The following is a 57128-nucleotide window of genomic DNA, read 5'->3' as shown; positions in this document are numbered from 1 at the left end:
CCGGCACCGGGTTGGTAATCTGGATCGGCGTGTTTTCGCCAGTCTTGATCGCCGCCTCGAAATGCTGGCGGTCCCAGCCGGGCGTGTCGCGCAGAATCCAGGTGACGAGGTCGCGCACATTTTGCACGCGCACGCAGCCCGAGGAATCGAAACGCATCATCTTGCCGAACAGGCTCTGCTGCGGGGTGTCGTGCATGTAGACGCCGTCCGGGCTCGGGAAATTGATCTTCACCGAGGCCATCGCGTTGCCCGCGCCCGGATCCTGGCGGAAGCGGTACTTCGCCGCGTCGTCAGTCGACCAGTCGACATTGAGCGGATCGACCTCGCTGCCGTCTGGAGCGAACAGGCGGATATGGCTGTCCTTCAGATAGTTGGGATTCTTCCGCATCAGCGGAATGATGTCCTTGCGCACGATCGAGACCGGCGCGTTCCAGTAAGGATTGACGATGATCTCGTTGATCTTGGAATTGACGATCGGCGTCTGCCGATCGATCTTGCCGACGATCGCGGTGTGGCGAAGCACGACGCGGTCGTTCTCGACCGCTTCGACCTGCGCCGCTGGAATGTCGACCAGCACATAACGGCTGCCCAACGTGCCGGCCTTCTCCTTCAGCCGTTGCAGATTGGTCTGCAACTGGCCAAGCCGGATCTGCGCCGAGACATTCATCGCGGCATAGGTGTACTTGCCCATTGAGCCGTCGGCCGGCAGGCCATGGCGCAACTGGAAGCGCTTGACCGCCGAATCGACATAGGAATCGAAGGCCGTTGAAATTCCGGCGCTCTGCGCCAGATCGCCGGAAACCATCAGACGCTTGCGCAACGGCACGACATCCGGATCATCGACGCCGAGTTCCAGTTTCTTGGTCGCGGGGACCTCTACCCAGCCGCCCTGCGCGACGATATTCTGATACTGGGCGACCGCCTGCTCCGTGAAGGCGACGGTCTGCAGGCTGAAGATCGGCAGTGTCGAGGCCACCTTGCCGCCCTCGCTGGCGCGGGCGTCGAACTGATCGTCCCAATTGCCGCGGGCCGACGATTTCAGGATATCCCCGATCACATCCTGCGCATTGGCGCCGCCGGCGACCATCGCGGCTGCGAGCGCGGAGGCTCCGGAGAGGAAAAAACGGCGGCTGGTTCTCATGGACGTTCCAGACATTCTTGTAGCGTTCGATCTATGCATTCGGTTATCGGGCGATCTTGCCCGCACTCTAGAGTTGGCAACCTTAACAATTGACCAACCATGTCCGCATCAGTTCGGCCACAAACGCGCGAGGCACGACACGGGTTCCGGGTGAAGGCACGGCTTTCACCACAGCATCACGGCATCCTCGGTTCCATTGGAATATGGCGGCAACGTGGCTTCCGGCCGAATTTGGCCCGGCTGTCGCGGCGAAATGAAAGACCCGTGCTCTTTGGGTATCGATCGGCGATCGCCTGCATGACATCACCGGGCGAACCACCATCCATTGATGAACAACGACAAGCCACGCAAAAAAGAAAAGGCCGGAGCTTTCGGCCCCGGCCCTGACTGAAGGTCGCTGTTTCGGCCGCGCTTCTTTGGCGCGGGCCAGATCCGATGCGCCGGATGCGCCTTACATCCGGTAGGCGATGGTGTCGTTCCAGAAGCGGTCGAGCCGCTGCAGGGCGCGGTTCATCTGCTTGAACTCGTCGGTGTTGATGCCGCCGACCTGCTCGATCGAGCCGACATGGCGCTCATAAAGGCCGGCGACGACGTCAGCCACCTCGTTGCCCTTCGGCGTCAGCGAGACACGAACCGAGCGGCGGTCGATGCGCGAGCGCTGGTGGTTGATGAAGCCGAGATCGACCAGCTTCTTCAGATTGTAGGAGACGTTCGAGCCGAGATAGTAGCCACGCGAGCGCAGTTCGCCTGCGGTCAGCTCGGAGTTGCCGATGTTGAACAGCAGCAGCGCCTGGATGGCATTGATGTCGGAACGGCCGTTGCGGTCGAACTCGTCCTTGACCACATCAAGCAGGCGGCGGTGCAGCCGCTCAACAAGCTGCAGCGATTCCATGTACAGCGAACGGATAGCCTCGCGGCGATCGTCGGATACGTTGGCGGTCTTCGCCGCCGGACGCGAATTGATCATTGTCTTTGCCTCTCGTTTGTCGCCCTGGTGATTTTTTGTTTTTCACCTTGATTGCGACACTATCGAATACTCATAAAATTCGACTTAAACGCTAGGGCTAACAAGAGCTTACCGGTAAGAGGTTTCGAAAGAGGCTTAACGAACGGTCACCCGAGCAAGGATAATTAACCTAAAGATTTAGCCAAGGATTTCGGGGGCCCAGTTCGCGGCCTGTGAGACCGCGCGGGCGTCTACCGGGCCTTACGCTCGCACCGGCCGCTTCTGCATATGGATGACGACGCGGAAGACGATGTAGAGCACCGCCACCGCCGTATGCGAGACCACGATCAACGGGCGGGAGCCGAAAAGCTCTGGAAAGCCGGCATACATGACGATCTCGGTCACCGCGCAGATGAACCAGATCACCGGTCCCCAGGACGCCAGCATCCACAGGCCGGCAGCGGCGAAGGGGAAGAACACGGCAAGCACCACCGCCGCCACCTGCCAGTGCACCGGCATCAGATCGAAACGCCAGAGCGAGCCCGGATAGAAGCCGATCAGCTTGATCCAGTACAAGATGCCGAACAGCAGGCAGTAGCCGGCGATGACGCGCTGGAACCAGGCGAATATCACCTCGACCGTCGAGGGCTGGAGCACCACGCGTCTCGAGGTCACCTCGCTCACAGTTCGAGCTCCCGTTCGCCGAGCGAGGCAAAATAGGCGTCGACATCCGCCTCGCTCACCGCAGCAAGGCTGGCGGGCCGCCATTGCGGCTTCGAACCCTTGTCGATGATGGCGGCGCGGATGCCCTCGTAGAAATCATGGCCGGCCAGCATCCGGTTGAGGATGCGGAACTCCATCTTCATGCAATCGTCCATCGACAGTGTCAGTCCGGCGCTGATCTGGCGCCAGGCGACGCGAAGGCTGGTTGGCGAGCGCGTGCTGATCGTCGCCAGCGTCCTTGCCGCGAAATCGTCGGTGCTTGCCGCCTGTTCCAGGCTGTCGATGACGGCCGTGAGCGATGGTTGCGCAAAATGGCTGGATATTGCCTGCAGCGTCGGGCCGTCGGTCTCGCGCTTCGCCTGAGCGAAGAAACCGCGCAACACCGTTTCCGGATCGCCGGTCAGCGTCAGCCGGTCAAGGAAGCCGGCCTGGTTCTCGGCCTTGATGGTATGGGTGGCCAGCCCCGACCACAGCGCGTCGCCATAGCGGATGCGGTTGCCGGTCAACGCCAGATACATGCCGAACGAGCCGCCGAGATCAGGCAGCAGATGGCTGGCGCCGACATCCGGGAAAAAGCCGATACCGACCTCCGGCATGGCGAACTGGGCATTCTCGGTCATCACCCGGTGCGACCCGTGAAAGGAGATGCCAACGCCTCCGCCCATGACGATGCCGTCGATGAGCGCCACATAGGGTTTCTTGAAGCGCGCGATCTGGGCGTTGAGCCGGTACTCGTCGGCGAAGAACTCGACCGGCGGCTTTCCAGCCCGGCCGGCTTCATAGATGTGCAGGATATCGCCACCGGCCGAGAACGCCCTGCCCTCGGCCTTGACGATCACGACATCCACACCGTCGTCGCGCTCCCAAAAATACAGTGCCTCGCCCAGCGCCTTGACCATGCGGTGCGTCACGGCATTGAGCGCCTGCGGCCGCGTCAGCGTGACGACGGCGGCTCTGCCTAGCCGTTCGAAGCGAATTTCGTCGCCTCCACCAAAATCCATCGCCAGAGAATCCTCCCCCGCGCCTGCGGGACTGAAGTGCTAAAGGCGGCGCATGGGTGCGTCAATGGCAGCAGTCCATCGGCCGCCGTCTTGGCGACCGGCGGCGGCCGGTGCTACGAAGATCACCGCCGTTGCCAGCCACGCGCCGATACCGTGGGCCGCCGACGGCTTCGGGGGGACGGTTGGCCATGTCCGGATTTTTGCGTCTCACGCTGTTGACTCTCGCGCTCATGATCGCCGGCCTTGCACCGCGCACGGCTTTCGCCGCCACGCCCGACGAGCTCTATCAGTCGCAGACCATCGTCACCGGCCAGGGCGAAGTGAACCGGCAGATCGGCTTCAAAGACTGCCTGGACCGGGTGCTGGTCAGGGTTTCCGGCGACCAGCGGCTGCCGAAGAAACCCGAAATGGCTGCTCTGCGCGACAAGGCCGGCAGCTTCGTCGATTCGTTCCGCTATCATGACAGGCTGGAAGGCATCCCGGTGCATGACGAGCAAGGCACGCACGACCGGCCGCATGATCTCACCTGCCTCTACAAGCCGGCGGTCATCGACAAAGTGCTTGGCGAACTCGGCAGCAAGCCGTGGCTTGGCGAGCGGCCGCGGCTCGCGGTGTTCCTCACGGCCGAGCAAGGTATAAGGCATTTCGCGCTGACGGCTGATGATCCGCCAGGCCAGGCCATGCGCGAATCCTTCGTCAACGCGACCGGCCCGCTGCTGATGCACATCGAATTTCCGCCGGCCTCGCTGCTTTCCGGCATGGACCAGAAAGCCGAGCGTGCCGCCGACATGGCAAGCCTGGACCGGCTCGCCCAAAAGGCAGGCGCCGACCAGGCGCTTGCCGGCAGCATCGTCTGGAGCGACAAGGAGCTAGGCTGGATCGCCGATTGGCGGGTTGCCATGGCCGGCAAGACCTATCGCTGGCAGGTGCGTGGCGTGAGCTTCGACGAGGCGTTCCGCGTCGCCATAAGGGGCGCGGCGCAGATCCTGTCGGGCAATGGACAACCGAAATAGGACGCGACGGGTCGCTGGCACAAACGTGTCGCATTGGTCAGCGGCAAGGGCTCGTGGTAAAAGCCGCCGATCTGGAGTTTTGGCGATGAACAAATTTACCCCGACAAAGCCAGCCGGCGCGCGCAGCGTCGACGACATCACCGGCAGCCGTCGTTTGCGCCGCATGCGCAAGGCTGACTGGTCGCGCCGTCTCGTGCAGGAGAACCGGCTCACGGTCGACGACCTGATCTGGCCGATCTTCGTCGTCGACGGCAGACAAGTGCGCGAGCCGATCGCCGCCATGCCCGGCGTCTTCCGCCTGTCGATCGACCTTGCCGTCAAGGAGGCCGAACGCGCGGCCAAGCTTGGCATTCCCGCGCTCGCCACCTTCCCCAATGTCGATATCTCGCTGCGCGACCAGACCGGTTCGCACATCCTCGACCCCGACAACGTCATCAACCGCGCCACGCGCGCGATAAAGGACGCTGTACCCGGGATCGGCATCATCACCGATGCCGCGCTCGACCCGTTCACCAGCCACGGCCATGACGGCATTTTGCGCGACGGCATCGTCGTCAACGACGAAACGGTTGAACAGGTCGCCGCAGCGGCGGTCATCCAGGCGGCTGCCGGTGCCGACATCATCGCGCCGTCCGACATGATGGATGGCCGCATCGGCGCCATCCGCGACGCGCTCGACGCCAATGGCTTCCAGGACGTGGCGATCATGTCCTACGCGACCAAATTCGCCTCGGCCTTCTACGGCCCGTACCGCGAGGCGGTGGGCACCGCCGGGCTGCTCAAGGGCGATAAGAAGACCTACTACATCGACCACGCCAATTCCGACGAGGCGGTGCGCGAGGCCGAGCAGGACATCGCCGAAGGCGCAGACATGCTGATGGTCAAGCCCGGCATGCCCTATCTCGACATCATCCGGCGGCTGAAGGACGAATTTCAGATGCCGACCTTCGCCTACCAGGTGTCGGGCGAATATTCGATGATCAAGGCGGCCGGCGCCAATGGCTGGATCGACGGCGAGAAAGCGATGCTGGAATCGCTGCTCGCCTTCAAGCGTGCCGGCTGCGACGGCATTTTGACCTACTTCGCACCTGAAGTGGCGGAACTGCTGAAGGGATAATTTTCTTTTCTGGCAGACGACCGGTCGCGGCGGGCAAATGCCGGCGGCCCGCGGCCGGGAACCAGAGCGAAGGTCGTTGGGCCAAGCGTCTCTGGCTTCTTCGCGTGCCAAAATACCGCTTGCAATTCACAATCAGTTTGCTAGAGAAAACTGATTGCGAAATACAATCGGCTATCGAGGAGGCCTTCATGTCCAAGCTGCGTGTCAACGCATTCACCCTGTCGCTTGACGGCTATGGCGCCGGGCCCGATCAGGATCTGAACAACCCGCTCGGCGTCGGCGGGGAAGCCTTGCACAAGTGGCTATTCGGCACCCGCACCTTCCGCAGGATGGTGCTCGGAAAAGATGGCGGCACCACCGATACCAACGAGGCGTTCGCGGCGCGCAGTTTCGAAAATGTCGGCGCCTGGATCCTCGGCCGCAACATGTTCGGACCGATCCGCGGCGAATGGTCTGACGAGACCTGGAAAGGCTGGTGGGGCGACAACCCGCCCTATCATGTCCCGGTTTTCGTGCTGACGCACCACAAGCGGGCGCCCATCACCATGGAAGGCGGCACGATTTTCCACTTCGTCACCGACGGCATCCATTCGGCGCTCGAGCAGGCGAGGTCGGCGGCCGAAGGCAAGGATGTGCGGGTGGGTGGCGGTGTCGCCACCATCCGCCAGTATCTGCACGAGAAGCTGATCGACGAAATGCATCTGGCGATCGCGCCGGTACTGCTTGGCAGGGGCGAGAACCTTTTTGCCGGCCTGGATATGGTGAAGCTGGGCTATGAGTGCAGCGAGCAAGTGGCGACGGAGCTTGCCACCCACGTGGTCATCAAACGCTCTTAGCTTGCCACACCCGAGAGGGTCGCCGCCTGACGAAGGCGGCGCCTTCCGCACTCACCCGGTTCAATACTTCTCCGGCACGTAAAGCTCGAGCGGCAGCGTCTGGCGCTCGTATTCGGGATTGAAGACACGCTCGGGCAGCGTGATCTCCTCGTGCGGGACATCTTCATACGGCATCTGCTTCAACAGATGATCGATGCAGTTCAGCCGTGCCCGCTTCTTGTCGTTGCCCTCGACGATGAACCAGGGGGCTTCGGGAATGTTGGTGCGGGCGAAGGTCTCTTCCTTGGCCTTGGTGTACTGCTCCCAGCGCACGCGCGACTGCAGGTCCATCGGCGACAACTTCCACTGCTTCATCGGGTCGTGGATGCGCATCAGGAAGCGCATCTGCTGTTCCTCGTCGGTGATCGAGAACCAGTACTTGACCACGGTGATGCCGGAGCGGACGAGCATGCGCTCGAACTCCGGCACGTCGCGAAAGAACTCCTCGACCTGATCCGGTTCGGCAAACCCCATCACCCGCTCGACGCCAGAGCGGTTGTACCAGGAGCGGTCGAACAGCACGATCTCGCCGCCGGCCGGCAGATGCGGGACATAGCGCTGGAAATACCATTGCGATTTCTCGCGCTCGGTGGGCGCCGGCAGCGCCACGACACGGCAGATGCGCGGATTGAGCCGCTGCGTGATGCGCTTGATGACGCCGCCCTTGCCGGCGGAATCGCGGCCCTCGAAGATCACCACCAGCTTCTTCTTGTGATAGGCGACCCAGGACTGCAGCTTGATCAGCTCGGACTGCAGACTGATCAGGTCGCGAAAATATTGCATACGATCGATCGATGGCGGATGGGCGTTCTTGTAGATCCTGGCGATCTCCATCGACAGTGCCGGCTCCGACATTTCGAGCTCATAGTCCTCGTCGAGCGTGTCGGCGAGCTCGGCCTCAAGCCAGTCCTTGGCCCCGGATTTCAGTGTGGGTTCGTTCATCTGCGCTGCTCCGCATGCAAGCTGCCGTCCGTGATCCCGGCAGGCCCCCTCGCCTCGGCCGGAGAAGGACCCTGAGCCGACTTGATATAGGCCGGCAATGACGGTTTTATTGCAGTCGGCCAAGGTCCAGGCCGCCGCTGCAGATCCCGCGAGGCATGATCGATCGGCCGTCGTGGCATGGCGACAAGTCATCCAAATTGTCCTACAAATGACAACCACATTCGGGGTGCCTTTCCCGAAACCCCTTTCCCAAATGCAATCGCGAGGACTGACATGGAATACCGTACTCTCGGCCGTTCCGGCTTGAAGGTTTCGACACTGACCATGGGCACCATGACCTTCGGCGGCGCCGGTGCGTTCTCCGCGGTCGGCAAGACCGACCTCAACGAGGCGCGCCGGATGATCGATCTGTGCATCGACGCCGGCATCAACGTCATAGACACCGCCAATGTCTATTCGAACGGCATCTCGGAAGAGATTGTCGGCGAGGCCCTCGGCGGCAAGCGCATGGGCGACGTGCTGATCGCCTCCAAGGCACGGATGCGGATCGGCAAAGGTCCGAACGATGAAGGCCTGTCGCGCTATCACCTGATCCGCGAATGCGAGAAAAGCCTGAAGCGGTTGAAGACCGACGTCATCGACATCTACTTCCTGCACGAGTGGGACGGAGTGACGCCGCTGGAAGAAACCATCGCGGCGCTCGACACGCTGGTTGCCCAAGGCAAGGTCCGTTATGTCGGCTGCTCCAACTATTCCGGCTGGCAAGTGATGAAGGGGCTCGGCATCAGCGATAGCCATCACCAGCCGCGCTTCGTCACCCAGCAGATCCATTACACGCTGGAGGCGCGCGAGGCGGAGTACGAGCTGCTGCCGATTTCGGTCGACCAAGGGCTGGGCGTGCTGGTCTGGAGCCCGCTCGCCGGCGGATTGCTGTCCGGCAAATACCGCCGCGACAGCCCGACCGCGCGACAGCTCGCCGGCTGGTCCGAGCCGCCGATCCGCGACGAGGACCGGTTGTGGCGCATCGTCGACGTCCTTGTCGATATCGGCACGCAGCGCGGCGTGTCGGCGGCCCAGGTGGCACTAGCCTGGCTGCTTGGCCGGCCGGCGGTCTCCTCGCTGGTGATCGGCGCCCGCAACGACGCCCAGCTCAAGGACAACCTCGCCGCCGCGAGCCTGGTGCTCACCGACGACGAACGCAACCGCCTGGACGCGGTCAGCCGGCCACCGCTGCTCTACCCCTACTGGCACCAGCAATTGACGGCAAAGGACCGGTTCGGCGCCGCCGATCTCGTGATCGACCGAAGCGGCGTGTGACCGCGGGGTTCGACGCGGAGCCCGGCCGCCGCCGTCCGCCGGGTAACTCATCTTTTTGATGCAATTCCCAAGGGAAAGCGCTACGCGCTTTTCCCGGGAAAACCGTTTCGCATTTTTCCCGGAATTGCTTCAGCCCGTGATGTAGCGCCAGACCTCGGCGTCCGGTCTGATCTGGCCGCTGAGGACGAAGTATTTGTAGAGCACCAGCAGCGAGATCGCCTGCTCGGCCTGCTCGTTGGCGAACGTCCTGCAATAGGCGTTCGCGGCGGCGATGATGCGCTCGGCTTGCTCGGGATGGCGTTCGAAATACGCCACGCGTTCGGCAAGGTTCGAGAAATCCGCTTCGAGCGGCACATAATGAACATTCGCTTCGAGCTGTCTTTCCGCAAACCATGTCTCGTAGGTCGGCGGCGGCATCAGGCAAAGCGACTTCGAGTTCATGATCCATTTCAGGTTGGTCGCCACGTCATTGCCTTCGAGCGAGACGATATAGCGATAGCGCTGGTGCTGGCTGATGCTGAGGAAGGGCTTGCTGTATTCGGCCGGCGCGTTCGGCTTGTGCGAGCCGGCATCACAGAACGGCAAGTCGCGCACGGCGTTCAGAAACCTTGTGCGTATCGGATTGTTGAGATCGCCGCGCCAGACCACGGCCGGAAGCTTGTCGGCGAACGCAGTTGCGTCGGCAGGCATCTGGAAATGGCGAAACTTGTCGAGCTTCATGATGACCGCATTGCTGTCGTCGGCGACGATCGGCCGGTCCTTGACGATCGAAGGCACCTTCGGCACCTTCCTGACGTCTCCGTATTCCACGTCGATCAGCAGCCCGCGATCGAAGTAGCGGGCAAATTCCTTCAGGTCGTAATAATACATGGTCGGCGTAAACGGCAGTTCGCCGATGCGCACGGCACCAGCGCTGGGCGTAAACACGTTCTGCAGCTTGTTGTAGTAATTCAGCCGCCGGCGAACCGAAGCGTCCGGGAGCCTTGCCTTTTCGAGGCGGGCGGCCAACCTGTGGCGAAACAACGCCTGCGGGGCGATATCGCGCGCAAAGTTCCGCGCATAGTAGAAAACCCTCGCCGTCGTTCGCGCAATTGTGGCCATGGTTCACTGATCAAAACAAGCGGGCGGCTCTCAATACCTTGGCGCCCCGGTTCCTCCTACACCATTGTGCCGCGCATCTTGCAAGCCCCGCACCATCATCGACGCCACAGCCGGCACTTCACTTCAGCTGTTGTGTTTGGTGGCCAATGCTCCTAGGCAGGGTCAGAGCCGCAAGGCAGTGAAAAGGAGCCGATATGGCGCGAGCACCAAACTACGATCAGGAACGCAAGGAACGCGACCGCCAGAAGGCGGCCAAGAAGGCTGAGAAGCTGGCGGCCAAGGTTGCCGCGCGGGAACGTTCGCAGCCCGAGAGCGAGACTGAAACCGAAACAGCGAAATGACGGCAAAAGGCCCGCGAATGCGGGCCGTGCCTCAATCCGGATTGTCGCCTTGCGTCAGGCCGTCGCCTTGTCGCTGACGAAGACGTCCACTTCGCGCGCCGCGGCAATGAAGGCGCGCCTGGCGTTCATCGCCGGCTTGTCGCCAGCCAGCGCATCATGACAGGCTTGCAGCGCCGCGCGATGCTTGGGGCTGCGTTTGCCCGGCCAGCTGTTGAGCAGGTAGTCGGAAGCCTCTCGGGCCGAGCGCAAGAGCTGAGTGCTTCCCGCCGCGACTGACTTGACCGTCACGGGTGTTTCAAATCGGTTGTTTTCCATCGCCGCTCTTACGCCATCGGCGCTCGCGAAGCGAGGCCGAAAGTGCATCTCACATCAGGGACGTCGACCTCCCTGCCCTGCAAACGCCGCACTCAGGCGGCGACGACGGCAAAACCCCTGGCGCGAAGACCGCGCCGATCGTTGGCGAGCGACGTCACCAGCCTGTAGCGGCTGCCGACGATGTGGGCCGAAAGCTGGCGCGCGGCTTCATCGGCATCGCCCAGGCGTGTCGCCGCCAGAATGGCGCGATGTTCGGCCCAGGCACGAGCAAGGGCCGCCTCGTCGCGAACCTCCAGCCAACGGGCCCGAGACAGGCGCGTCATGGCATCACGGACCGCGCGGAAAAGGAATTCGTTGCCCGACAGGCGCGCCAGCTCGATGTGAAAATCCATGCCGACTCGATGCCATTCCTCGCGCGCGGTGTTGCCGTCGCAGGATTCGAGCATCGCCTCGATGACATCGACCCCGCTCCTGTCGGCCAAGGCACAGGTCAGGCGAAGTGCCGCAACCTCGACCGCCTCCCTGTAGACCGCAATCTGCTCGAGTTCAGCCAGATTGATGGGCGACACCGTCCAGCCACGACCGTCCCTGCCGACCAGGCCTTCGGTCTCGAGCCGCAGCAGCGCGGCCCTGACCGGGGTTCGCGACGCGCCGAAGCGACTTTCGATCCAGCGCTCGGTCAGTTTCTCGCCAGGACCGATCTCGAGGCCCAGGATCATCTCTCGGAGCTGTTTTTCAACGCTCTGCATCTGCGACATTGTCGTTCCCGTTTTCTGGCCGTTTGCTGGCGACCGAGTTGCGGCCCGCGTCCTCCGATCACGTTTGAGAGGGTCGCATTGACAGCGGCCAAGCTAACGTCCATGACGGATACCATCTTGGTATCCCAAAATGGTATCCGCAGCAACAGGCCGCTCTGAGTTGCTCGGGCAGGACATTCGACATGCCGCAGAACACGCCCCCGGCGACCGACAGCACCTACAACGTCCACTGGCGGCGCAATCTGTTCGTATGCTTCGCCGGTTCGTTCTCGACGCTTGTCGCCATGACGCTGCTCCTGCCGTTCCTGCCGCTCTATATCGAGCAGCTCGGCGCCGAAGGTCATGCAGCGATCGTGCAGTGGTCCGGGATTGCCTATGGCGCGACGTTCTTCGCGGCGGCACTGGTGGCGCCGCTCTGGGGACGCCTTGGCGACCGCTACGGCCGCAAGTCGATGCTGGTTCGCGCCAGTTTCGGCATGGCCATCTGCATGTCGCTGACCGGCATGGTGCAGACAGTCTGGCAACTGGTGCTGCTGCGGCTGCTGATCGGTTTTGCCGGCGGCTATTCCTCGGGATCGACCATCCTCGTCGCCATGCAGACGCCCAAGGAGCGTTCCGGCTGGGCGCTTGGCCTGCTGTCGGCCGGGATCACGGCTGGCGCGCTGGTCGGCCCGCTGGTTGGCGGCGCCTTGCCGCCGCTGATCGGCATCCGCGCCACCTTCCTTTTGTCCGGCGGCGTCATCTTCCTGGCCTTCCTGGCGACCACCTTCCTGATCAAGGAAAATCCTCGGCCGAAGACAACAGATGCCGCATCGAAGGGGAAGCCAAAAGGCGGTTGGGCACAAATTCCAGACAAACGGCCTGTAATCGCCATGCTGGCGACCGGCATGCTGTTGAGTTTCGCCACCATGTCGATCGAGCCGATCATCACCGTCTATGTGCAGCAGCTCATCGAGGACCAGAGCCGCGTCACGCTGATCTCGGGCGTCGTCATGTCGGCGGCGGCGCTTGGCGCCATCCTGTCGGCGTCGCGCCTCGGCAAGCTCGCCGATCGCATCGGTCACTGGAACGTCATCATCGGCGCGCTTGCCGTCTCGGCCCTGCTGCTGATCCCGCAGGCCCTCGTTACGCAAAGCTGGCAACTCATCGGCCTGCGCTTCCTGATGGGCCTGGCGCTGGGCGGGCTGCTGCCCTGCATCACCAGCGTGATCCGCCACAATGTTCCCGATGGCGTCGGCGGCAATGTACTGGGACTCTCGATCTCCGCCCAATATGTCGGACAGGTCGCCGGCCCCTTGCTTAGCGGCTTTGCCGGTGGCCATTTCGGCATGCGCTCGGTGTTTCTCGGCACCTCCGTCTTGATGGCGGGCGGAGCGGTGTATAATTGGCTGGCGCAATCTCGCCGCGAGCAGGACATGCTCACCAACCCGGGCAAGTCCTGACCGGGTGGACCGCATCCCTTGAACGTCACGGAGCCACGGATATGAGCACGGTCGAGCAGTCTTTCGGCAACAGCGGCCGCATCCTCATCCTGGCCGCTGGCCTCTGTGGTGCCGCCGGCGTGGCGCTGTCGGCCGCGGCTGCGCATCTGGGCGGCGCCTTCGTCAGCACCGCCGCATCCTTCCTGCTCATGCATGCGCCGGTCTTCCTCGCCACAGGATTGCTTGGCGCGAACCGGATCCTGCGCGTGGGAAGCCTGGTCCTGCTGGTCGGGCTTCTCCTGTTCTGTGGCGACCTGCTCGCCCGAGACTTCCTCGGCTCGCGGTTGTTCCCGCTGTCGGCGCCGATCGGCGGCACCTTGCTCATCGCCGGCTGGCTGGTGATCGCGGCCTCTGCATTGGGGCGGGCGCGTTCCTGATCGGCTGAGTTCCCGCACCGGCGGTTCCGAAAAGGCGGATGATGCCTCAGGGTGCCCTGCCCTCGGACTGGATCCGGTCGCGAAGACCTAATGCCAGGCCGCTGCCTGTCAAACGTCGTTTTCCGAACGATCAGTCCTAGCGGCGTTCGGGCTGAACAAGCAATTCGCGATTGCGCCGTGACCTGGTCGGACGGCGCGCCTCCGGCCCGCGGAAAGCCGGCGAGATGCCCCAATAGTTGCGGTAGATGTCTTCGAACAGATAGCTCACGGGATGCATAAGCGTGTTCTCCTTTAAAGACTTGAATCGATCCAATCGATGAGCAAAAAAAGCGACCGCCATTCAGCTCCGATTGCGCTCCACGAGGAACCGCAACTCACGAACCCATGGGCTGGCGATGCCACGGCGCCTCTGCGTCGCGGGGCGCGAGGCGATGCTCCAGTCGTTGCGATAGATGTCCTCGAACAAAAAATTGACGGGGTGCACGGCGCATCTTCCTTGACCATGAGTTGAATCGATCTAATTGCAAGGCACTAATTCTTGGATCGATTCAAACATACATCTCACCAGACCTTCGATCAAGTCAAAATTTGAACCGATCCAACGAAAGTGTTAGGTAGGACGCAGTCAGGAGACGAAGATGGCGCCATTGACCTCTGGAAAGACAAGACCGGTCCGGCTGGCAGACATCGCCAAAGCGGCCGGCGTGTCGCACGGCACCGCCTCCAACGTGTTCGCCCGCCCGGAGATCGTGCGCGAGGAAGTCCGCGAGCGGGTCAAGGCCGCGGCCGAGGCAATGGGATATGGCGGACCGGACCCCAAAGGACGGCTGCTGCGCGCCGGCAAGGTCAACGCCATCGGTGTCGCCACCGGCGAACCCTTGTCCTATTTTTTCGACGACCCTTTTGCCCGGGTGATGATGGCCAGCATTTCGCAGGCGTGCGACGCGACCGGCGCCGGGATCTCGCTGGTCTCGGCCGCCAACAGCGAACAGCTGGCCTGGAACATCCAGAGCGCCCTGGTCGACGGGTTTATCGTCTTCTGCATGGAGGGCGATTCGCGACTGGTGCAACTGGCACGCGAACGCAAGCTGCCCTTTGTCGCGCTCGATCTCGATTCGGACGACCAGACGGTCGCGGCGATCGGTATCGACAACATCGCCGGGGCTGGCCTGGCGGCTCGCCATCTGGCCGAGCTTGGGCATCGTCACTTTGCCGTGCTTGCCCTGCCCTGTGCGGACGCCGGCTTCGGCCCTACCACCCAGGCACAAGTGGAGATGGCCCTCTACTCCGGTACCCGAGACCGCCTGCGCGGTTATTTCGCGGAACTCTCCAGTTTCGACATCGACGTCTCGCTTGTGCCGATCTACGAAACCGTCAATGACGAGAAAAGTGTCTGGGCCGGCCTCGATCATATTTTCGCCGCCGCCGAGGCGCCAACGGCAATCCTGGCAATGTCTGACAGGATCGCCTTGCATGCACTGGACTGGCTGCGACAGCATGACATCGCCGTGCCGGGCGACGTTTCGATCGTCGGCTTCGACGGTGTCCCGGAAAGCGCGATCTCCGAGCCGCCGCTGACCACCGTCGCCCAGCCGATCGCCGAGATGGGCCGCCGTGCCGTCAAGGCGATCCTGGAAAATGACGGCTCGCTCAGCAGGCAATTGCTGCCGGTCGAGCTCGTGGTGCGGGCCTCATCCGGCCCCCCGCCGGCCTGAACCGCCGGTCGCCTCAAAGCGTCATCGGCTCACTCTTGCCGTCATGGGCGGCATGCTGAAGGATGGATGCACAGGCGGCGCGGCATTGTGGACCGGCTTGCCCTTTGCGGACCAGCCAAGGCCTGAAAGCCACTCGAGATAGTAGGCGAGCGCGAACTGCATGGCGATGCCGGCGGCAATCAACAGGCTGTCATAGGCGAACCCACCCGGATTGATCTGTTTCAGCACTTGCGCCGTCAGGGCGAGCACCGTGCCGGCAATGAAAACCGGCAGCGATCGCTTGCCCAATATGGCAAGCGGGTGATCGCGCCCGGTACGAAACAGGTTGGAAATCGCCGGGAATGCCACGATCAGGTAGCTCACTGCCAGGATATGCAGCAGCCTCGGCAGAGACAGGAACGTCTTGTCAAAGCCGGTCAGCACGGAAGGCAGGCCAAGCCAGGAGATCTGCCCCCAGAGCGGGCTGTGCACCCAGACCAGCGCCATGACGGTGTAAGCCAGAGCCGCGCCAACCAGCCAACGGTTGACCGGGATGCTGCCACCGCGCCGTACATGGAGTGTGCCCGCCAGGCCGATGGCGAAGAGGAACTGCCACGACAGCGGGTTGAGGAACCAGAAGCCGGGTTCGGGATAATTCGGCGGCGCGATCTGGTAGATCCCCGCCACCAGCCATAGCGCGCCGGATGCGGCCAGCGCTGGCAGCGGCCGGTGGCTGACGAACAGCAGGAAGACCGGGGCCAGCAGCAGCAGAACCGCATAGACCGGCAGGATGTTGTTGTAGCCGAGCTGATGGCCGAGCGTGACGATGCCGACCAGAACTTCTGGCGTGTTCTTCATGAGCGGCTCGATGTTGATCAGCTTCAGCAACTCCGGCCGCCTGGCGAACACCGCCGCCGCGCAGAAGATCGCCATCACCACCATGGTGGTGACGATGTGCGCGGCATAGAGCACACCGGCGCGGCGCCACATTTTCAGGGTCGCCAACAGCCGGTTGCCGGGCTGAAATTTCCTGCCGTAGGCAAGAGCGACCGAGACGCCGGAGATCAGCACGAAGACCTCGGCGGCGTCCGAAAAGCCGAAATTCTTGTAGGTCAGATATTCGAAGGCGGTGCCCGGCACATGGTCGACATAGATGGTCAGCAGAGCGAGCGCGCGGAAGACATCAATGCGCGTATCGCGGTCTGGGACACGCTTATCGCGGTCCGGGACACACGCAGAAGCGCGATCCGGGTAAACTGGGGTGGTCATCGACAAAAGGCCTCAAAGCTGGTTGTTCATGCCGGCAATGCGACCCCCGGCGCACCGCTTCGATTCCTCCCACGGGAATGATATCGGCGAAGAAACGGACTGTAGTGCGCCCGGCTCAATCAACTTTCGCGGAGCTTGAAAATATTGCGTTTTGAAGCCGGCAAAATGAACGAAAGTAGCACGAAATCAAAAGGATGTGATCGTGACTGAAGAAGCCTTCGAAGACGTTGCCCTGCGGCGCGATCTGGGCTTTTTCTACCGCCTCTACCGGCCCACCGATGCAACCGGCGAAGTGCTTTTTCTGCTGCACGGATCCGGCGTCGACGAGACCACTCTGGTTCCGCTCGCGAGGCAGATCGCGCCGCGCGCGGTGCTGGTTGCAGTGCGTGGCCGCATCGCCCAGGAAGACGGTTTCCGCTGGTTCACGCGGATCACGCCGACACGCTTCGAGCAGGACAGCATTCGCGACGAAGCGGACGCGTTTGCGGGCTTCATCGGCGAAGTAGCGCGGCGTCACAATCTCGATCTCTCCCGTTCGACGTTCCTCGGCTATTCGAACGGCGCCAATCTGGTTTCCAGCGTCATGCTGTTGCATCCCGGCCTTGTCGAACGGGCAGCCTTGCTGCGGCCGATGCCGGTGCTGGACAATGTGCCGCCGACGGATCTGTCAAAGGTGCGGGTGCTGATCATCGCCGGCGCCGCAGACCTGACCTATGCGCCCTTCGCGCCGGCACTGGTGACCTTGCTCAGCCAGCACGGCGCCGAACCCGACGCCCGGATTGTTCCATCGGGTCATGAATTCGGTGGCTCGGACGCGGCAATCGTCCGGCAATGGCTGACGGCACCCGCGCCGCACGAGGCTGGTTGACGCCGGCGAGAGCCATCATCTCATCGCATTGCGCCGAGCGCTGGCACCTGCCGGCGAATTAACTTGTCCACCGGGCCGATTCCAAGCAGATATCGCCAGTTTTCGGGCTGAAACCAGCGTGTTTGTGCGCCGAGTCCGGCAAGGCTCTCTCTTTATGCACAGCACTGACATATCCCTGTCACAGACAGCCTATGGAGATACTGTTCATTGAGGGGAGGTCTGCATGGCCGACAAGAACAGCATCACTCTGCTCGACGACACCTCGGCATTACCGACAATCGTTGCCAACCCATCCGACATAGCCAGGATCGAAAGCACGATTGACGTCAGGGATCGTGCCGGCATTTCGGTCTATGGTGACCGCGCCCAGCAGGCGGTCAGCGATTATGCCGACAAGATTCTGGGCCAGTTGCGCAATCGCGATCTCGGTGACACCGGCGATCTCCTGACCGACATCATCATGAAGGCCAAGAACCTTGATCCGGCCTCGCTGAAAGACCAAGGATTTCTCGGCAATCTGTTCACGTCGTTCAAGGCACGGCTGGAACGCTTCAAGGAAAAATACGAGGACGTCGCCGGGCAGATCGACCGCATCGGCCTCGAGCTCGACCGCCACAAGGACACGCTGCGGCGCGACATTGCCGTGCTCGATGACCTGCATGAGCAGACCAAGGATTCGATCCTCAAGCTCGATGCCTATGTGCAGGCAGGCAAGAAATTCGTCGAGGACTATCGCACCAACGAATTACCCAAGCTGAAGACCGCGGCGGATTCGGCCGGCGGCGATGTCGGCGGCACACTTGAAGCCCAGACCTACCAGGACGCGGTCCAGGCACTGGATCGTCTGGAGAAGCGCGTCTTCTATCTGGTGCAGGCACGCCAGCTCGGCATCCAGCAATTGCCGCAAATCCGCATCGTCCAGTCTGGCGACGAGACGCTGATCGAGAACCTGCAGGCGACCTCGGCCCTCACCGTGCCGGCCTGGAAGCAGAAGATGGTCATCCTGCTTGGGTTGACCAACCAGAAATCGGCGCTCGAACTGCAAAAGACGGTGACGGACGCCACCAACGAGATGATCCGCCAGACCTCCAAGATGATGAAGGATCAGGCGATCTCGATCGAGGAGCAGGCGCAGCGCGGCATCGTCGATGTCGAGACGTTGGCACAGGCAAACCGCGACCTGATCGACACGGTGCAAGGCGTGCTCAAGGTCCAGCAAGAGGGCCGCCAGAAGCGGGCCGACGCCGAAAAGCAGATGGACCAGATGACGATCGATCTAAAGAAAGCGCTGACCCAAGCCTGATCGGAACAGCCATGCCGAAGACGCTGACGTCCGTTCTGCTCATGGCCTTCGCGATGCTGCTGGCGGCCTGCAATTCGAGCAACGTCAAATTCTCCATCGTGTCGGGCTCGGAAAACACGGTGCTGCAGCCGATCGTTCAGGAATTCTGCGACAAGCAGGGCGCGACCTGCACCTTCGCCTACGAGGGCTCGCTCGATATCGGCCTTGGCCTGCAACGGCCTGCCGGCCTTGAGCAAGACGCGGTCTGGCCGGCCTCGAGTGTGTGGGTCGACCTGTTCGATTCCGGCCGCAAGGTGCGCAACCTGACCTCGATCGCGCAGATGCCGGTCATTCTGGGCGTGCGCAAATCCAAGGCCGTCGAGCTTGGCTGGGTCGGCAGGCCAGTCTTCATGAAGGACATTCTGGCCGCGGTGAAGGACGGCAAGCTCAAATTCCTGATGACCTCGGCGACGCAGTCCAATTCGGGCGCCAGCGCCTATCTCGCGATGCTGTCCAGCGCGCTTGGCGGCAAGGAAGTGATCGAGCCCGGCGATCTCGACAATGCGAACGTGCGTGAAACGGTGAGCGCGCTTCTGCAAGGCGTCGAGCGTTCGTCCGGCTCGTCGGGCTGGCTGGCCGATCTCTATGTCGACAGCGCCAGCAAGGGCACCGTCTACGACGCGATGTGGAACTACGAGGCGACGCTGAAGGAGACCGACGACAAACTGAAGCAGATGGGCAAGGAGCCGCTCTATGCCGTCTATCCGGCCGACGGCGTCGCGGTCGGCGACTCGCCACTCGGCTTCATCGACCATGGCCGCGGCCCGGAGGTCGAAAAATTCTTCACCGACCTGCTCGCCTATCTGCAGACGGACGCTGTGCGCAAGCGCATCGCCGACACCGGCAGGCGGCTGCCGCTTGGCGGCTCGGCGATCCAGGCCGCGGCTGAACCTGACTGGAATTTCGATCCGGGCAAGCTGGTGACGTCGATTCGCATGCCGGAGCCGGCGGTGATCCGCAAGGCGCTCGACCTCTATCAGGAGGCCTTGCGCAAGCCTTCGCTGACAGCATTGTGTTTCGACTTCTCCGGCTCCATGGAAGATCAGGGCGAGAAACAGCTGCAGGCTGCGGCGCAATTCCTGTTCACGCCGGAAAAGGCCAGCGAGGTGCTGGTGCAATGGACGCCCTCCGACCGCATCTTCGTGCTGCCGTTCGACAGTGTCGTGCGCGCCAATTTCGAAGCAACCGGCGATGCGGCCGGGCAAGCCCAACTGCTCGCGGCGGTCGCGGGGCAACATGCCGGTGGCGGCACCGACATGTATGCCTGTGCCCAGCAGGCGCTACAGCAGATCACGGCGACGCCGGGTCTGTTGAAATATCTGCCAGCGATCATCATCATGACCGACGGCCGCACCGACGGCAGCGCCGACCAGTTTCTTCAGCAATGGCGCAGCGCGCCGCTGCGCGTGCCGGTGTTCGGCATCACGTTCGGCGACGCCGACAAGAGCCAGCTCGACAGCCTTGCAAAGGCGACTTCGGCGCGCGTATTCGATGGCAGCGGCGACCTGGCGGGCGCTTTCCGCGCCGCCCGCGGCTACAACTGAGATGCGTGGCTTGTTCGGCAACGACTGGAACTGGATCGTGGCGGGCCTCGTCTCGGCGGCGGTGCTGATCGGGCTGAGTTTTCTCACGCATTTTCCGTTCCTGGTGTCTGCGATCATCGCCGTGCTGGTCTTTGCCGGGCTGGTGTTCGTGCTGGCACCGCGCCAGCTGTTCGAAGGCCTCGACCTCAGCTCGATCGGCGGCAGCCGCGTAGCCTTTGCCCGCGAATTGCTGGCGCAAGCCCAGCCGGCGGCAGACCGCCTTGCCGCAACCGCCCGCACCATTTCCGACAAGGACATGGCGGCGAAGGTGAAGAACCTGTCCGACATCGCCGCCGATGTGATCTCCAGGGTCGAAGCCAAACCCGAAAGCGCGCCCGCCGTACGGCGGTTCCTCACCTACTATGTGCCGCAGGCCGCCGAGGTGTCGGAAGGCTACGCGGTGTTGGCGAACCGTCGCGCACCCAGTCAGGCGCGGCTGGCCAATATCGGCGCGGTGATCATCAAGCTGCAGGATGCCTTCATGCACTATGCCGACAGCCTGGCCGACAGTGAACTCGGCACGCTCGACGTTGATCTGCGACTCATTCAGGAGTCACTCAAAGAGGATATCGGTCGCTGATGGCCATTTCGCGCCGCGCTTTCGGACTGGGTCTGCTGGGTGCCGCTGCTGCCGGCACAGGCGGCTATCTGACGCTTAAGGACCGCCCCGAATTCCGCGGCTATCTCGGCAACAAGGCGCATCTGTTCGGCTTTGTCGGCGGCGAAAAGCAGGCATTCCTGGCCGATCCGGATGTCGTTCATGCTCTGGGTGGCTACGGGTTGGAGCTGGACGCTCGTGTCGCCGGCTCCGTCGAGATGGTGCGGGAGGCAGCACTTCTGTCGCAAAAGCCGCAGTTCCTATGGCCTTCATCGTCGATCATGGTCGACCTCGCACGCAAGAGCGGCGTGCCGATCCGCAACGACCAGGTGGTACTCAACTCGCCGATCGTCGTCTACACCTGGGGGCCGGTGGTCGAAGGCCTGAAGAAGAGCGGACTGGTTACTGTCGCCGCCAAGGGCGGCTACAATCAGCTCGACCTGAAGGCATTGCTCGATGCCATTCTTGCAGGCAAGACCTGGTCGGATCTCGGCATTGATGAACTCTACGGCCGGGCCCGCATCGTCTCCACCGACCCCAACCGCTCCAATTCCGGCTTCATGTTCGCAGGGCTGGTGCTGAGCCTGATGAGCGGCGACGTGGCGACGCAGGAACTGCTCGCCCAACATGGCGACCAGGCCAAGGCGATCTTCCGCAGCATGGGTCTGAAGTCGTCATCCTCAGGAAAACTGTTCGACCAGTACATCGCCGGTGGCCTCGGCGCCGAGCCAATGGTGATCGGCTACGAAAACCAGTTGGTCGAATGGGCGCTCGCCGATCCGGCACGCTGGCAAAGGGTGCAGGGTGGCGTGGGCGCGAAGCCTGAAATTCTCTACCCCAGACCGACTGTCTACTCGGCGCATCCGCTGATCGTCATCGATCCGGCTGTCGACAGGCTGCTGGAGGCGCTGACCAGTCCGAAACTGCAGGAACTCGCCTGGTCGAAGCACGGTTTTCGCGGGCCGCTCGGTACTGTCGCCGGCGGCACCGATGCCGCGATTGCCGGCGTGCGGCCGGCGGAAATCGAAGCGGTGCTGCCGATGCCTTCCGCCGACGTTATGCTGGCGCTGCTCGCCCAGATGGAAGGGTAGAGCCTACCCTCGCCCCATCCGGTTCCAGGCGTCGAGCCCGGCGATCTTGTAGGCTTCGGCAAGCGTCGGATAGTTGAAGGTGTTGTTGACGAAGAAATCGACGGTGCCGCCGAGATTGATCACAGCCTGGCCAATGTGAATGAGCTCGGTGGCGCCCTCGCCGACAATATGCGCGCCAAGCAGCCGGCGCGTCTCGATCGAGAACAACAGCTTCAGGAAGCCGGTGTTGACGCCCATGATGTGGCCGCGCGAGGTCTCGCGGAAGCGCGCCACGCCGACCTCGTAGGCGGCCCCACTCTCGCGCACCTGTTCCTCGGACTGGCCGACTGTCGATATCTCCGGTACCGCATAGATGCCGTAGGGAAAGGTTTCCGGTGGCGGCGGCAGGGGTACGCCGAAGGCGTGGCAGGCCGCCACCCTGCCTTGCTCCATCGAGGTGGAGGCGAGGCTCGGAAAGCCGATGACATCGCCGGCGGCGTAGATGTTTGCCACGCTGGTCTGGAAAGTCTGCTGATCGACCTTGATACGCCCCCTCGGGTCGGCGTCGATGCCAACAATATCCAGCCCCAGGCTGCCGACATTGCCGGTGCGACCGGCGGCGTAGAGCACGACCTCAGAGCGGATGGTGCGGCCATCAGCCAGTTCCACTTCGGCCGCGTCCGGCTTGGACCGGATCTCCTTCACCGCGCTGCCCAGGCGGATCGTCATGCCGCGATCGCGCATCTGGTGGATGAAATCGTCAACGATCTCACGGTCGACGAAATCAAGGATCGAGTTGCGCGGCTCGACCAGCGTCACCGGCACATCGAGCGCTGAAAAGATCGTTGCGTATTCGACGCCGATGACGCCGCCGCCGATCACGGTCAGGGTTCGCGGCAGGCGGTCAAGCTCCAGCATCTCGTCGCTGTCGAAGACGCGGGTCTTGTCGAAAGGCACGTCGCGCGGCCGGTGCGGCCTTGTGCCGACCGCGATCAGGGCATGGGCGAAACCGACCTCGCTGTAGTCGCCAGTGTCGGTGGTCAGGCTGACCTTGTTGGGGCCAAGAAATTTCACATCCGCGCGCGTGCTCCTGACCGTGTTGCGCATGAACTGGTGCTGCAGCACCTCGACCTCGTGATCGAGCGTCTTGTGCAAGCGTTCGATCAGGTCGCCGACCGAGATGTCCTGCTTGACCCGATAGCCTCGGCCATAAAAGCCGCGCTCGCGCCAGCCCGAGAGGTTGAGCACCGTTTCGCGCAGGGTTTTCGATGGGATGGTGCCGGTATGCACCGATACGCCGCCGAGACGCCGGCCCCGGTCGACCACCAGCACCGATTTGCCGAGCTTGGCCGACTGTACCGCAGCGCGGCGCCCGGAGGGGCCGCTGCCGATGACCAGCATGTCGTAGTCCATGGTGCCCCGTCCCTCTGCCCCTGTGCGCTTTGTTGCGCCGCAGCAAGCTAATGCTATCCGCAAAGCAAATTCAACCGATTCACATTGCATCTCGTGCCGTTCGTGCCTTGCTCGCCGTGAACAGCCCGATCTTGATTCCGCCGCGGGCCTTCACCATTTCAATGCCGATCGGCCCACACCCTATGTCGGGCCTTATTACGAGGAAATGACATGAACGCGCGCGTTCTCGACGGAGAAATCATCATCACCAGGCTTGACGACGTGCGGGCCTATGACGGAGTGCGCACGCGGCGCATCCTGGCCTTCGTGATCGACTATGTCATTGTCGCACTGCTCACCATCCCGTTCGCCATATTGGTATTTTTCCTCGGGCTGCTGACCCTCGGCCTTGGCTGGATGCTGTTTGGCGTCCTGGTGCCGGCCGTTGCCATCCTCTACATCTGGAACACGCTGGGCAGCGCCGACCAGGCCACGACGGGCATGAAGATGATGGGCATCCGCCTCGACCGGCTCGACGGCAGGTCGATCGACGGTCTCACCGCCGTTGTTCATTCGGTGCTGTTCTGGGCCGGCAACGTCATCCTGTCGCCGCTGGTCCTGCTGGTGACCTTGTTCGCCGATCGCAAGCGCACGCTGCACGATCTGCTGCTTGGCACGGTGGTCAGCCGCACCGACCGCTGACGGCATTTTCGGGAGCGCTGCAGGCCCTGTCGGCGCAAATGTGAAGCGTCGTCTCAACCACGCCCTCACAATCCTGTTGAATTTTTCGCCGTCAGCGCCAAAGGTAGAGCGATTCGAAGGAGTGTATCCAAAGGCTCGATGACGCAGCATCCGACCCAGTCGCCGCAGTTCTTCCTGACCGCGCCGTCGCCGTGCCCCTATCTCGACGGCCAGTTCGAGCGCAAAGTGTTCACGCATCTGGTCGGTGACAAGGCGTCGGAGATGAATGACCTGCTTACGCAAGGCGGCTTCCGGCGCTCGCAGAACATCGCCTACAGGCCGGCGTGCGAGACCTGCCGCGCCTGTGTGTCCGTGCGTATCCTGGCCCAGGAATTCGTCATCAGCCGCAGCATGAGACGCGTGCTGCAGCACAATTCCGACCTCGTCGGCGTCATGCACGGTGCCGAACCCTCCACCGAACAATATTCCCTGTTCCGCAGCTACCTTGATGCCCGTCACCGTCGTGGCGGCATGTCCGACATGACGGTGCTCGACTACGCCATGATGGTGGAGGACACTCATGTCGACACCAAGGTGATCGAGTACCGGCGGCGCGGACCCGACACCTTTATCACCGGCAAGGGACAGGGCGAGCTGATCGCGGTGGCGCTTACCGACAAGATGGCCGACGGCCTGTCGATGGTCTATTCCTACTTCAATCCCGATTTCGATGAGCGCTCGCTCGGCACGTTCATGATCCTCGACCATATCGCTCGCGCCCGGGCGATGGGCCTGCCCCATGTCTACCTTGGCTACTGGGTCAACGGCTCGCGCAAGATGAATTATAAGATGCGCTTCATGCCGCAGGAGCATCTCGGTCCAAAAGGCTGGGAGCGCTACACCAACGAAGCGGTCGCACGCTGAGTTTTTCCACGATCCACGCTTAAACTGTTTCAAGGCAGGGATGCTGGTCCTTCAGCCGGTTGGCCGGAGAGTGCGCCATTGCGCGGGTCACCTGCATTTCATTGCGAAAGTTGCCGCATGTCCTCCCACAACGATCACCAGAAGGGCCTCTTGATAACCGCCATTGGCGGACTGACACTGACCTTGGACATTCCGCTGATCCGTCTCGCCGACGGCGGCGCATGGACGATCCTGTTGTTGCGCACCGGCACCACCTTCGTCGCGGCCATGATAATCTGGTCGATCTGGCGCGCGCTCAGCCGGAACGCCCCACAACTCATCCCCGGCTGGTCCGGCCTCGTCGTGGCGATTTGCTACGGGCTGACCTCAATCACCTTCGTCACCGGCGTCTATCACACCTCGACCGCCGACCTGGTGTTCATCCTGGCTTTCAACACCGTGTTCGCGGCATTGCTGTCCTGGATATTCCTGAAGGAGAGGCCGAGGCTGGTGACGCTCGCCGCGATGCTGATCATGATCCTCGGCGTGCTGGTCATTGTCGGCGGTTCGGTCGGCACCGGGCATCTGTTCGGCGATTTCATGGCGCTGTGCTCGGCTTTCTTCATCGCCGTAGCCATCACCATCTCGCGCGCCAGCGGCAAGGACATGGGATTCACGGCCCTGGTCGGCGTCCTTCTGCCACTCGCGCTGGCGGCATTCATGGTCACTGGCGAAGGCATCCAGGTGAACGCGCCGTGGTGGATCATCTTCAACGGCGCCGTCGTCATGCCGATCTCGTTCTTCTGTCTCGCCAACGGGCCAAGGTACATTTCAGGGCCGGAAGTGGCGATGTTCTATCTGCTCGAAACCGTGCTGGCGCCGGTGTGGGTCTGGATGATCTTTGCCGAAACACCGACCCGCAACAGCCTGATCGGCGGCGCGATCCTGATCATCACGCTGGTCGCGCATTCGCTTTGGCAGCTGCACGAGGGACGCAAGCGCCGTACCGACCTCGCGGTGCATCATCCCGCCTAGCAAAATGGCGCAAGCCGGCTTTCGGGATCAGGCGCTGGCCTTCTTCACCGCGACAGGCTCGGGCAGAACCTCTATCCGAGGAACAGCCTCGATTTCCGCCACCGAATCGGGGACCACTTCATCGGCCAGTTCCACCTCGCGCAGCCATTCGCGCCAGATCGCAACCAGCAGGGCCATCAGCACGGGGCCGATGAACAGGCCCAGAAAACCCATGGTCTTGACGCCACCGATAAGGCCGAAAAAAGTGGGCAGGAAGGGCAGTTTTATCGGGCCGCCGACGAGCTTCGGGCGCAATGTCTTGTCGACGATGAACAGCTCGACCGCGCCCCACAAAAACAGCGCCAGCCCGGCCATCGGCGAACCGCTGGCAGCGAGGTAGATCGAGACCAGGGTGAAGGACAGTGGCGCGCCGCCGGGGATAAGCGCCATGACACCTGTCAGGGCTCCGAGCGTTACCGGCGACGGCACGCCGGCCAGCCAGTAGGCGACGCCCAGCACCAGCCCCTCGCCGATGGCGATGACGGTCATGCCGGTCACGGTCGAAGAGATCGTCGCCGGCACGACGCGCGAAATCCGCTCCCATCTCGTCGGCAGGATGCGTTCGCCAAGACGATCGACCTGGCCAGCAAAGTGCTCGCCGTCACGATAGGCGAAGAACAGCGCGATCATCATGAACAACAACGTCAACAGCAGGCCGAAAGCACTGCCGCCGGCAGCCAGCACGCCGCGGTAGATGCTGCCGATATTGGCGCCGCTGACCAGCTGGATCAGTTCACCAATGCCGCCGGGATGGCCAAAATTGGCCGTCCACTGCTCGTTCAGCCAGTCGCCCACGACAGGCAGCGTGGCGATCCAGTGCGGCGTCACGGCACCGTGCCGGTTGGTTTCGATCGCCCAGCCGACCCATTCGCGCACCTCGTTGATGGCGTAGGTGCCGGCAAGCGCGATCGGAACCACCAGGAAGGCAAGGATGAACAGGATGGCAAAGGTCGCGGCGATGGTGCGGTTGCCGCCGACACCGGCCAGCAGCCGCCGATAAAGCGGCCAGCTGGCGAAAGCGATGACAAGCGCCGCCAGCACGGGAAACAGGAAACCGTGAAAGAAGTAGACGCCGGCGGCGACGATCAGCACCAGCAGCCAGCGCGCCGCCGACAGCGGCGGGATGACGGCGGACCTCAACGGCGTCGACAGGCCAAACAGGCGCTGCTGACGTTCCGGCTTCTGGATTTTTGCTTCCTTCAAACGCCTGCCTTTCCCAAACACCCCTCCCATTTATGCACTGATCCCACTTATGCACCGATATAGTGCAGCAATCGTGACGATAGTCCAAATGGTGCTGGTGAAGCTGCTGCACTCCCCCTCGAGGGAGAAGATGGATCGGCGTGAAGCGCCGAGACGGATGAGGGTGCTGGAAGAAATGCGACGTTGGCTGTCATGCCACCGATTCGCCGGGGGCGCCAAGCTGGAACGCCCCTCATCCGACCGGGCTCGCTCGGCCACCTTCTCCCGCAGCGGGAGAAGGAAGAGGCGCCTACCCAAACTTCCCCGTCCTGGGGAACCCTTTTGGCACCATGCGTCCGGCCGAAGCACGAGCGCCGATCCATTCGGCCAGTTCCTCGCGCGACCTGGTGAAGGTGCGGTCGGCCGAATCCTGCCAGGTGAGGCCGGTGTCCAGTGTGAATGGCTTGAGGTCGAGAAGGCCGCCGTCCTTGTATTTCTGCAGGCGCACGCCCTTGCCGCGCCCCATCTCCGGAATCTCGGAAAGCGCGAACACCAGCATCTTGCGGTTCTCACCGACGATGGCCAGATGATCGCCCGCGACCGGCACGCAGCGCTGCGCTTCATCGGGCGCCTTGACGTTCATCACCTGCTTGCCCTTGCGGGTGTTGGCGACCACCTCTTCCTCCGGCACGATGAAGCCATTGGCGTCGTGCGATGCCAGCAAGAGCTTGCGCTTCGGATCATGAACGAAAGCGGTGACGATGTCCTGATCATTGTCCATGTCGACGATGATGCGGATCGGCTCGCCGTGACCACGCCCGCCCGGCAGCCGGTCGGCGCCGATGGTGTAGAACTTGCCGCCGGTGGTGAAGACGAGCACCTTGTCGGTGGTCTGGGCATGGAAAGCTAGCTTGAGGCTGTCGCCTTCCTTGAAGGTCAGAGTCGAGAGATCGGCCAGATGCCCCTTCATGGCCCTCAGCCAACCCTTTTCCGAGACGACAACGGTGACCGGCTCGCGCTCGATCATGGCGTGCGCAATGTCGGTCAGATCGTGCTCGGGCGCATCGGCGAACTGGGTGCGGCGCTTGCCGAGCTCGGTCTCCGGGCCGAACTTGTCGCGGATGTTGGTGACTTCCCACTTGATCGTCGACCATTGCTTGGCATCGGATGCCAGCAGTGCCTCGATCTGCTTCTTCTCGGCGCTCAAGCCGTCGAATTCCTTGCGGATCTCGAATTCTTCCAGCTTGCGCAGAGCGCGCAGCCGCATGTTGAGGATTGCTTCGGCCTGGGTGTCGGTGAGCGACCAGCGGGCCATCATCACCTGCTTGGGCTCATCCTCCTCGCGGATGATCCTGATCACCTCGTCGATGTTGAGGTAGGCGATCAGGTAGCCGGCAAGGATCTCCAGCCGCTTTTCGATCTCGCCGAGGCGATGTTTCGAGCGGCGGATCAAAACATCGCGGCGGTGCTCGAGCCATTCCTGCAGCACGCCCTTCAGCGACAAGACGTTGGGCACCTTGCCCCGCGACAGGACATTCATGTTGAGCGGGAAACGGCTTTCAAGCTCGGTAAGCTTGAACAGCGATTCCATCAGGATGCCGGGGTCGACAGAACGGCTCTTCGGCACCAGCACGACGCGGATGTCCTCGGCGCTCTCGTCCCTGATATCCTCGAGCAACGGCAATTTGCGCGCCATCAACAGTTCGGCGATCTTCTCGATCAGCCGCGCCTTCTGTACGCCATAGGGAATTTCGGTGACGACGATGCTCCAAGTGCCCCTGCCCTGGTCCTCCTGGCTCCATTTCGACCGGACACGAAAGCCGCCGCGCCCGGTCTCATAGGCTTCGAGGATAGAGGCGCGGCTGTCGACGATGATGCCGCCGGTCGGAAAATCCGGGCCCTGGACGAAGTCCATCAGCTTCGCCACCGGTGCATCGCGATGCTCGATCAGGTGAAGTGCCGCATCGCAAAGCTCGGCCGCGTTGTGCGGTGGGATCGATGTCGCCATGCCGACAGCGATGCCGGACGAGCCGTTGGCCAGGAGGTTCGGAAAGGCGCCGGGCAAGACCACCGGCTCCTCATCCTCTTCATTGTAGGTCGGCCGATAGTCGACGGCGTCCTCGGTGATGCCGGACAACAGCTCGGTCGCCACATCGGTCATGCGCGCTTCGGTGTAGCGCATGGCGGCGGCGTTATCGCCGTCGATGTTGCCGAAATTGCCTTGCCCGTCGACCAGCGGGTAGCGCATCGAGAAATCCTGCGCCAGCCGCACCAGGGCGTCATAGATCGACTGGTCGCCATGCGGGTGGAACTTGCCCATCACTTCGCCGACGATGCGGGCGCATTTGGCAAAGCCCTGGTCGGGATTGAGGCGCAGCAGGCGCATGGCATGCATGATGCGGCGATGGACCGGCTTTAGTCCGTCGCGCACGTCGGGCAGCGCCCGGTGCATGATGGTCGACAGCGCATAGGCAAGATAGCGCTCTTCCAGCGCCTTCTTCAGATCGACCGGTTCGATATGATCGCCGCCGCCATCTTGAGGCGGCAAAAGCCTTTTTCCCATGGGCTGGGACTAGCCGAGCGGGTGATTCGCGGCAAGAGGCAGGCAGATGTCCCGCCCCCTCTGCAACATCAAACCGTGCCTTGGAGGATATTGGCCAACATCAACCCGTTACATGCGGTCTCTATGGCCAAGCGCAGCGACATCCGGCAACCGGATATTCATGACAAATTCACCGGTTTGCGCAAAGACGGTGGGATCGGGTTTGCCTTTCGCCGTGATTTTTGACCATTGTGCCGGGACACGCCTTTTTCCCGTCCAGTTCGTCACGGAATGGTGATGGCGCAAAGAATTGAAAAACAATTTCAGGATACTCTCAGGGAACTCGCGATGACAATCAAACGCTCGACTCTCCAGAAACTAGCTTTTTCGACCTTTTTGCTCACGCTGCCGCTGAACGCGGCCCTCGCACAGGATACCGCGGTCGCCGACCGGCTGAAGGCAGCGCTTGCCGCCCAGGGTGTCGACGTCTCCTGGACCGGCGTAACCGGTGACAACACCAGCATGGTGCTGCAGGGCGTTTCCGTCAAACCGGCGGCCGAAAAGGAAGCCCTTGTCATCGGCGACGTCAAACTGGAAGGCGTCACCGCGGCAAACGGTGGCTATGACATCGCAACTGTCTCGACGTCGGCGTTCGAGCACAGCAAGGATGGCGTCACCCTCAATCTCAGCCCCTTCGTCATCCATGACATGACGGTTCCGGCCGAGGGCGCCACCGGCCCGCTGGGTTCGCTGATGATGTACAAGTCTGCCGAACTCTCAAACATGACGGTCAAGGTCGCCGACAAGACCGCCTTCTCGATGGACGGGCTCGCCATCGAGATCACACCGCCGGCGGACGGCAAGGCGATGGAATTCACCGGCACGACGGAAAAATTCAACGCCGACCTGACGCTGGTCGACGACCCCAAATCCAAGGAAGTCATCGACGCGCTCGGCTACCAGAACATCGCGGGCAATTTCGAGATGGCCGGCACCTGGCAGCCGGCTGACGGCAAGATGGAACTGTCGAAATACGACATTTCCGTCGAGAACGCCGGCACGCTCGGCATGACCTTCGATCTCGGCGGCTATACGATGGACTTCATCAAGTCGCTGCAGGAGATGCAGAAGAAGATGGCGGCGCAGCCCGAAGGCGCCGACAATTCGACGCAAGGCATGGCCATGCTCGGCCTGTTGCAGCAGCTTTCGTTCAACAGCGCCTCGATCCGCTTCGACGACGATTCCCTGACCAACAAGGTGCTGGAATATGTCGGCAAGCAGCAGGGCATGTCCGGCAAGGACATTGCCAACCAGGCCAAGGCGATCGTGCCGTTCGGCATGGCGCAGCTCAACAACCCGGAGCTGACGGCGCAAGTGACGGCCGCTGTCAGCAAATATCTCGACGATCCGAAGAGCCTCGAAGTTTCGGCCGAGCCGCCGGCATCTGTGCCGTTCGCGCTGATCATGGCGGGCGCCATGTCCAACCCGCTCGACCTGCCGAAGACGCTCGGCGTCACCGTCAAGGCCAACGAAGACTGATCGAAGCGACCTCGACATGCAAAGAAGCCCGGCGATGCCGGGCTTTTTTGTGGATTTAGCGAATCGAATGAATCGGTTCGGACGGTTCTTTAAAGCATCGCCCGAAGCTCGCGATCAGGCGTCCTTCTTGGGCACCGCGACGCGCAGCGCCAGTTCGCGAAGCTGCTGGGGGCTCGCTTCCGAAGGGGCATTCATCAGCAGGTCGTAGGCCTGCTGATTCATCGGGAACATGGTGATCTCACGCAGGTTCTTGGCGCCCACCAGGAGCATGACGACGCGGTCGACGCCGGCGGCCATGCCGCCATGGGGAGGGGCGCCATACTGGAAGGCGCGGTAGAGGCCGCCGAAGCGCTCCTCGACCGTGGCGCGGTCGAGCCCGACCGTCTCGAACGCCTTGACCATGGTCTCGGGCAGGTGGTTGCGAATGCCTCCGCTAGCGATCTCGAACCCGTTGCAGACCATATCGTACTGGAAGGCCTTGATGCCGAGCAGGTCCTCGCCGTTCAGCGCATCGATGCCGCCCTGCGGCATCGAGAACGGGTTGTGGGCAAAGTCGATCTTCTTCTCCTCCTCGTTCCATTCGAAGAAGGGGAAGTCGACGATCCAGCACAGCTCGAAGCGCTCGCGGTCGACAAGGTTCAGTTCCTCGCCGGCGCGCGTGCGCGCCGCCCCCGCAAACGAGACGAACTTCTTCGGGTCGCCGGCGACGAAGAAGGCGGCGTCGCCGTCGGCAAGGCCGAGCTGTTGGCGGATCGCCTCGGTGCGCTCCTCGCCGATGTTCTTGGCGAGCGGACCGGCGCCTTCGAGCTTGTCGCCCTCCTTGCGCCAGAAGATATAACCCAGTCCCGGCTGGCCCTCGCCCTGCGCCCAGGAGTTCATGCGGTCGCAGAAGGCGCGGCTGCCGCCGGTCTTTGCCGGAATGCCCCACACCTCGGCCTTCGGGTCGTTGGCGAGGATGTTGGCGAACACCTTGAAGCCGGAATCGCGGAAGTGATCGGAGACGGCCTGCATCTCGATCGGATTGCGCAGGTCGGGCTTGTCGGAGCCGTATTTGCGCATGGCGACATCATAGGGAATGCGCTGGAATCTCTGCGTCACCGGCTTGCCGTTGGCGAAGGTCTCGAAGACGCCGCGCATCACCGGTTCCATGGTCGACAGCACGTCGTCCTGCTCGACGAAACTCATTTCAAGGTCGAGCTGGTAGAATTCGCCGGGCAGTCGGTCGGCGCGCGGGTCCTCGTCGCGAAAGCAGGGCGCGATCTGGAAATAGCGGTCGAAGCCTGACACCATGATCAGTTGCTTGTACTGCTGCGGCGCCTGCGGCAGCGCGTAGAAGGTGCCGGGATGGATGCGCGACGGCACCAGGAAGTCGCGCGCGCCTTCCGGGGACGAGGCGGTGAGGATCGGCGTCGAGAATTCCGTGAAGCCAACCTCGCCCATGCGCCTGCGCATCTCGGCGATGATCTTTGTCCGCGCCACGATGTTCTTGTGCAACGTGTCGCGGCGCAGATCGAGGAAGCGATACTTCAGGCGGATATCCTCGGGATAGTCCGGTTCGCCGAACACCGGCAGCGGCAATTCCTTGGCCGCCGACAGCACTTCGATCTCGCGGGCGAAAATCTCGATCTCGCCGGTCGGCAGGTTGGCGTTGGTGGTCTCTGGCAAGCGAGCCTTGACCTCGCCATCGACGCGGATAACCCATTCGCCGCGCACGGTCTCGGCGACCTTGAAGGCCGGCGAGTCCGGATCGGCGACGATCTGGGTCAGGCCATAATGGTCGCGCAGGTCGATGAAGAGTAGGCCGCCATGATCGCGCACGCGATGCACCCAGCCCGACAGGCGAACGGTCGAGCCGACGTCGCTCTTTCTCAACTGGGCACAGGTATGGCTGCGGTAGCGGTGCATTGTCATTGGTAAAAGTCCGGGGTGCTGGGTTGCAGGCCGAAGCATCAAGCCCGGCCTCAAAATTCGCGCGAAAAGCGCATGGGAGGCCGGATTTGTCAAGGCAAGCGAGGCTGGCGGCAGAGGGTCTTGCCGGGAAATGCCGCTGGCAAAGGCCAAGGTGATGGTCCAATAAGGGATCACCGACACGTGATCACCCCTTCATGTCCTCCATCCGCCCGCTGCTCCCGCTCCTTCTCGCTGCCGGCATCCTGCTCGGCGGCAACGGGCTGCAGAGCACGCTGATCGCACTGCGCGGCGCGCAGGAAGGGTTTTCCGCCTCCGCCATCGGCCTGATGGGCACCTTCTACTTCGCCGGCTTCCTGCTTGGCTGCCTGGCCATCACCCGCATCATGAAGGCGGTCGGCCATATCAGGGCGTTTTCAGCGCTGGCGGCGATCGCCTCGGTCGGCACCTTGCTGCTGGTGCTGGTCCTCGATCCGGTGATGTGGTGCGCGGTGCGCTTTATCGGCGGCTTCTGTTTCGCCGGGCTGTTCACCATCGTCGAAAGCTGGCTGAATTCCGGCGTCGCCAACAAGGATCGCGCCCGCGTGCTGGCGATCTACCGGATGGTCGACACCGGTTCCGTCACCGGCGCCCAGTTCCTGATTCCCGTTTTCGGCGCCGGCGGCTTCACCATCTTCGCCATCATGTCGATCATGATCACGCTCTCGCTGGTGCCGGTCTCGCTCGGCGACCGCTCCAACCCGATCCCGCCCGAGGAGGTCAAGCTCGACCTGGCGCGCGTCTGGCGGATTTCGCCGCTCGGTTGCTTCGGCTGCATCGCCGTCGGCGTCACCAACAGCGCCTTCCGCACCCTGTCGCCGGTCTATGCCGAGCAGATCGGCATGTCGGTCGCCGATGTCGTCACCTTCGTCAGCGTCGGCATTTTCGGCGGCGCCATCATCCAGTATCCGCTCGGCTACCTGTCCGACCGCTGGGACCGGCGCCGGGTGCTGTTGATAACGACCTGCTGCGCGATGCTGGCGGCACTGGCTCTGGTGTTCATCGCCGGCAGCAATCCGGCGCTTAATTTCGTCATCATCTTCATCTTCGGCTGTTTCGCCATGCCGCTTTATTCGCTGTCGGCGGCGCATTCCAACGACCGCGCCGACACCGGCGAGTTCGTGCTGATCAACGCGGCGCTGATGCTGTTCTACTCCTTCGGCGCCATTGGCGGGCCGTTCGCCGCATCGACGGCGATGCAGTATTTCGGGCCGAGCGCGCTGTTCGTGTTCAGCGCCCTGGTCTACGCGATCTTCATCGCCGTCATTCTCTACCGGATGCAGGCCCGGTCCGGCGTTCCGGCACAAAAGCGCGGCCGCTTCACCGCGCTTTTGCGCACCTCGACGGTTTTCGCGCGACTGGCCAGAAGAAACAGCGACCCGGACGGTCCGGTGGGGTCGTAACGACGGTGCCGGCGCTTGACGAAAGCCTTGCCGGCTGAAATTGAAGAAGACCCTACTCTTTGCCAAAAGCGATTTGATGCACGTCATCACCACCCAGAAAGAACTCGAGACCGTTCTCGCCGCTTTCGAAAAGTCGGATTTCGTCACCGTCGACACCGAGTTCATTCGCGAAACGACTTTTTGGCCGATCCTGTGCCTGATCCAGATGGCCGCACCGGGCGTAACGGCGCTGATCGACCCGCTGTCGCCCGACATCGACCTCAAGCCGTTCTTCAAGCTGATGGCCAACGAGGCGGTGGTCAAAGTCTTCCATGCCGCGCGGCAGGACATCGAAATCATCGTTCACCTCGGCGACCTCGTCCCGCATCCAGTGTTCGACACGCAAGTGGCGGCGATGGTCTGCGGCTTCGGCGACAGTGTTTCCTACGACCAGCTCGTGCAGCGGATCACCGGCGCGCGGCTCGACAAGTCGTCGCGTTTCACCGACTGGCGCCACCGGCCGCTTTCCGACAAGCAGCTCGACTACGCGCTGGCCGACGTCACCCATCTGATCGAGGTTTATCAGCACCTCAGCGCCGAGCTGGCGCGGGAAGACCGCGCCCACTGGCTGAACGAGGAAATGGATGTCCTGACCTCGCGCGAGACCTACGATCCGCACCCCGAGGATGCCTGGAAGCGGCTGAAGATGCGGCTGCGCAAGCCGCAGGAACTGGCGATCGTGCAAACCGTGGCCGCATGGCGCGAGCGCGAGGCGCGTGAACGCGACGTGCCGCGCGGCCGGGTGCTCAAGGACGACGCCATCTACGAGGTGGCGCAGCAGGCGCCGCGCGACGCGGCGGCCCTTGGCAAGCTGCGCACGACACCGAAGGGCTGGGAGCGCTCCTCGACGGCAACGGCACTGCTTGGCGCGGTCAACGCCGCGCTTGCCCTGCCCAAGGAGCAGATGCCGAAACTGCCAAAGAACTTCCAGCCGCCCGAGGGCTCGAACGCGGCGGCGGAACTCTTGAAAGTTCTGCTCCGGATCGTCGCCGAAAAGGAGGGCGTGGCCTCGAAGGTACTGGCCTCCAGCGACGACATCGATCGCATCGCGGCTGAAGGAGAAGCCGCCGACGTACCAGCCCTGCAGGGTTGGCGGCGCGCCGTATTCGGTGAGGCGGCGCTCAAGCTGGTGCGCGGCGAGATCGGCATCAAGTTCGACAACCGCAAGATCGCCGTGTTCGATCTCTAGTCTAGGTTTGCGAAGCGACCCTCCCACAAGGGAAGGGTAACCGCTCACACGGTCCCGAGCAGGTGAAGCGCGAACCATATCCAGGCGAGCAAGAGAATCACCGCACCCAGAAAGAAGGAGCGGCTGCGCAGGAGCAGATTGTTGCTGGTCAGGTGAACCCAGGCATGAAAATAGCGTGACGCGACAAAGATCCACGTCAGGGCCAGTGTCAGATAGTTGACGCCATTGGTCAGGTGGAGCGCCAGGCACAGCACGTAGAAAAGCACCGGCAATTCGAACTGGTTGATCAGATTGTTGGCAACGGTGACGCTGGATGATGGCTCGGTCGAGCGCACCTTGTACTGGCCGACCTTGGCCTCGCCTGACTTGACAGCGAAAAATCTGCGCCGGCCCATGACGCCGTAGACAATGTAGACCAGCAGCACATGCGCCAGAACAGGCCAGAAGATCGTGGTCTGGTTCATGGAACCTCCTGCCCTGATGCCGGATCAGGTCAACGTTGTTTCTGCGCCACCAGCCAGAAAACGGCAATGACGATGACCGGGATGGCGAGAAGCGCGAATTTGGTGACGATCAGCGCCGAGGCGAAGGACAGCGAATCCGGGTTGGCCGACAGGAAATCCGACAGAAGGCTGGCCACCGCGATGTTCTGGGCATAGTCGGCAAGCGTGTAGGGCAGCACCAGCACCAGCGCGAAGATCGACTGCATCTGCCCCGGCAGCACACGGAAACCCGTCAACCGCCTCCCTGTTGCCAGGACCAGGCTGACCAGCGTCATCGACAACAGCGCCGGGAACAAGAGATCGAAGGTCAGATAGTGCCAGACGAGAATGATCTCGCCACCGCGCCGGCCGAGCGACGTCAGCCAGGCCATGCCCTCGTCCGGCGTGAAACCGAGAAAGCGCGTGTCGAGTGACGGCAGGCCGCCGCTCAACTGGCGAAAGTAGAGGAATTCCAGCGCCGTCATGGCGATGAAAATCGCCGCCGACAGGAAACAGAGCGCGGCCGCGTGGCGTGGTAGCCGCAGGATCGTCGCTGTCAGGCTTCGCCCGAACCCGTACGGATCAGACTCCGCCGGGATAGTTCGGGCTTTCGCGGGTAATCGTGACGTCATGGGCGTGGCTTTCACGAAGTCCGGCGTTGGATATGCGCACAAAGGTGGCGCGTTCGCGGAAATCGGCAAGATCGCGACCGCCGACATAACCCATAGCGGCTTTCAGCCCGCCCGCAAGCTGGTGCAGCACACCAGACACAGGTCCTTTGTAGGGAACCTGCCCTTCGATGCCCTCCGGGACCAGTTTCAGCGTGTCGCGCACCTCGGCCTGGAAGTAGCGATCGGCGGAGCCGCGCGCCATGGCGCCGACCGAACCCATGCCGCGATAGGCCTTGAAGGAGCGGCCCTGGTGTAGATAGACCTCGCCCGGGCTTTCATCGGTTCCGGCCAGCAGCGAGCCGATCATGGCGGCGCTGGCACCGGCGGCGAGCGCCTTGGCGAGATCGCCGGAATATTTGATGCCGCCATCGGCGATCACCGAAACTCCCGATTTGTGCGCGGTTTCCACCGCCGACATGATGGCCGAAAGCTGCGGCACGCCAACGCCGGCAACGATGCGGGTGGTGCAGATGGAGCCCGGCCCGATGCCCACCTTGACGGCGTCGGCGCCGGCGTCGATCAGCGCCTGCGTGCCTTCCGCGGTGGCGACATTGCCGGCCAGGATGCGAACCGAGTTGGAGAGTTTCTTGGCGCGCGTCACCGCGTCCAGCACGCGCTGCGAGTGGCCATGCGCGGTGTCGATGACCAGAAGATCGACACCGGCCTCGATCAGGCGTTCGGCGCGCTCGTAGCCGTCGTCGCCGACGCTGGTGGCGGCGGCGGCGCGCAGGCGGCCCTGCGCGTCCTTGCTGGCGTGCGGGTTGAGCTGCGACTTCTCGATGTCCTTGACGGTGATCAGCCCGACGCAGTTGCCCTGCTTGTCGACAACGACCAGCTTCTCGATGCGATGCTGGTGCAGAAGCCGCTTGGCCTCGTCCTGGTCGACATTCTCCTTGACCGTGATCAGGTTCTCACGAGTCATCAGTTCGTAGACCTTCTGCGCCGGATCGGACGCAAAACGCACGTCGCGGTTGGTCAGGATGCCGACCAGACGGCCGATCTTCTGGCCACCGGTGCCGCCATTCTCGACCACCGGGATGCCCGAAATCGAGTAGGTGCGCATCAGCGACAGCGCGTCGGCAAGGGTGGCGTCGGGGCCGATGGTGACGGGATTGATCACCATGCCGGATTCGAATTTCTTGACCTGGCGCACCTGCTCGGCCTGCTCGGCCGGCGAGAAATTGCGGTGGATGACGCCGATGCCGCCGGCCTGGGCCATGGCGATGGCGAGGCGCGCCTCGGTGACGGTGTCCATCGCCGCCGACAGGATCGGCACATTGAGGTCGATGTCGCCGGCGATGCGGGTGCGCACATCGGTCTCGCCTGGCATGACCTCGGAATGACCGGGCTGCAGCAGCACGTCGTCAAAGGTCAGCGCCAGTGCGCCGGTGGACGTTTCGATGATTTTTGCCATGGCCAGCCCTCGGAATACAAAAAAGCGCTGGACCGGAATGGACAGCGCCGACTCGTTTCTTCCCTTTCAGGATTGGCGCTGGCTGGTACCACGTCCCGCCGCCGATGAAAAGCCGATGATTTCACGCTCCCGGAAAGGTGACTTGGTGCCGAAAGGACGCCACCTACGGTTGCCGGTCGCACAAAAGTGACAGCAAATTAATGCGACATCCGTGTCCAGCCGTGATACCCGCCCCTCATGCCGGTTCGCCCCCAGCCGGAAAGAGACTCTGAAACGGGCACGCTCGTGAACCGCACCATCCCGCTCATCCTGGCGGTCGCACTTTTCATGGAAAACATGGATTCGACCGTGATTGCCACATCGCTGCCGGCGATTGCCATCGACATCCACACCAGCCCGATCGCGCTCAAGCTGGCGTTGACGGCCTATCTCGTGTCGCTGGCGATCTTCATTCCGATCAGCGGCTGGATGGCTGACCGTTTTGGCGCCAAGAGTGTCTTTCGCGCCGCGATCGCGGTCTTCATCGTCGGCTCGATCGCCTGCGCGCTTTCCGGTTCGCTGCCGGCTTTCGTGGTTTCGCGTTTCCTGCAAGGCATTGGCGGCGCCATGATGACACCGGTCGGGCGGCTGGTGCTGGTTCGGGCGACGCCGAAAAGCGAGCTCGTCGCGGCGATGTCATGGCTGACCGTTCCGGCGCTGGTCGGGCCGCTGGTCGGTCCGCCCGTCGGCGGCTTCATTACGACCTATTTCACCTGGCACTGGATCTTCCTGATCAATGTGCCGATCGGCCTGATCGGCATCTGGCTGGCGACGCGTTTCCTGCCGGAGACCGAACCGACGGAAACGCCGCCGCTCGACTTCACCGGTTTCGTGCTGAGCGGGCTGGCGGCATCCGGCGTGGTGTTCGGCCTGTCGGTGGTCAGCCTGCCGGCCCTGCCGCCGATCGTCGGGGTCATCACCGTGACGGTCGGGCTGGTGTCGGGCGCGCTCTATCTGTTGCACGCGCGCCGCGCCAAAAATCCCCTGCTGGCACTCGAGCTGTTCCGCAACCAGGTGTTCCGCTCCTCGGTGCTTGGCGGCTCGCTGTTCCGCATCGGCATCGGCGCCGTGCCGTTCCTGTTGCCGCTGATGTTCCAGATCGGCTTCGGGCTGACGCCTTTCCAGTCCGGCATGATCACCTTCGTCTCGGCGATCGGCGCCATCGGGGTGAAATTCGTCACGGCGCTGATCTTCCGCGGCGCCGGGTTCCGCCGCGTGCTGGTCGTCGGCTCGCTGGTCGCCGCGGCGTCGATCGCCGTCAACGGCCTGTTCACCCCCGACACGCCTTATCTGCTGATGCTGGCCATGCTTCTGGTTGGCGGCTTCATCCGCTCGATGTTCTTCACCGGCGTCAACGCACTTGCCTATGCCGAGGTTTCGGCGGCCGACACCAGCAAGGCGACGCCGATTGCCGCCGTCTTCCAACAACTGTCGATCGCGCTTGGCGTAGCGGTGGCCGGCGGCATCCTGGAAGTGTCGACGAGCATCCATGGCGGGTCGCTGACGCTGGCCGATTTCCACACCGCCTTTTTCATCGTCGCGACGATTTCCGCCGCGGCGTCGCTATCCTTCATCCGGCTGGCACCCGATGCCGGCAATGCCGTTTCCGGCCATGGCCGGCTGACCACGCCCAAAACGCTGGAAACGGTAAGCCCGCCCGGCAACTGATCCGGCTGACTCAGGCTTCGGGCTCGCCCTGCCCTTCGCCATGGCTCCGGGCGCTCGAAACTTCCGGAACGTCCACTGGACGTTCCGATCCGCCGGACGGCGGCTCTCGCCCCTTAAAGTCCTTTGCCAGCAGATAAAGCTCGACCGATTCGTCGCGCGACGCCGGCGGCTTGACGTGGTGCACCGAGCGGAAATTCTTCTTGAGCATCGAGAGCAGCTCGTTTTCGGCGCCGCCCTGGAAGGTCTTGGCCAGGAAGTGCCCGCCCGGCTTCAGGACCGACAGCGCGAAATCAGCCGCCACCTCGCACAGATGCATGGTGCGGATGTGGTCGGTCCGCTTGTGGCCGGTGGTGGGTGCCGCCATGTCGGACAACACGATGTCCGGATCGCCACCCAGCGCCTCGGCCAGCTTCTGCGGCGCCAGCGGATCGAGAAAATCCATCAACAGCACCGGCGCGCCGGGCACCGCGTCCATTTCCAGATAGTCGATGCCGACGACATGTGGTTTGTCGGCCGTCGATTTCGTCCGCGCGGCGGCGACCTGGCACCAGCCGCCGGGTGCGGCGCCGAGGTCGATCACCTTCATGCCGGGTTTCAGGAGATGATGCTTGTCGTCGATCTCGATCAACTTGTAGGCCGCGCGCGAGCGATAGCCGTCAGCCTTCGAACGCTGGACATAGGGATCGTTGATGTGGCGCTGCAGCCAGCGGCGCGACGATTCCTTCAGGCCGCTCTTTTTCTTGATCCGCGTCTTCAGCACGCGAATGCTGGCTGATCCTGGTTTTTCCGGTTTCTTGGTCATTGCCTGATTTCTTATTTGAGCATGATCTCTGGACAAACGGAACCGTTTGTCCGCGAAAACCGGTCGCCACTTGTCGGGATCATGCTCTGCCACGCCCATCGTTGCGCCAGACGCCGTCATCGGCCATCAGCTCGCTCAATATGCCTTCGCGCAGGCCACGGTCGGCGACGCGCAGCCGCTCCGACGGCCAGACGGCGCGGATGGCTTCGAGGATGGCGCAGCCGGCCAGCACCAGATCGGCACGATCGGCACCGATGCAAGGGTTGGCGCAGCGCTGCTGGAAATCCCAGCCGACCAGTCTTTCGACCATGCGATCGACACTGTCGCGGTCCATCCACAGCCCGTCGACACGGCGGCGGTCGTAGCGTTCGAGATCAAGGTGAACGCCGGCCAGCGTCGTCACCGTGCCCGACGTGCCGAGCAGGTGGAAGTTCGGGCTGGCCTTGAGATGGCTCAGCCGATCGCGGCCGTCGAAGCTGGCCAGCCGGCCGGCAACGTCGTCGACCATGGCGGCGAAGATCTCGCGCGTCACCGTGCGGCCGCCGAAACGCTCGGCCAGCGAAACCACGCCCACCGGCAGGGACGTCCACGACACGATGTGGTTGGCGAGCCGAGGCGAACGGCGGCCGCTGAGATCGATCAGCGCGATTTCGGACGAGCCGCCGCCAATGTCGAACAGCACGACGCCTTGCGTGTCGCGCTCGACCAGCGAGCCGCAGCCGGACACCGCCAGCCGCGCTTCGGTCTGGCGGTCGATGATCTCGAGCTTCAGGCCGGCCTCGCGCTCGACGCGATCGAGGAACTCGACGCCATTTTCCGCCGTGCGGCAGGCTTCGGTGGCGATCAGCCGGGCCTTGCGGATCTTGCGGTTGCGCAACTTGTCGCCGCAGATCTTCAGCGCCTCGACGGCGCGGTCCATCGCCGGCTGGCCGAGCCGGCCATTGGCGGTCAGCCCCTCGCCCAGCCTGACGATGCGCGAAAAGGCGTCGATGACGCGGAACTGGCCATGCCGCGTCGGCACGGCAACCAGCAGCCGGCAATTGTTGGTGCCGAGGTCGAGCGCCGCGAACACCGGAAGCTCCTGCATCGGCGGCCGGCGGGTGCCCTGTTCGGGCCGCACCGACGCGGCAGCGGGCGAGGCCACCGACTCCGCCGGTCTGCGCGCTTCATCTGTCGGGGCAGCGGTCTTGCCTGGCACCGGCGACCGAATCTCCGCGGGCCGCGCCTCGTCGCGCGCGAAAACCTTGCGCCCGCGCCTTCGCTTGCGCCGTTTCTTGGGTTTGCCCTTGCTGGCCGCGTCGCCCGCCTGCCCGTCGGCGGAGCGGGCCTCCGTCGGGCGGCGCTGCTGCCAACTGGCGGTCCCCGAGCCTATCGCCCCTGGGGAAGCGCTGGACGCGCCCACCTCCGGCGCGCCGGCGCCGGTGTCGCGGTCTTCCACTTGTCGTTCCTTCCGGCGCCGCGCGAACCGATGATGGACGCTGCGGGCGCTTCAGTGTTTTAAGTTGCCGCCAGACTAACAGTGCCGCGCCCGATCACCAAGAGCCGCATGCTGAATTTTGCCGGCTGGGCGCACGAACTGCCTTTCCGGCCGCGCCGCGTAATGTATGCGCAAGCCAGGATTGGTAGCGCAACGCCTGCCGGCGCCTCCCGTTCAGCCGCTCTCGACACGGACAAATCCTGCTCCTGGCCGGCGCGGCAAGCCTTCGCGGTTGAATAGCCGGCTTCAATGAGGCATTCCTGAAATGGAAGAATCCGGACCAGCCGGCCTCCCGACAGAAAAGGAAGCGGATCCGCAACGCATGGCAGTCAGGCAATGAACTGGAGACGCTATTTCTGGCCGGTCGTCGGTCTCGCGGCGGTGATTTTCTCGCTGCTGCTGCTCTGGCACGAACTGCGCGGAATCTCGCTCGACGATGTCTGGGGCGGCATATCAGCGATTCCAACCCGCGGCTGGATCCTCGCCGCGCTGAGCTCGGTCGTCGCCTATGCCTCGCTCGCCGGCTACGACCACATCGCGCTCCTGCATATCGGCAGACGAGTGTCGTGGCTGTTCGTCACCCTGTGCTCCTTCACCACCTATGCGCTGTCGCACAACATCGGCGGCTCGGTGTTTTCCGGCGCCGTCATCCGCTACCGCGCCTACGGCACCAGGGGCCTGACCGGACAGGATGTCGGCATCCTGGTGGCGATCTGCTGGATCACCTTCGTGCTGTCGACGCTGCTCGCCTCCGGCCTTGTGCTTGTCTTCGAGCCGCAGGTGCTCGACCGGTTTTCCGGCATCGCCCATCACGGCCTGTCGCAAGGGGCGGGCGTCGTCATGCTGCTGCTGGTCGCCGCCTACATCTTCGGCAGCTGGCTGCATCTGCGCCCGCTGAAGATCGCCAGCTTCCAGTTGCATTATCCGGCGCTGCCGATCGTCGCCAGGCAGCTGCTGATCGGCCCGATCGAACTGCTGGCCGCCGCCGCGATCATCTTCTTCGCCCTGCCCGAGGCCCACAATCCCGGCTATTTCGTCGTGCTCGGCGTCTTCCTCGTCTCTTTCTCGATCGCGCAGATCTCGCACGCGCCGGGCGGGCTGGGCGTGTTCGAGGTGGTGTTCCTCGCCGGCCTGTCGGACATGGACCCTGTCGGCGTGCTGGCGGCACTGCTGGTGTTCCGGCTGTTCTACCTGATCATCCCGCTGATTCTGGGCCTGGGCGTGGTACTGTTCTTCGAACGCTCGCAGTTCAGCCGCAGCGAGAGCTGAGGCGGGATAGGTACGAGGCCCAGCGCGACGTTTGAAACGTGACGCCTGAAGCCCGCCGACAAAACCTGCCGATTGAACTGCGCAGCAGGCTTGACTATTTTCCGCTGGCGGCTACAAGGCAGCGCTCACAGCGGCTTGCCCGCTCGGCCCGCGCAGTCCATGACCGCGCCTGCTGGGGAATAGGTTAACGGTAGACCCACGGACTCTGACTCCGTTAGTCCTGGTTCGAATCCAGGTTCCCCAGCCATCTTTCAAGCGCTTGAAATCACTAAAGAAATCGCACTTCGTCAGACGCTGCAACGGTCAACAGTTTTGTCGCGTGTCGCGCTTTATACCAAATTCATACCAACCTGGTCTTTGGTAGGCATTCCGCCGTTGCCCACCACATACCACCAGGCGCGGCGATGCCTCGCCGAAGCCTACATCTCCTCCCCTGCCATAACCTCTGATTCACCCGCTCCCGCGCCGTTCTTCCTGCCTCCTCTACGGCGGGCCGCTCCCCTACGTTCATGGACAGGCGCAAGCGTTCCCTTTGGTCATCCAACTAGTTCGCTAGACCCGCCGTTCCCGGCTTCCGAAACGGCTGCAATGGGCGGCCGGATAGGAGGCCAACATGGCAACGAAGAAAGAAGCCGCACCCGCGAAGAACCATCCCTCGCACGGTGTCTACGTGACGGAAGGTGAAGGCGAGAAAGCCTTTTGGGCCAAGATCGGCTGCGCCTGGCAGCACGGCGACACCGAAAGCTTCAACGTCACACTCTCGGCTCTGCCGATCAGCGGGCGTCGCGTCGTCCGCGCCCGTCGCGAGCAGGAGGAGTGCTAATGCTCCTCACTCACGAACTCCGCACCCATCTCCGCCGCAACTCGGATTTCTCCTCGCAGCGCGAGCGCGATCACTATCCAGTTGTCAAATTTTTCATGCCCGACGCGTCGGCGACGTGGCTTTTCAGCGAACTCGCCCCAGACGAAGACACCCTTTTTGGGCTGTGCGATCTCGGCTACGGAGCGCCGGAACTTGGCCACGCCAGCCTCGCCGAAATCTCGGCGCTACGCGGCCCGCGCGGCCTCCTAGTCGAGCGCGATCGACATTTCAGAGCTACCAGGCCCCTCTCGGAATACGCCCTCGACGCCTGGAAGCGTCGCCGGATCGTCGCTTAGCGCGGCGATCCTGCTTCCCGGCGGCTCATCTGGAGCCGCTCTCGAAGCTTTTCGGAATGACGCCGGAAGGCTTGCCGTCACCTATCCGACGACGAAGAACGGCGCGCGTCGCCATTGGGGAGGATAGTGAATTTGAGGTCCGTCACCCTTCCGACCATACCTCTGCGGCCAGCACCGGGTCTTACTCGTCGACGTCACTGAAAATGGATCGGCCCTGCGAAGGGCTGGAACGAATTTGGGAAGGAGACGGGGGAGTAGGCGGTGTGGACGAACGAGCCGATATTTCTTGCCACCTCCAATCATCTTCGTCTCTCTCCCGCTCTTCTTCTTCCCTTTTTCGAACCAATGTATCTATATTTGATGATATCAACTTCTCCATTTCGGTGAGTGCTGGCAAATCGTCGATCTCACCTGAATAGAACTCGATAAGATAGTTGAGGCTTGCCTCGATGTCCTCGAAATTTTCCTGGGGGGTCAAACCAGAATCCGGATTTTCACTCGTATTTTCAATCCTTTCCATCAATACCGGAATAACCTCAGAATTTATCCTTCTGCTGAGTTTGACCAGCGTCAAAGGGCTGAGAAGCGCCAGAATGTCCTCGCGGTCAAGGAAGGAGGCATCGTTTGAGTAGATGAGATCATTCTCGATCCTTTCGGCTATGTCAGGCCGTAGTTCCGCAGGAAGAAGGCCGACGGAGAATGCACGAGCATAGACGTTGACTTTTGGGTCAAAGGCGATTTCCCGGCTTGCCCAAGCTTTGCGTGAGAGTATTACTCGATCCTTTTCCAAGACTTGGCGGAAAACGTCGTCTGACGCACGCTGCCATAGAAAATGGAAAAGGAGCCTGTTTATTCTGCTGCCGTCATCTGGTGCCTCGACAAGACGATCCACTAAGAGCGCATTCAGAGACTTGGGTATGACCACAGCATCTGGAATATGCTCTACCCCGTCACACAATACTTCCGACAAGATAGTTTCCACGCCAACGCCACGAATGTACAACTCTCGCATTCCCTCGGCTTCACGGAGACTCGCAGCTAAGGCATCTGAAAGTGTTGGATGTTTGAAGTGCCAATCTCGCCTGGCGCCGTCTGCTACCTCGACAAGGAATGACTCCCTTAGTTCGTTAAGGGATTCTGCGAGAGCCTCCCTAGATACATCATAAAACCGCACCACTATCTCTTGAACTTCCGGAAGCGGCCCACTTACTGGCATTCTACCCCGGTGCAAGAATACAAGCGTTAATGCGGCTCTGTGCGCCTTTGACAACTCACCAACAGTTTGAAGCAGAAACGCACGATTCTCGCGAACAAATTTCAGCAAAGAATCGTAGGACGCGGTTATATTTGCCGTATATGCCGGGTCGCCAATCTGGCGTGCTATCTCCGGTGTGAATGTGCTCTCCATTGAGAGCAGGTCAAGTGTCTTTTTTACGGCCAGTTTCCACTGCTTTGGCTGACGTCCGCTCTTAACGTGATTGTACAATATTTGTCGGCGTTCAATCTCACTGAGTTGTCCAACTTCAACGATCGCCGTGTTGTCGCGGAAAAGCGGGTGGTTCCTGGTTCCTAATTTGGGCTTTGCAGCTTCATAGATATGGCGTCGTGATGTGAGTACGAATGAATTTCCCGCTGCGGTGGCTGCCTGCAATTTCGGCATTATAGAAATCCAGTGATCGACAAAGTCCTCTCTTAGTTGGTTGGGACCAAATGCATCGTCTATCCAGTAGAATCCGCCGCTTTCTTCAGGATTCCAATTCTCCAGCAGCTCTTTAGGCCCGTCAGCCTTGTAGCAAACATGGTTTGGGCTGTCGGCCGCAATTGTTGACAGAACAGCAGCGATCGTCGATTTTCCCGTCGCGGGATTGCCTACCAGCATGACGATCTTATGCTTTGAGAGAGCGCGTACCGCTCTCACATGCGGCCCGGTCGGCACATATGCCCGCAACGAAGAGGCCATATGTCCCAGCAGAGATTTCGTCTGTGCTGCCCGTCGCTCGTCAAGGATCATCGACAGATCGCCGAGCCCATATACTCGGGGGACCAAAGCTCGCAGTCTCGCATTGCCTCGAATTATGCGGACAAGATATTCTTTCCCGAACACGTGGGGGTGAATGACGCCCAAGCCTCTAAGACGATCCTTGATGGCGATCGCCATCGGCCCAGAAACGGACATACTGGTCATGAACAGGTAACGGTCAACCTGACCTTTTTCGTTTAGAGCCGTAATGTGTTGGACCTCCTCAGCGAGGTCGGTCAATTTTAGTCGACGGCTGCCGTCGGAGCTAAATTTGCACTGCGCGGTGGTTATTGGGGAGTTACCATCACGTCCTGCCAATTTGGAAACAAAGACGGCGTCCTGGCCGCCGTCTTGAGCTTCGCGATATACCTCGACGGGCACGTTCATCACGTCCTCACAGACGTGGGCACACAAATCCTGGAAAGCCTTCCAGCCTAAAGTATGTAATGCCAAGTCCGTCCAAGCGCCTTGAGCGGTTCGTTGTTTCGCGGTCGAATTTGACGAAACCGTCTGCGCTGCGTCCAAACTTAATCTCTGCATTTTCAACTCTTAGACTTATCGATACGACAAGGTGGACACGCAACAACATGGGAAGGCTTTTGGCAAGTTTGGCAGCACATAGTTCACCGTTCGAGGCCTGCAAAGGAAGGCCATCCAAGGCGTGACTAAGGACTATCGGCGGGCTAGAAATAGCCTCCAATCCTCCGGAACCAGCCTTCGACTTCTGAGCCCGGGTCTCGCTGCTGGATGCGTGCAGCAGTCATCCGTTTGAACGCCTTAGTAAGCTGCGCCTTGGCCTTGTCGTCTCCCATGACGTTCGGCCAGCCTTTATGTGCTGAATATGCGACGGCGAAAGCCCGAGGCGCCGCCGGATTCAGGTTGTCAGGATGGTCAACGATACTGACGGCGAGCCCGAATTCATCGCTGATCGCGTCCGGATGCAGGTAGCTCTCGATCTCGTGCTTGGCCGTCTGCCCGGCCCATGAGTGGAGGCCGTCCTGTCGGCCGTTCACCTCGGCCACCGAGTCAGCGTACTTCTGAACGTCGCTGTCGTAAATGTGGAACTCGGGGCAGCCCAGGCCCCTCAGGTAGTGGGACGCGACCCAGTGCTTCAGCGTCGATCCGCCGAGCGAGACGAAGGCGCACCGGGTCTCCGTCAGGAGGCATGGAATCGTGTTATCGTGCTGATGGAGCGCGTGGCTGAGGTATTTTAATGCCTCCACGTCGCTAGGCCCCTCGACGCAAACGAGCACCTTGACTCGACTGTCCGGAGTCAGGCCGAGCGTGTCGGCGACAGCACCGAACACGTCCACTCCCTGCTGGATGGTCGGGGTCTCTGCCGGGCCGTTGCTCGACACGAAGCGGATGCTGTCGACCGGAAGATCTGCTGCGAGACCCGGGCTGTGCGTCGTCAAGATCACCTGGCAGTTGGACGCATTTGCGATCTCCTTGAAGGACTCGATCAGGATGCGCTGATTGCCAGGATGCTGTGAGGTTTCCGGCTCCTCGATGGCGTAGATGATGTTCGCCTTGCTGACGGTCGCCAGCTTGCGCTCGGCCTCCGCCTTGAAGAACGACACCAGGATGAGGCGGCGCACGCCGCTGCCGCGCTTGTTTAGCGGAATATTATCATCGGTCTCCATGCCTAGCGAGAATAGGCCGGTCCACTTCGCCTGCGTCGGCGGGATGAAGGTCGGGGTCAAAGCGTTTGCAAGGTTTGGGTCGATTGTTTTCAGCGCCTTGTGGGTGAGTTCAGCGATCTCGACCGACTTCTCGCGGACCTTGGCCTGAATCCGCTCGATCTCCTCCTGCACCTCGGCGATGGCCGTCTTGATAGCGCCCCTCAGCGGGTTCTGAACCTCGCCGTCCGAATCCTTGCTCGCGCGGTCCGACTGGAAAAGCGCGAACATTGGCAGATGCAGCTCGATCTGCTCCCAGATGCGCTTGCTGTCTTCCTTGGACTTCGAAATGGGAATAACAGTCTCGGCAAGCTGCAGGTCGCCAGCGGCAGCCCAGATCGCCTGCCGCATACCCGGATTGCCCTTCAGCTTCACTTCGAGCTTCTGGTCTTTGACAATGGCCTGGAGCTCTTTTTCCTTCAACTCTAGAAGGTTTGACACATCCTTGGCCGTGGGATGGTTGGCCAGGATGTAGGCCTCGCACCCCGGGGTCTTCTTGTTGCAGTCGTACACCTTCCGGATGACGAGGTTCCCGTTGGCTGCGACGAGGTGCTCGTCGGCGAGTGTCGTCATCGCGCCAGCATCCAGCGTAATCTCGTTCGGCAGGTCTGAGAACTCAGCAGTAATCTTCGCGTCGGTCAGTCCCGAACGGACGTTCGCGTCGGCCTGCTCGATCTTGATGGCTTCTCCGTTGAAAAAGATTTCTAGGGCCTCAAGGATCGTCGACTTCCCGATGTCATTTCGTCCGATAATGGTTGTCAGGTCCCCGAACTCGATCCTCCGCGCTTCCTGGTAGGCACGGAAGTTCTCTAGCGTTAGTGCGACCAGCCTCATCGACTCGCCCCCCCTTTTCCACCCTAAACGCATTCCACTCCTTCATCAGCAGAACCGCAACTCCTCCGATTCGTTACGTCCGTCGGCCAGCGAACCCTCTTCTGATGGACCAGTGGGGAGAATGGCGATGGGTTACAAACACCGGGTGGCATGCTCACCGAGCCACCAGCCGCGCGAAGCAGGCCCGTTTGGCGTCCCATCGATAGTACTCTCTCTGGGACGCTGGGAGGTTCAGGCCATCGCGCCGATGCGGCTGCCGCGACCAGCCTACAGCCTCGATTCAGCAAGACCCAATACCTAGGAGGATGCAAAACCTCTATCGTATGGGCATCCCAGACGCGAAATATTATTGCGCGTTGGTCGATAACTGGCCGAACGTGGCCTTCCATATGGTCCCCTCATCGGAGGCAGTCGGTCCCGTGTCGCGCTTCGCGCCGCTGTGCTGACACTCCTACGGCTGCCGTTGTTAAACCGAGTTCGGGGTCACGAATTTGCTCCGGCGACGTCGCGGCTCATGTCCGATTCTTCGGACACGCCACCGCCTGCACTTTATACGCTGCATTTTTCCTGCGCGGGCCTCTGGCCGGCGCTGGACGCCTGCTTCAAGGCGGCGTCCAATAAACACGCCGCCCATCTTCGGGAAGGGGTTCCCTCCAGGCGGCGTGCTTGAGTGACGAGTTTCATAATGATGACCGGCTACGCACACGTCAATTTTCCCCGTCCTGCTGGCGGGTGAGCGCCCGGCTGGGAAAGATCCCAGCCGCCCAACGCCCCATTACGGACCGCGAATGTCAACAATTAGATATATCAGGCCGTTACAACGCGTTCGGTCCTATCGAGCAGGTTTCCGTCCTGCATCCGGCAAATGGCCGTTCCGGGGGTAGCCGGCACGGGAGCGTGTCATTTGCCCAGCGCCGCTGGGACGGCAACAAGCATTGGCAGGAATTCAGCGTAGACGTCAGTGAGGCGCGGGCTATGGCTCTGAACCTGCTTGGGCAGGATGAACCCGCTGATATCTACATTTCCCAACACGCGTTCCACGGTCGGAGGCTGATCGCGCACCTGGCAGCGCTGGGCGCATGCTACGTAGACATCGACTACATGACGCAAGCAGCCTGGGCCGGCCGTAGTCCAAGCGTGGTTCTCGGCGCAATTCAGATCGAGCTGGAGGACGAGGGACTTCCGCAACCATCTTACGTACTGAATTCAGGGAGAGGCCTGTTGCTCGTGTGGTTGCATGAGCTTTTGCCACGTAGGGCTTTGCCTCGCTGGAATCGGGTTCAGCAGCGGCTAGCGGAGGCGCTGAAATCTTTCGGCGCTGACAAGCGGGCGCTGGACGCCGCGAGGGTGTTCAGGCTTGTCGGCAGCGTAAACAGCAAGGCGGAATGGGAGCGCCGCAAGGTAAGCATGATCTGGTGCCAGGGATCGCCAGAGATGCCGACCCGGTACCTATTCGATACCCTTGCCGACGAAGTCCTGCGGTTCACGCGGTGCGAGCTGGTCCTCCTGCGCAACGAACGCGCCAAACGCCGAGCGGCTCACCAGGATACCCACATTGCTCCCGCACGGGTCCTCACGGCCGGGACATATTGGGGAACGGTGCTTGACGATCTTCAGAGACTCCGCGCCCATCGCTGTCCTGAAGGCGCGCTCCCCGCTGGGCAGAGAGATGCCTGGCTCTTTTGCGCGGCCACTGCCATGAGTTGGCTGGCACCGGAAGCGGTTATGAGGCGCGAGATCGCTGCGCTTGCGGACGAGGCGGCGGGCTGGACCGAGCGACACACGAGGGAGCGGCTCGGTGCCGTGATCCGGCGGGCCCAGGATGCTGCGGCCGGAAAGAAGATCATTTTCCAGGGTCGCGATGTGGATTGCCGCTACCGCATGCGCTCAGGCACCATCGTCGATTGGCTCCAGATCGAGCCGGCCGAGCAGAAGGCGGCCGGATTGCGTGTATTGATAGGTGAGGATCGGAGTCGGGAGTTGGCCGCTGAGCGCGCACGAAAATCCCGACACACTCGGGGTGCGGCCGCACGTGAGGAGCAGCAAGCTGCACGGCTGCGAATGGGACACGCCGCGCTGTATCTTGCTGCATCCGAGGGAATGGGCGTGAGCGACCTGGCCGCACGTTTCGGGTGTAGCGCGGGCCAGATTTCGAAGGCGATGCGTGAAGCGCGGCAGGACGCTGGCTGATAAGCGAACCGAGCAATTCCGCTGCGTTTCACGGTTCGTCACGGTGTATGGTGGGATACCCTGCCCACAAGGGGCTGGGGGCGCTCCTACGGCCGTCGAGGGATTCTGCACGGTTGTCCCCGTCTGTGGCGCTCTCAGCCTGCCTTGCTCCGGCCAAGCTTCAACGGTCGCTGCGCTTGTCTCGCCTCAAGCTCCTCAGCCTGTAGCTGCGCCTGTACCCACGCATCAGCCTCTCCATACTCCCGGTCCCGCTTTCGTGCTTTCCTCTGGCTTGTTAGCTCCGCTTTCCGTGCATTGTCCTGGTCTTCCCAGTCGGCAAAGTCGCGGAGCGCCCGACGCAGAGACGACCTCATGCCGTCATTCAGCGGAGCCAGTGCCACCTGGAGCACCCTATCAAGAGCCGCCAATTCGTCTCGTGTCGAGGCGAGTCCGCGCGCAGCCACTTCGCGCTTGGCTCTGCGAAGGTTGGACAGTTCCTGTGACAAGTCCTTCGGCCGCTTAAACAAGCGATGCGCCTTCAGCCAATCTGAATAGGCTGTCGGCACCTCAAAATCTCTACTTTCGTGTAGCGCCCGATCGCCCGTTCCTTCTCTCAGGCATTTCGATGACCGTGATGTAGGGACGCGAGCTAGCGAATGGTCAGCAATTGCCCGGCCAATGCATTCGGCAAGAGGAGGAGCGACCGCGTTTCCGAGCATCTGTTTGATCTCGGTCTGCGTTGGGGAGGCTGACGTCAATAAGGTGCTGAAATTCACCGCCGTGCGATATCCGGGAACATCCCACTTCCAGTCCGTCGGGAAACCGCAGAGCCTGGAGAATTCCTCGAAAGTCGGTTGCGGCAACTTCCGGAGATCGATCCAGTCGACTGGACGCGGCTCGTAATCTTTTCCTACGCCTCCCGTCGACTTGCCTGTGACCGTCGGGCTGGGATCGCGGATCACCCGAACGTTGGGCGTTTGTGCTCCGCCCGGTCTGCAGAAATAGAAGCGGTCGGTAGGAAGTGACCTCAGTGCGATTTGGACATCCCGATCCTTGAGGCGTGTGTGCCCGCCTTCGCGAGCAAATTTCCTGTCTGCGGTCTTTGGCTGGACCTCCGTGACCCTCGCTCGACCGGGAATGACAATGTCTTCCAGCGTTGCGCCGAACGCCGACCCAAGCTCGTCGGCGACGGTTAGGTGCCGAACTGAAGCGTATTGCTCCAGGTATTCGAGTAGCCAGCCGTCGGAATCATTCAAGGCACCAGCACAGATCCACCTGTTACGGCCCTGAGCGGCACCGTAGAGGCTCGCATCGACGGCAGTTTCGGTCAGCCCGTATCCCAGCGCTCTGAACATTTCCACGACGCGTTTGTACGCGTGCGATTTCGTGAGTTCAGGGACGTTTTCCATCACGAAATAACGGGGACGTCCACACGCGATCATGATTGCGAACGCTTCGGTGAGCGCGGATCGCCAATCGCCATCCCCCCGTTGCGGTCCAGCGCGTGAATAAGGCTGGCAGGGAGGGCCACCGACAATAATGTCCGGACGGATCGTTGCCATTTCCGGGCCATGGCTGAGAATGTCCATCAGATCGGCGTGCTGGACAACCCGCCTGTGCTCGCTGAGGCGCCCTCTTAGAGGCGGCCGTTTCTTGCTACGCCAAGGCGGAATGATCGGCAGAGTGGGCAGCAGTCCGCGTGGAATCTCCTCTAGGTTTGCGGAATGGACCGCCAGGGCCGCCAGATTGAAGTCGAGGGACTTTACGATCTCGAATCCTGCCCGTTTGAGGCCGAGAGCAAAGCCACCCGCGCCACAAAAAAGATCAACCGCCCGTAGCCCCGCCATGCACGCCTCCCGCCAACGAGGTACGGCTATCGGAGAAGGATTTCTGTCGTCTTAACGTACGCAGCGACCCTGCGTAATCATTGAGGTGGCTCCGCTCCCCTTTGCAACCGATCATCCCCGCAAGACATGGGCTCCTTCGGTGCATCAAACCCGTGCACGAAGAGCCGTCGTGCACACGCGTTCCGCGAAGAAGTGACTTCATTTCAATGGTTTGTTGGGAATCGCTCTGACACTCCACTCATACTTCGCCAGTTCCGGAACACGTAGCCAGGGCGATTGAAACCTATGGCGGAAAACATTCACTCTCAGATTCAACCTAGGGCTGGCTGCGGTTCAAATCTCTCTGCGGCAACTTCAATCCGTCAACAAATTTGGAGGTGCCGATGACAAGGATCGAACACGAACAGCCGACTTTTGCAGCGGACTGCCTCGCGGTAGTGCGCCTCTTTCTCGTTGCCGAACAGGACACCAGCGCGTCTCGTGTCGTCACCAATTTCCTACCTGCCTGGTGGAATGCTGGCAGCCTAGGCGGATTCGACCCAACCGATCTTTGGCACCTCGATCATTGCAATACGAATGATGTCGTCGGGCTGATTTCGCTGATCGGGGAGACGCGCTTCTACCCCGACGCCTTCGAGCCGAGAGATCGCGTTGTCGCCCGGATCAGGACTTGGCGGCCTCACGTTTCCGGGGGGCTGGAACACTAGTCAGCCCGATCGGTTCGATCCGACCGGATCACATTCAACTCAACTGATGCTCGTCCGGCATTCCCGGAACGGCGGAGCTTGGCCAACTATTCTACTTAAGGTTGTAGAAAGGATATAAAACAACCATGAAACAGAGACTTTATCTTGATGTGTACGCGATGGGGCTGAGAGCTGGCTTCGAGGCAGAAATCGGCACCCACGTGTTCGATTTCGCCACGCTGCTGAAGGACATTTGTCGGGAGAGCGAAGGGCTCCTGGCACGTCCTGACGAACACTCCCCTGCCTCGCAGGTGGAACTCGGCTTCTTCGCCGACATGCGCCCTTTCGTCGAGCCGGAGGCATTCCAGCCGTCTCCCGTTGCGGTAACGGTTACGTCCGAGTCCGTCGAAATCTTCCGGGCTGGCTATGTCAATGGCTCCGTCAGAGACCTTGCCGAAGAAGACATCCGCGCCGCACGTGCCGCATATGTCGACCTTCCTCACGGATCGTTTCCGGTGGGCGAGAACATGCAGGTCAGGGCAATCCTGGTCGCGCCGGAGGCCGGCGGGCGCCTTCGCATTACTGCGGCCATCGGGCAGCGGGGAAGCAACAAGGCAGAGCATTTTTCTTGGCTTGCGGGAGATGCTGAGGTTGCAACGGGGGCTCCGGTAAGTGCCACAAGCATCGATAACGAATATTTCGTCACGTATAAGATCGACATCATCGAAGGGGATGTGTCGAACGGCCTCCAGTCGAGGTTGCGTCCTCGCGCGATCAGAAAGCTCGTCCGTGAAATCGAGCAGGTTATCTTCCTCGCCGTCGCGCAGCATCGTTCGCTGATCGACAGGCAGGAGGATGGCGAGCTTGAGGTGCTCCCGCACATCGGCCTGACCGATCCGAGGCGTCGAACAGGGAACCGGAAAAAAACAGAGCGCGAGAACTCGTTCTTCCGCATCAAGCGTCTTCCTCACCTGCGCGGTGTCACCGTCATGACGGAAGCATACCGGGCTCCTCGCATCGCCGCTGACGCGGTGGGCGATTGCACCCCCAGCAAGCTCATCAATGTGCGTCCGTTCTACCGGATGCAGGCGTACGGCCCGCGACACAGCCTGAGACGGCTCATCTGGGTTCCAGCACACAGCCGCCACGTCCGTGACGGCGGCAAGGTCGACATGATCGTCCTGCCTGCTCCCGAGCATGACTGATCAGCAATTCGCCTAAGGCCATTTCAAGGAAAGGATACCCCCATGGCACTGCACTTCGACCTAAGCGCCGTCCGCAAAAGGCTCGGCGAAGACGATTTCGAACTCTACACCACCCACCCAGGCGACTACGGCAAGGACGAGAAGCGCTGGCACCCCGTCAGTGATGCGCTGGTCTGGCTGTCGATGTCATGTGGCTACGGTGAGATCACAGAACCGAATGTCCTTCAGGTGGCAGCGCGCATCGCAACCTTTGAGGCGAAGCACGGACCAACCTTCATGACAGCGAAGGGCAGGTTTGGGATGACCGTCGAAGACGTGTGGCGTCATATCGGGCTTGCGACCAACGCCTCGACACTCACAAAAGCTCAGTTCGCCCGCTCGTTCGGTTCGCTGTACGCTCCCAATTTCGGCCGCTCAGCCCATTCGCATGTCGCTGAGACTTGCTCCGAGGCATCGCAATGATGAGAAAGGTGCACGTCCTCCCTTGGCTAACGGACCCACAACTCCTGCTGGCCGGCGAACCGCTGATGATCTCACAAAGCAACTGGCAGCACGAGCCAGGCGAAGATTGGTCAGCGGGCCTTTCGGTCCGCTATCACGGACACCCGGAGATATCGACCGAGCTTTGCATCGGTCGCGAAGAGATCGGAGATGAGGTTGGCTACGTCGCCGTTGTATCCGGAAACGATCTGGAGCCATTCCGCTACCTGTTCGAGACTTTACACGGGGCCATGCTCACCGCAGAGACTATGGCCGTCCAGCTCATCTGTGACAGACGCCGTGAGGTTGATTGATAGGTCCTGGGTGGGAATGCCAGCATTGCATCCAGGACCCACCATCAGCCTAGACTAGCGGGCAGATTGCGTTCAAGAGTTAAAAACAGGGTGTGTGTCAGCGTATACGACCCCTCTCACTCGCCCGTCGTCTGTTATTTGAAGAAATTGGGCGGGAGAGGCATTTGCCCAGGATGACGGAGCTTTTTTTGCGCCGACTTGGCGAACAACGTTAGCCAACGATCTTGGAAAGCTTCCTCGTCTTCGGCGTCAATCGCCAGAGGTCCATGCGCAAGACTGACCATTCCCGATACATTGGACAAAGCCACTTGGAAATCGCGGTCTCCTGGGCTCAAGGCAAACGGCGTTGACTCGTTCGCAGAATTGAACCCCCAAAAGGACATTTCGCGCCATCGAAACTCACGATCCTTGGGAGTTGAGGCAAAAACCAAACTCGCGCCGAAAGTATAGGTTGATGCGTCTGACGCAGAATATCGTTCGATCGTCGACCGCAATCTAATTGTCGCGAACGCCGCAATGTCCCACCCATTGTCGTATGCCGGAGCACCTTGGAGCCTCCCAGTGGTGACATGCTCGGGTTCTGAAAAAGACAGGTGCGCCGGGCCGAGGCTGATAGCCAACTTTTCACGGCGCGCGGCCTCAGATGACGATTCAATCTCGCCGAAAAGCCGCGCCATGATTGTTCTCAAATCCGCAATGGCCTCATTGGCGAGCGCTGTTCGTGCGCGCCGGGCAGCCTCGTCGGCGCGTTGCTTCGCTTCGACCGCAGCCTCCGCTTGCGAAACGAGGTTCCCGGCCGCCGCTAGAGCAAGATTGCTCGTGCGTTGAGGTTTGTCGGCGACCTCCTCTATTACCTTTGCGCACCGCTCCAGGTTCGGCCGAGAGGCAGAACTTTTGCGGAGCATGTTGTGCACGAGGCCATTTAGCCGAGGTGGCATCCCGTCCAATTCCGGTGGTTGGGCATTGAGATGAGCGCGCCGAATAGTATCGACATCGCCACCAAAAGGAGGCTTTCCATTTAGGAGGGTGTGCAGAATGCAGCCGAGAGCATAAACATCAGTGGCCCTCGTGGGAGGCTCCCCTAGCCACTGCTCCGGCGCGGCATACGGCGGCGTCAGCGAGCCGCGAAGTGTTTCAAGCGACGTGCTGTA

At 61.9% G+C, this 57128-nt stretch carries 52 protein-coding genes and 1 tRNA gene (1 of these 53 running past the window's edge); 30 read left to right on the top strand and 23 right to left on the bottom strand.

The window, feature by feature from the left end; translation table 11 throughout:
* From OOJ09_RS28295 to OOJ09_RS28280, 4 genes are all read right to left on the bottom strand, one after another.
* Nucleotides 1–1141: the 5' portion of a L,D-transpeptidase family protein gene (locus OOJ09_RS28295; RefSeq protein WP_269908359.1), read on the bottom strand. It extends 113 nt beyond the left edge of the window; 1141 of the gene's 1254 nt are visible here — the first part of the coding sequence; it begins with the start codon at nt 1139–1141; its stop codon lies off the left edge, out of view.
* Between the two features lie 451 nt (nt 1142–1592).
* Complete coding sequence (gene ldtR / locus OOJ09_RS28290; RefSeq protein ID WP_269908358.1) at nt 1593–2108, bottom strand: transcriptional regulator LdtR; 516 nt, start codon at nt 2106–2108, stop codon at nt 1593–1595.
* 240 nt (nt 2109–2348) lie between these two features.
* On the bottom strand, nt 2349–2771 hold the full coding sequence (locus OOJ09_RS28285; protein WP_269908357.1) for a DUF6163 family protein: 423 nt from the start codon (nt 2769–2771) through the stop codon (nt 2349–2351).
* On the bottom strand, nt 2768–3811 hold the full coding sequence (locus OOJ09_RS28280) for an enoyl-CoA hydratase/isomerase family protein (protein WP_269908356.1): 1044 nt from the start codon (nt 3809–3811) through the stop codon (nt 2768–2770). The genes OOJ09_RS28285 and OOJ09_RS28280 overlap by 4 nt, the downstream gene beginning before the upstream one ends.
* Nucleotides 3812–3999: 188 nt before the next feature.
* Here OOJ09_RS28280 and OOJ09_RS28275 point away from each other — a divergent pair, with 188 nt between their 5' ends.
* The 3 genes from OOJ09_RS28275 to OOJ09_RS28265 all read left to right on the top strand — a co-directional run bounded on the left by OOJ09_RS28275 (nt 4000) and on the right by OOJ09_RS28265 (nt 6777).
* Complete coding sequence (locus OOJ09_RS28275; RefSeq protein ID WP_269908355.1) at nt 4000–4824, top strand: DUF2066 domain-containing protein; 825 nt, start codon at nt 4000–4002, stop codon at nt 4822–4824.
* A gap of 85 nt (nt 4825–4909) precedes the next feature.
* The gene (gene hemB, locus OOJ09_RS28270) at nt 4910–5941 is read left to right on the top strand and encodes a porphobilinogen synthase (protein ID WP_269908354.1); all 1032 of its coding nucleotides are present in this window, start codon (nt 4910–4912) and stop codon (nt 5939–5941) included.
* Between the two features lie 188 nt (nt 5942–6129).
* Nucleotides 6130–6777, top strand: a complete 648-nt coding sequence (locus OOJ09_RS28265) for a dihydrofolate reductase family protein (RefSeq protein WP_269908353.1) — start codon at nt 6130–6132, stop codon at nt 6775–6777.
* Between the two features lie 60 nt (nt 6778–6837).
* On the opposite strand, the gene ppk2 is transcribed toward OOJ09_RS28265, so the two are convergent.
* Nucleotides 6838–7758: a polyphosphate kinase 2 gene (ppk2, locus tag OOJ09_RS28260; protein WP_269908352.1), complete on the bottom strand. Its 921-nt coding sequence runs from the start codon at nt 7756–7758 to the stop codon at nt 6838–6840.
* 273 nt (nt 7759–8031) lie between these two features.
* Here ppk2 and OOJ09_RS28255 point away from each other — a divergent pair, with 273 nt between their 5' ends.
* On the top strand, nt 8032–9075 hold the full coding sequence (locus OOJ09_RS28255) for an aldo/keto reductase (protein ID WP_269908351.1): 1044 nt from the start codon (nt 8032–8034) through the stop codon (nt 9073–9075).
* Between the two features lie 129 nt (nt 9076–9204).
* Here OOJ09_RS28255 and OOJ09_RS28250 read toward each other — a convergent pair whose 3' ends face one another.
* Nucleotides 9205–10176, bottom strand: coding sequence for a glycosyl transferase family 90 (locus tag OOJ09_RS28250; protein WP_269908350.1), 972 nt, complete (start codon nt 10174–10176; stop codon nt 9205–9207).
* Between the two features lie 194 nt (nt 10177–10370).
* Between OOJ09_RS28250 and OOJ09_RS28245 the strand changes: the two genes are divergently transcribed.
* Entirely contained in the window at nt 10371–10517 is a 147-nt protein-coding gene (locus tag OOJ09_RS28245) for a hypothetical protein (RefSeq protein WP_269908349.1), read from the top strand.
* A 54-nt stretch (nt 10518–10571) separates the two neighbouring features.
* Here the strand turns inward: OOJ09_RS28245 and OOJ09_RS28240 are convergent, their stop codons facing one another.
* Both OOJ09_RS28240 and OOJ09_RS28235 read right to left on the bottom strand, forming a co-directional pair.
* Complete coding sequence (locus OOJ09_RS28240; protein WP_244529578.1) at nt 10572–10805, bottom strand: DUF982 domain-containing protein; 234 nt, start codon at nt 10803–10805, stop codon at nt 10572–10574.
* Nucleotides 10806–10924: 119 nt separating this feature from the next.
* Entirely contained in the window at nt 10925–11590 is a 666-nt protein-coding gene (locus OOJ09_RS28235) for a GntR family transcriptional regulator (RefSeq protein WP_269908348.1), read from the bottom strand.
* Between the two features lie 182 nt (nt 11591–11772).
* On the opposite strand from OOJ09_RS28235, the gene OOJ09_RS28230 reads away from it, so the two are divergent.
* Both OOJ09_RS28230 and OOJ09_RS28225 read left to right on the top strand, forming a co-directional pair.
* Entirely contained in the window at nt 11773–13032 is a 1260-nt protein-coding gene (locus OOJ09_RS28230; RefSeq protein ID WP_269908347.1) for a multidrug efflux MFS transporter, read from the top strand.
* Between the two features lie 41 nt (nt 13033–13073).
* A complete protein-coding gene (locus OOJ09_RS28225; protein ID WP_269908346.1) occupies nt 13074–13448 on the top strand; it encodes a DUF423 domain-containing protein in 375 nt (124 codons plus the stop codon).
* A 136-nt stretch (nt 13449–13584) separates the two neighbouring features.
* Here OOJ09_RS28225 and OOJ09_RS28220 read toward each other — a convergent pair whose 3' ends face one another.
* Entirely contained in the window at nt 13585–13725 is a 141-nt protein-coding gene (locus tag OOJ09_RS28220) for a hypothetical protein (protein WP_269908345.1), read from the bottom strand.
* Between the two features lie 361 nt (nt 13726–14086).
* On the opposite strand from OOJ09_RS28220, the gene OOJ09_RS28215 reads away from it, so the two are divergent.
* Nucleotides 14087–15163 (top strand): LacI family DNA-binding transcriptional regulator, encoded by a 1077-nt coding sequence (locus OOJ09_RS28215; RefSeq protein ID WP_269908344.1) that lies wholly within the window; start codon nt 14087–14089, stop codon nt 15161–15163.
* A gap of 21 nt (nt 15164–15184) precedes the next feature.
* Here the strand turns inward: OOJ09_RS28215 and OOJ09_RS28210 are convergent, their stop codons facing one another.
* The gene (locus OOJ09_RS28210; RefSeq protein ID WP_269908343.1) at nt 15185–16411 is read right to left on the bottom strand and encodes an OpgC family protein; all 1227 of its coding nucleotides are present in this window, start codon (nt 16409–16411) and stop codon (nt 15185–15187) included.
* 202 nt (nt 16412–16613) lie between these two features.
* Here OOJ09_RS28210 and OOJ09_RS28205 point away from each other — a divergent pair, with 202 nt between their 5' ends.
* The 5 genes from OOJ09_RS28205 (at nt 16614) to OOJ09_RS28185 (ending at nt 21893) form a co-directional block, all read left to right on the top strand.
* Complete coding sequence (locus OOJ09_RS28205) at nt 16614–17279, top strand: alpha/beta hydrolase (protein ID WP_269908342.1); 666 nt, start codon at nt 16614–16616, stop codon at nt 17277–17279.
* A 223-nt stretch (nt 17280–17502) separates the two neighbouring features.
* Nucleotides 17503–18582, top strand: coding sequence for a toxic anion resistance protein (locus tag OOJ09_RS28200; RefSeq protein ID WP_269908341.1), 1080 nt, complete (start codon nt 17503–17505; stop codon nt 18580–18582).
* Between the two features lie 11 nt (nt 18583–18593).
* Nucleotides 18594–20165: a vWA domain-containing protein gene (locus OOJ09_RS28195; protein ID WP_420107564.1), complete on the top strand. Its 1572-nt coding sequence runs from the start codon at nt 18594–18596 to the stop codon at nt 20163–20165.
* A gap of 1 nt (nt 20166) precedes the next feature.
* The gene (locus tag OOJ09_RS28190) at nt 20167–20784 is read left to right on the top strand and encodes a 5-bromo-4-chloroindolyl phosphate hydrolysis family protein (protein WP_269908340.1); all 618 of its coding nucleotides are present in this window, start codon (nt 20167–20169) and stop codon (nt 20782–20784) included.
* Nucleotides 20784–21893 carry a substrate-binding domain-containing protein gene (locus OOJ09_RS28185; protein ID WP_269908339.1) on the top strand — a complete coding sequence of 370 codons (1110 nt, stop codon included), beginning with the start codon at nt 20784–20786 and terminating at the stop codon, nt 21891–21893. Before OOJ09_RS28190 ends, OOJ09_RS28185 begins: the two co-directional genes overlap by 1 nt.
* Before the next feature lie 3 nt (nt 21894–21896).
* On the opposite strand, the gene sthA is transcribed toward OOJ09_RS28185, so the two are convergent.
* The gene (sthA, locus tag OOJ09_RS28180; protein WP_269908338.1) at nt 21897–23285 is read right to left on the bottom strand and encodes a Si-specific NAD(P)(+) transhydrogenase; all 1389 of its coding nucleotides are present in this window, start codon (nt 23283–23285) and stop codon (nt 21897–21899) included.
* 210 nt (nt 23286–23495) lie between these two features.
* On the opposite strand from sthA, the gene OOJ09_RS28175 reads away from it, so the two are divergent.
* From OOJ09_RS28175 to OOJ09_RS28165, 3 genes are all read left to right on the top strand, one after another.
* The gene (locus OOJ09_RS28175; protein ID WP_269908337.1) at nt 23496–23966 is read left to right on the top strand and encodes an RDD family protein; all 471 of its coding nucleotides are present in this window, start codon (nt 23496–23498) and stop codon (nt 23964–23966) included.
* Between the two features lie 138 nt (nt 23967–24104).
* Nucleotides 24105–24869 (top strand): arginyltransferase, encoded by a 765-nt coding sequence (locus OOJ09_RS28170; protein WP_269908336.1) that lies wholly within the window; start codon nt 24105–24107, stop codon nt 24867–24869.
* A 117-nt stretch (nt 24870–24986) separates the two neighbouring features.
* On the top strand, nt 24987–25883 hold the full coding sequence (locus OOJ09_RS28165) for a DMT family transporter (RefSeq protein ID WP_269908335.1): 897 nt from the start codon (nt 24987–24989) through the stop codon (nt 25881–25883).
* 27 nt (nt 25884–25910) lie between these two features.
* Here the strand turns inward: OOJ09_RS28165 and OOJ09_RS28160 are convergent, their stop codons facing one another.
* Nucleotides 25911–27125 carry an AI-2E family transporter gene (locus OOJ09_RS28160; protein WP_269908334.1) on the bottom strand — a complete coding sequence of 405 codons (1215 nt, stop codon included), beginning with the start codon at nt 27123–27125 and terminating at the stop codon, nt 25911–25913.
* A gap of 289 nt (nt 27126–27414) precedes the next feature.
* Entirely contained in the window at nt 27415–29667 is a 2253-nt protein-coding gene (parC, locus tag OOJ09_RS28155) for a DNA topoisomerase IV subunit A (RefSeq protein WP_269908333.1), read from the bottom strand.
* 90 nt (nt 29668–29757) lie between these two features.
* On the opposite strand from parC, the gene OOJ09_RS28150 reads away from it, so the two are divergent.
* Complete coding sequence (locus OOJ09_RS28150; protein WP_269908332.1) at nt 29758–29892, top strand: hypothetical protein; 135 nt, start codon at nt 29758–29760, stop codon at nt 29890–29892.
* 102 nt (nt 29893–29994) lie between these two features.
* The gene (locus tag OOJ09_RS28145) at nt 29995–31185 is read left to right on the top strand and encodes a hypothetical protein (protein WP_269908331.1); all 1191 of its coding nucleotides are present in this window, start codon (nt 29995–29997) and stop codon (nt 31183–31185) included.
* Nucleotides 31186–31299: 114 nt separating this feature from the next.
* Here OOJ09_RS28145 and aspS read toward each other — a convergent pair whose 3' ends face one another.
* Entirely contained in the window at nt 31300–33090 is a 1791-nt protein-coding gene (gene aspS / locus OOJ09_RS28140) for an aspartate--tRNA ligase (protein WP_269908387.1), read from the bottom strand.
* Nucleotides 33091–33290: 200 nt separating this feature from the next.
* Here aspS and OOJ09_RS28135 point away from each other — a divergent pair, with 200 nt between their 5' ends.
* Together OOJ09_RS28135 and rnd are read left to right on the top strand one after the other, a co-directional pair.
* Entirely contained in the window at nt 33291–34535 is a 1245-nt protein-coding gene (locus OOJ09_RS28135; RefSeq protein ID WP_269908330.1) for an MFS transporter, read from the top strand.
* A 76-nt stretch (nt 34536–34611) separates the two neighbouring features.
* Nucleotides 34612–35763, top strand: coding sequence for a ribonuclease D (gene rnd / locus OOJ09_RS28130; RefSeq protein ID WP_269908329.1), 1152 nt, complete (start codon nt 34612–34614; stop codon nt 35761–35763).
* 44 nt (nt 35764–35807) lie between these two features.
* Here rnd and OOJ09_RS28125 read toward each other — a convergent pair whose 3' ends face one another.
* From OOJ09_RS28125 to guaB, 3 genes are read right to left on the bottom strand one after another with little or no spacing between them, the layout of a single operon-like run.
* Nucleotides 35808–36227 (bottom strand): MAPEG family protein, encoded by a 420-nt coding sequence (locus OOJ09_RS28125; protein ID WP_269908328.1) that lies wholly within the window; start codon nt 36225–36227, stop codon nt 35808–35810.
* Between the two features lie 29 nt (nt 36228–36256).
* Nucleotides 36257–36877, bottom strand: coding sequence for a hypothetical protein (locus tag OOJ09_RS28120; protein WP_269908327.1), 621 nt, complete (start codon nt 36875–36877; stop codon nt 36257–36259).
* Complete coding sequence (guaB, locus tag OOJ09_RS28115; RefSeq protein WP_269908326.1) at nt 36828–38330, bottom strand: IMP dehydrogenase; 1503 nt, start codon at nt 38328–38330, stop codon at nt 36828–36830. Before guaB ends, OOJ09_RS28120 begins: the two co-directional genes overlap by 50 nt.
* Nucleotides 38331–38615: 285 nt before the next feature.
* Here guaB and OOJ09_RS28110 point away from each other — a divergent pair, with 285 nt between their 5' ends.
* Nucleotides 38616–40037 (top strand): MFS transporter, encoded by a 1422-nt coding sequence (locus OOJ09_RS28110; RefSeq protein ID WP_269908325.1) that lies wholly within the window; start codon nt 38616–38618, stop codon nt 40035–40037.
* 10 nt (nt 40038–40047) lie between these two features.
* Here the strand turns inward: OOJ09_RS28110 and OOJ09_RS28105 are convergent, their stop codons facing one another.
* Both OOJ09_RS28105 and OOJ09_RS28100 read right to left on the bottom strand, forming a co-directional pair.
* A complete protein-coding gene (locus OOJ09_RS28105; protein WP_269908324.1) occupies nt 40048–40839 on the bottom strand; it encodes an RlmE family RNA methyltransferase in 792 nt (263 codons plus the stop codon).
* Nucleotides 40840–40918: 79 nt separating this feature from the next.
* A complete protein-coding gene (locus tag OOJ09_RS28100) occupies nt 40919–42277 on the bottom strand; it encodes a Ppx/GppA phosphatase family protein (RefSeq protein ID WP_269908323.1) in 1359 nt (452 codons plus the stop codon).
* Between the two features lie 375 nt (nt 42278–42652).
* Between OOJ09_RS28100 and OOJ09_RS28095 the strand changes: the two genes are divergently transcribed.
* The 4 genes from OOJ09_RS28095 to OOJ09_RS28080 all read left to right on the top strand — a co-directional run bounded on the left by OOJ09_RS28095 (nt 42653) and on the right by OOJ09_RS28080 (nt 44743).
* Entirely contained in the window at nt 42653–43585 is a 933-nt protein-coding gene (locus tag OOJ09_RS28095) for a lysylphosphatidylglycerol synthase domain-containing protein (RefSeq protein WP_269908322.1), read from the top strand.
* Between the two features lie 173 nt (nt 43586–43758).
* A tRNA-Gln gene (locus tag OOJ09_RS28090) sits at nt 43759–43832 on the top strand.
* Nucleotides 43833–44198: 366 nt separating this feature from the next.
* The gene (locus OOJ09_RS28085; protein WP_269908321.1) at nt 44199–44408 is read left to right on the top strand and encodes a hypothetical protein; all 210 of its coding nucleotides are present in this window, start codon (nt 44199–44201) and stop codon (nt 44406–44408) included.
* Nucleotides 44408–44743, top strand: a complete 336-nt coding sequence (locus OOJ09_RS28080; RefSeq protein ID WP_269908320.1) for a DUF2958 domain-containing protein — start codon at nt 44408–44410, stop codon at nt 44741–44743. Before OOJ09_RS28085 ends, OOJ09_RS28080 begins: the two co-directional genes overlap by 1 nt.
* Before the next feature lie 181 nt (nt 44744–44924).
* Here OOJ09_RS28080 and OOJ09_RS28075 read toward each other — a convergent pair whose 3' ends face one another.
* On the bottom strand, nt 44925–47303 hold the full coding sequence (locus OOJ09_RS28075) for a hypothetical protein (RefSeq protein WP_269908319.1): 2379 nt from the start codon (nt 47301–47303) through the stop codon (nt 44925–44927).
* Between the two features lie 143 nt (nt 47304–47446).
* A complete protein-coding gene (locus tag OOJ09_RS28070) occupies nt 47447–49276 on the bottom strand; it encodes an ATP-binding protein (RefSeq protein ID WP_269908318.1) in 1830 nt (609 codons plus the stop codon).
* A gap of 897 nt (nt 49277–50173) precedes the next feature.
* Between OOJ09_RS28070 and OOJ09_RS28065 the strand changes: the two genes are divergently transcribed.
* Nucleotides 50174–51466 (top strand): hypothetical protein, encoded by a 1293-nt coding sequence (locus OOJ09_RS28065; protein ID WP_269908317.1) that lies wholly within the window; start codon nt 50174–50176, stop codon nt 51464–51466.
* Between the two features lie 134 nt (nt 51467–51600).
* On the opposite strand, the gene OOJ09_RS28060 is transcribed toward OOJ09_RS28065, so the two are convergent.
* On the bottom strand, nt 51601–53292 hold the full coding sequence (locus OOJ09_RS28060; protein WP_269908316.1) for a DNA cytosine methyltransferase: 1692 nt from the start codon (nt 53290–53292) through the stop codon (nt 51601–51603).
* A gap of 383 nt (nt 53293–53675) precedes the next feature.
* Here OOJ09_RS28060 and OOJ09_RS28055 point away from each other — a divergent pair, with 383 nt between their 5' ends.
* The 4 genes from OOJ09_RS28055 (at nt 53676) to OOJ09_RS28040 (ending at nt 55977) form a co-directional block, all read left to right on the top strand.
* Entirely contained in the window at nt 53676–53999 is a 324-nt protein-coding gene (locus OOJ09_RS28055; protein ID WP_269908315.1) for a DUF7673 family protein, read from the top strand.
* A gap of 125 nt (nt 54000–54124) precedes the next feature.
* Nucleotides 54125–55183 (top strand): hypothetical protein, encoded by a 1059-nt coding sequence (locus OOJ09_RS28050; protein WP_269908314.1) that lies wholly within the window; start codon nt 54125–54127, stop codon nt 55181–55183.
* A 42-nt stretch (nt 55184–55225) separates the two neighbouring features.
* The gene (locus OOJ09_RS28045; protein WP_269908313.1) at nt 55226–55645 is read left to right on the top strand and encodes a hypothetical protein; all 420 of its coding nucleotides are present in this window, start codon (nt 55226–55228) and stop codon (nt 55643–55645) included.
* Nucleotides 55645–55977, top strand: coding sequence for a hypothetical protein (locus OOJ09_RS28040; RefSeq protein ID WP_269908312.1), 333 nt, complete (start codon nt 55645–55647; stop codon nt 55975–55977). Before OOJ09_RS28045 ends, OOJ09_RS28040 begins: the two co-directional genes overlap by 1 nt.
* A 134-nt stretch (nt 55978–56111) precedes the next feature.
* Here the strand turns inward: OOJ09_RS28040 and OOJ09_RS28035 are convergent.
* Nucleotides 56112–57128 (bottom strand): protein kinase domain-containing protein (locus OOJ09_RS28035; RefSeq protein WP_420107563.1); only part of this gene is annotated, 1017 nt, incomplete at its 5' end.

The sequence above is a fragment of the Mesorhizobium qingshengii genome (assembly GCF_027563465.1).
In the GTDB taxonomy this organism is placed as follows: domain Bacteria; phylum Pseudomonadota; class Alphaproteobacteria; order Rhizobiales; family Rhizobiaceae; genus Mesorhizobium; species Mesorhizobium qingshengii_A.
Note: the sequence above shows the minus strand (reverse complement) of the source record. Positions and strands in the feature narration are given on the sequence as shown.

Bases quoted from the DNA above. Each gene is read 5' to 3' on its own strand.
- ldtR (WP_269908358.1), bottom strand. From the start codon at position 2,108: ATGATCAATTCGCGTCCGGCGGCGAAGACCGCCAACGTATCCGACGAT.
- OOJ09_RS28280 (WP_269908356.1), bottom strand. From the start codon at position 3,811: ATGGATTTTGGTGGAGGCGACGAAATTCGCTTCGAACGGCTAGGCAGA.
- OOJ09_RS28275 (WP_269908355.1), top strand. From the start codon at position 4,000: ATGTCCGGATTTTTGCGTCTCACGCTGTTGACTCTCGCGCTCATGATC.
- hemB (WP_269908354.1), top strand. From the start codon at position 4,910: ATGAACAAATTTACCCCGACAAAGCCAGCCGGCGCGCGCAGCGTCGAC.
- OOJ09_RS28265 (WP_269908353.1), top strand. From the start codon at position 6,130: ATGTCCAAGCTGCGTGTCAACGCATTCACCCTGTCGCTTGACGGCTAT.
- ppk2 (WP_269908352.1), bottom strand. From the start codon at position 7,758: ATGAACGAACCCACACTGAAATCCGGGGCCAAGGACTGGCTTGAGGCC.
- OOJ09_RS28255 (WP_269908351.1), top strand. From the start codon at position 8,032: ATGGAATACCGTACTCTCGGCCGTTCCGGCTTGAAGGTTTCGACACTG.
- OOJ09_RS28250 (WP_269908350.1), bottom strand. From the start codon at position 10,176: ATGGCCACAATTGCGCGAACGACGGCGAGGGTTTTCTACTATGCGCGG.
- OOJ09_RS28245 (WP_269908349.1), top strand. From the start codon at position 10,371: ATGGCGCGAGCACCAAACTACGATCAGGAACGCAAGGAACGCGACCGC.
- OOJ09_RS28235 (WP_269908348.1), bottom strand. From the start codon at position 11,590: ATGTCGCAGATGCAGAGCGTTGAAAAACAGCTCCGAGAGATGATCCTG.
- OOJ09_RS28230 (WP_269908347.1), top strand. From the start codon at position 11,773: ATGCCGCAGAACACGCCCCCGGCGACCGACAGCACCTACAACGTCCAC.
- OOJ09_RS28225 (WP_269908346.1), top strand. From the start codon at position 13,074: ATGAGCACGGTCGAGCAGTCTTTCGGCAACAGCGGCCGCATCCTCATC.
- OOJ09_RS28220 (WP_269908345.1), bottom strand. From the start codon at position 13,725: ATGCATCCCGTGAGCTATCTGTTCGAAGACATCTACCGCAACTATTGG.
- OOJ09_RS28215 (WP_269908344.1), top strand. From the start codon at position 14,087: ATGGCGCCATTGACCTCTGGAAAGACAAGACCGGTCCGGCTGGCAGAC.
- OOJ09_RS28210 (WP_269908343.1), bottom strand. From the start codon at position 16,411: ATGACCACCCCAGTTTACCCGGATCGCGCTTCTGCGTGTGTCCCGGAC.
- OOJ09_RS28200 (WP_269908341.1), top strand. From the start codon at position 17,503: ATGGCCGACAAGAACAGCATCACTCTGCTCGACGACACCTCGGCATTA.
- OOJ09_RS28195 (WP_420107564.1), top strand. From the start codon at position 18,594: ATGCCGAAGACGCTGACGTCCGTTCTGCTCATGGCCTTCGCGATGCTG.
- OOJ09_RS28190 (WP_269908340.1), top strand. From the start codon at position 20,167: ATGCGTGGCTTGTTCGGCAACGACTGGAACTGGATCGTGGCGGGCCTC.
- OOJ09_RS28185 (WP_269908339.1), top strand. From the start codon at position 20,784: ATGGCCATTTCGCGCCGCGCTTTCGGACTGGGTCTGCTGGGTGCCGCT.
- sthA (WP_269908338.1), bottom strand. From the start codon at position 23,285: ATGGACTACGACATGCTGGTCATCGGCAGCGGCCCCTCCGGGCGCCGC.
- OOJ09_RS28175 (WP_269908337.1), top strand. From the start codon at position 23,496: ATGAACGCGCGCGTTCTCGACGGAGAAATCATCATCACCAGGCTTGAC.
- OOJ09_RS28170 (WP_269908336.1), top strand. From the start codon at position 24,105: ATGACGCAGCATCCGACCCAGTCGCCGCAGTTCTTCCTGACCGCGCCG.
- OOJ09_RS28165 (WP_269908335.1), top strand. From the start codon at position 24,987: ATGTCCTCCCACAACGATCACCAGAAGGGCCTCTTGATAACCGCCATT.
- parC (WP_269908333.1), bottom strand. From the start codon at position 29,667: ATGGGAAAAAGGCTTTTGCCGCCTCAAGATGGCGGCGGCGATCATATC.
- OOJ09_RS28145 (WP_269908331.1), top strand. From the start codon at position 29,995: ATGACAATCAAACGCTCGACTCTCCAGAAACTAGCTTTTTCGACCTTT.
- aspS (WP_269908387.1), bottom strand. From the start codon at position 33,090: ATGCACCGCTACCGCAGCCATACCTGTGCCCAGTTGAGAAAGAGCGAC.
- OOJ09_RS28135 (WP_269908330.1), top strand. From the start codon at position 33,291: ATGTCCTCCATCCGCCCGCTGCTCCCGCTCCTTCTCGCTGCCGGCATC.
- rnd (WP_269908329.1), top strand. From the start codon at position 34,612: ATGCACGTCATCACCACCCAGAAAGAACTCGAGACCGTTCTCGCCGCT.
- OOJ09_RS28125 (WP_269908328.1), bottom strand. From the start codon at position 36,227: ATGAACCAGACCACGATCTTCTGGCCTGTTCTGGCGCATGTGCTGCTG.
- OOJ09_RS28120 (WP_269908327.1), bottom strand. From the start codon at position 36,877: ATGACGTCACGATTACCCGCGAAAGCCCGAACTATCCCGGCGGAGTCT.
- guaB (WP_269908326.1), bottom strand. From the start codon at position 38,330: ATGGCAAAAATCATCGAAACGTCCACCGGCGCACTGGCGCTGACCTTT.
- OOJ09_RS28105 (WP_269908324.1), bottom strand. From the start codon at position 40,839: ATGACCAAGAAACCGGAAAAACCAGGATCAGCCAGCATTCGCGTGCTG.
- OOJ09_RS28095 (WP_269908322.1), top strand. From the start codon at position 42,653: ATGAACTGGAGACGCTATTTCTGGCCGGTCGTCGGTCTCGCGGCGGTG.
- OOJ09_RS28085 (WP_269908321.1), top strand. From the start codon at position 44,199: ATGGCAACGAAGAAAGAAGCCGCACCCGCGAAGAACCATCCCTCGCAC.
- OOJ09_RS28080 (WP_269908320.1), top strand. From the start codon at position 44,408: ATGCTCCTCACTCACGAACTCCGCACCCATCTCCGCCGCAACTCGGAT.
- OOJ09_RS28075 (WP_269908319.1), bottom strand. From the start codon at position 47,303: ATGCAGAGATTAAGTTTGGACGCAGCGCAGACGGTTTCGTCAAATTCG.
- OOJ09_RS28070 (WP_269908318.1), bottom strand. From the start codon at position 49,276: ATGAGGCTGGTCGCACTAACGCTAGAGAACTTCCGTGCCTACCAGGAA.
- OOJ09_RS28060 (WP_269908316.1), bottom strand. From the start codon at position 53,292: ATGGCGGGGCTACGGGCGGTTGATCTTTTTTGTGGCGCGGGTGGCTTT.
- OOJ09_RS28055 (WP_269908315.1), top strand. From the start codon at position 53,676: ATGACAAGGATCGAACACGAACAGCCGACTTTTGCAGCGGACTGCCTC.
- OOJ09_RS28050 (WP_269908314.1), top strand. From the start codon at position 54,125: ATGAAACAGAGACTTTATCTTGATGTGTACGCGATGGGGCTGAGAGCT.
- OOJ09_RS28045 (WP_269908313.1), top strand. From the start codon at position 55,226: ATGGCACTGCACTTCGACCTAAGCGCCGTCCGCAAAAGGCTCGGCGAA.
- OOJ09_RS28040 (WP_269908312.1), top strand. From the start codon at position 55,645: ATGAGAAAGGTGCACGTCCTCCCTTGGCTAACGGACCCACAACTCCTG.